We start from the raw sequence: 55,653 nt of genomic DNA, 5'->3' as shown, positions 1-55,653 counted from the left end.
AATTTTCTGACCACGAGTGAACGATAAACCCGATTTATCGAACACATCGCCCAATTTTCTGACCACGAGTGAACGATAAACCCGATTTATCGAACACATCGCCCAATTTTCTGACCACGAGTGAACGATAAACCCGATTTATCGAACACATCGCCTAATTTTCTGACCACGAGTGAACGATAAACCCTATTTATCGAACAAATCACCCGATTTTCTTGCCACGAATGAACGCTAAACTCGATTTAACGAACACTTATGCTCTGTTTTCGTACTCAAGGATTGAAAAATCCAATTTAACAAACGCTCTAACACCATTACTTTACGATTAAAAAAAGCGACACGATTAAAAAACGTGTCGCTTTTACATATGCATTTATATCATTTAAAATACTTGTTCAATTTCAGTAACGCCTGGGACTTCAGCCATAAGCGCGCGTTCAATTCCTGCTTTAAGTGTAATCGTTGAACTTGGGCAGTTTCCGCATGCTCCCATTAAACGAAGACGTACAATGCCTTCATCAACATCTACTAGCTCAACATCGCCGCCATCACGCAGTAAGAATGGACGTAATTTATTTAATACCTCTTGCACTTGCTCTTGCATCATCCATCTTCCCCTTTCTTTCTTCTTTTATTAGTATATCATTTTTTTGAAAAAAATCTATGCGTATGATTACGTCATTTTTAAGAATTATTTTAACTTTCCCTAAAAGTTTTGTAAAATAGAATTAATAAGGGGATCAGATTACTGAATTTGAGTGGGGGGATACAATTGATTCAGTTAACCGTTTATGGTGCAGAGCAATTATGTGCAAGTTGTGTGCAAGCACCTAGCTCAAAGGAAACGTTCGATTGGTTACAAGCTGCTGTAGATAGAAAATTTGATGACACGAATCAAATTGTTTATATGTATATCGATATTCTTAGTGAAAATAATGTGGAGAAGCATAAGCGTTGGATTGAACAAATCAAGCGTGATGAATTATTTTATCCCGCGGTCGTAGTAGACGACACGTTAGTAGATGAAGGAGTTATTCGAATCAAAAAAGTGTACAAAGCGATTCAAGAACGACTTGATCAAACAATATAGTACTAGGAAATGTCAGTACCCAATACTAATTTAAAAGAAACCAATAATTCGGAGGCTAATATGAACATACCTTTTACAAAAATGCATGGTTTAGGCAATAGCTATATTTATCTTAATTTGTTCGAGTTAACGATTGAGGAAGGCAAGTTATCTTCGTTGGCAATAGAAGTAGCAAATCCTAATACAGGAATCGGTTCAGATGGGTTAATTTTAATTCAACCAAGTGAGGTTGCAACTGTAGGCATGCGTATTTTTAATAAAGATGGATCAGAAGGAAAAACATGCGGTAATGGGCTCCGTTGTGTTGCAAAATATGCCTATGAGAATGAGCTAGTACAAGAAAAAAGATTTACGATTGAAACAAAAGCAGGCAATGTAATAGCTGAAGTCCATGGTACGAAAGAACAAGTTAATGAAGTAACGGTTGATATGGGTGCACCCCGATTTAATCGTCAAGCAATACCAATGGATGGTGGCGATGATAATGAGGTGGTTGCTGAGGCGTTCGATGTCAGTCATCACCCCATGCAATTAACAGCAGTATCAATGGGAAATCCACATGCTGTATTTTTTGTCGATGATATTGATAAAGCACCATTATATGATTTAGGACCAGTTATTACCGTTGATCATCGTTTCCCAGAAGGTGTAAATGTAGAATTTGTTGAAATTATAAGTCCAACTGAAATGCATTTCCGCGTGTGGGAAAGAGGATCAGGTGTGACTCAGGCATGCGGAACTGGAGCATGTGCGGCAACCGTAGCAGCAATTAAAAACAACTACGTAACAAAAGGACAAGAAGTTACTGTTCATTTAAGCGGTGGCGATTTATTCATCTGTTGGTCAGAAGATAATCGTGTTTGGATGAGAGGGCCGGCAGAAAAGACTATTGAAGGTACATTTTACTCTAATTGCTTGTAGTCATACGTGCATGAGAATCGTATGTGTAAAATAACTGGTTAATTTTTCGTGAAAATGTGGTATAATAAGTAATAAGAAAAGTATAGTAAAAAGACCGTAGCGCTAACTACGGTTCCTAGATACCCATTCTTTGAATAGGGGATTGGCGTTATCTAGTGCTTTACCAGAAAATAGCCCTTACCCATTTGTGCAGAATAGGGGGCTATTTTTTTGCGTTCAAAAGAGCAACAACGACAGCAATCAGCGTGATGATCATCGTAGCAAACGAGATCATAAGTGTCAAAGCCTCGAACGTCGTCATGGCATCACCCCCTTTGGGGATAACACCAACCACCCTATCCTATTGGTTTAGTTGTCGAATGAGTACCTAAGCTCTATTATACCATATATTGCCTCCTGGTTTTCGTGTTTTATAATAAATTTCCGTAATATCAAGGTTTGCAAGCTACTAAGTATGATAAACACTGTATACGCAGTATTTGGTGTGATTGATTTATAGCTACTTGTGGCGAATAAAGCGAATACTAAAAGCTAGCTATAGAGTGTGGTTGTACAAAAAATAAACGCATTATCTATTGGGGATTCTACATCATCAAGGCAAACTTAACACACATTACAATCCGTAAAGTTGAAGCGCAAAAGAAATCCTTGTATACTGAAACTGGAAATGGTATGTGAAGGAGGAATTTTAATGGCTTTAATAATTACTGATAATGCTCGCGCTCAAATAGAAGAAATGATGAAAGAAGAAGATCAAGAAACCGTACGTCTACGCTTTGGTGTAAAAGGTGGTGGCTGTAGCGGATTGTCTTATTCGCTAGGGTTTGATTATGATGTGAATGAAGAACTAGATGCAAAAAAAGAAATTAATGGAATTCCAGTTACGATCTTTAAACAGGACATTCCAATTATCAAAGGCACAACGATCGATTTTAAACAGAATATGATGGGTGGCGGATTTACGATTGATAATCCAAACGCGATTGTATCCTGTGGTTGCGGTTCATCGTTTAAAGCAAAGGAACGTGAAGGTACACCAGGGGATTGCTAAGCAAATGAGGAGCGGAGCTTAAATTCAGATGTAACTGATAAATCCTATGTTCCAAGTATAACAGAGGATAAACAACATACTATAAATAATTTTAGATATAAGCACTTACTTTTGTAGGTGCTTATTTTTATTTAAATGATGATTTTTAATTAGTTTTTAGTCTAAGTAGGATATAGATATAACAGCAAATTTATTTAGAAGAGATAAGGAGGGTATGGTTGTGTTAGGTCAATAATACATTCTCTTCTAAAATAAGTTGTAAAATATAATTACTTTTAATAAAACAATTGGATATTCATGTTAAAATAGATGTAAAGAATGTGAATGATTTTTCTTAAACTAACGGGCAGTTGAGTCGAATTAGAATAATGAAAATTGATAATATAGAACCAACTCTCATAACAAAGTAATCCCATTTATCTGAATAAATTCATATTATTTTCCGACCATATCTTAGGAGTAACATTAATTGAAGAAGAATAGCAGATTATCTTTATTAAAGGAAAAGAAGCTGTCACTGTTGTTACGTTGCTGACGTTCAGTATAGTTTAAAAAAATTACCTATCTTAAAGGGACTTATGGTGGAGGGGATAACCTTGACGGAATTTATTGAAAGGTTTAAAGAAATACAAAAACTTAAATGGGAGTTTCTTATTGATTATTGGTATGTATATATCGTGGTCACTTTACTTGGATTAGGGATAGTCATATTTTGGGTTTTGAAAAAATAACGATTTACTTTTGTTATTCAACAGACAAGCTTATAGAACCTCGTTTTTTTTGTACTAAAGTGTGATTTAGCGAAACAAGGGGTCTCTAATGTTATAGTTCCTATAGCTCTATTGAGTGAGCGAAGCAGTTTAGTGTTAAAAAGAGACGCAGTAATTAAAATATTTTTAATCAAAAGATGGTGTAATGATGGATAGAGATAATGATCTGCAAAAGAATATTGAACATACCAAGAAACAAGAAAAATACAGTTGCCTTACTTGGATGGCCATATTATTATTCAGATCAATTATTATTTTCATTGGTGTATTTTCCATTAAACATTTTTCACGAGAAAACTTTTGTCATTAGCCGTTCCTCAAGCGAAACAAATATAATCGAAGTTGTTGAAAAGGGAGAGCCATTTTTTTGGCCCAACCAAGATTACAATTAAGTATAATTGTAAACATATTGATTGAAGTGTTGATAATGATGGTAAAACACTTTAGAAATCAAATATTGCAGTTTATTAGCAAAACAATGATGAGGCTACCAATATCATCTACGATAAAGAGCAATTTTGAAAAGTAATAAAATTTAATGCTAAAAAATTTCTACCTTTTGAATTAGGAGAATTAGAAATTTAACTTGGGTCTTTTACGTTTAAAACGAGTGAATCACCTAATTTGAGAAGTATTATTGTATTAAGAGAGATTAACAAATCTGATGGGACTTCTGAATACGCTTAACATTAAATGAAAAATATGATCTATTGTCAAGAAGAAATATTCATAATAAAAAGGAGCATTTTAATGGAAAGAATTATGAAGCGAAATAACGACGAGATAACAATGAAGTATATTGTTGTCAGTCTTTTCTCATTGCTGACTTTACAAAAGGTAAATAGAGTAGAAAAATTTAAAAAAGAATTAAAAGAACAGCTAGAGCACGATGGTGATTTTGATAAACTTTAAGTAATTTTAGTTATTTAAAAATTACGCTTCCATATGTGTATTAGAAAAGGTGAGGTTAAAATAGACTGACAAAAAAGACAATGAAATTTACTGGACTGTTGAAAATATGTGAGCTACTTTATTTTCGCAAACGGGTGCGATTGTGTAATTAGGAATGCGTCAATTTCACAATAGGAATATATTGCTGAAGACTTTCTTCAAAGGTAATTGGAAACCTATGTTAAAAAAGTATATAGATATTTTGTTTGATTGTATTTTAACTATGTAGCTGGTTATGCAAGTAACTTATAAAGGTGGGGTATAAAAATGGATTTGTTACTTTGGATAGCTGTTGGTTTTATCGTAACCGCATTTGTTGTTCTTGTTTCTATGAAAAAAAGTATGGAAAGGAAGGTGGCTTTAATAATAGAAAACGAGGAAAGTATGGAGAGTAAACAGATTTCAAATAAACCCGTTATCTTGTGGGTAGCAGGAGTAATAGTATGGGGACTGATAAGTATGTTTTTAATTATACGGTCTTTTTCTGTTTTTATGTAAAATGGAGTTAAGACGAAGTAATTCATTTTTATGAAAGATTGCATTTAAGCAAACAGGCGCTTTAATCGTACAAGAAGCTGTTGATGTCACAGCTTTTATTGTTTATTGAACTAATTGGAAAGATTTATTCAATAACAAATATGAAAAGGAGGGTTCATATGAGAAAAATATGGATTCCATTATTATCATCAGTTGGGACAATGTCTCTATTATATTGGATTGGAAATATTTTTAATTTCTCTCTTTTTAAGTTTTCATTCCTATTAAATGAACCATTAGAAAATGGGTTGACTTTTGAGGCGGATATTGCAATACTTCCATTTGCTATCGGCTTAATAGTTGGATTATGCGTGGAACGTATAGTTAAAGCTAGAAGTGAATAATGACTAACGAAGTACAATAAAAGAAAATGAGAACAACAGCGTTCAAATGTTCATTGAAGGTGTTGTTCCGTTATGGGGAGTCTACTTTAGTAAGCAACCCTATTGTTGTTTAGTTAACGGGCAGAATATTTTAAGTATCAATACAAATTAAAAATGAATGAACAGATAACCATGAGTGGGTGAAAAAAGAAAGTAAATACTATAATTTAATTACCAAAAGTTTGGTCTAATTTCACCGTCTTTAGAAGGTATGCACATAAAGATGAAATCTCTTAGGCAAATTATGAAGCGCTTGCAGTTGCATTCTTTAAAGGTAATGACGATAAGGGATGGGAAAACATTGGTCATCCTGATTGGGTTCATTACGAGAATGATAATATGACTGTTTATACTGAATCATTTCGTGAACATGATAATAAAGGTAATGTACTTCGTGAATTATATGTGGTTTTTGGTGAGTTAAATAATGCTGAAATTGAAAAAGTGGAGACAAAAACTAAGCAAGATAAAGCATTTGAACAAGCAGATATTATTATGAATCAAGGTAGACAGTATTACCTTCCAATAGGTAGAGAAACAATTGTGAGAGGTTTATCTAATACTGGAGAAGTAATTGATAGGCAAGGTGGTTAATGCAGGACTGTGAAATGATGTACTTAAGGTAACGTAGTTGGAGAAAATTTTTATGACGCCAGAGGATATGACGTTGTAAACCAGTACAAACCTTATTTTGATAGTTATAAGTTATCAATCAAACAGATCGCATTAGAATTAAAATAGTAAAAGTGTGAAAATATGCCCTATGTCACAACAGATAGATTAAAGCTAGTTACTTTTACAATTGAGATGATGCGAGCAGCGTTACTCAGTAATAAAAAATTAGAAAAGATAACAACACATAACGTTCCTTCTGAGTATCCTATGGAAGTTTATAAAGAATTACTTCCATATAAAATAGAAAGATTCAGTCAATATCCTGAAGAGGATGAGTGGGAGGGTATTATCGTTCATAAGGCAGATAATGTCATTATTGGTGATATGGGCTTTAAAGGTGACCCAGACGAAAATGGAGAAATGGACTTAGGTTATAGTATTCTGCCAAAGTATCAAGGTAATGGGTTTGCTACTGAAATGGCTGTTGCAATGGTTCAGTGGGGATTGAATCAACCACATGTTAAAAGAATAACAGCGAGTTGTTCAAATGAAAATCAGGCCTCCAAACGTGTATTAGAAAAAGCAGGGTTCAAACAGATTAACAAAAAAGACAATGAAATTTACTGGGCTATTGAAAATAAGTAAACTTGATTCACTAAAGACTAGGAATATTTAACAAGGAAAGAGGATTTGAAATGCTAATATATACTACCTTTGATTTTTGGTTATTTTTTTGTTTTAAAACTGATAGAGGCGATTCGTGGAGATGATACGCATCATCAATATGGACTTGTTAAGCATTCAGCCGCTATATTATTTGTCCTGTGGTCTGCTTCTTTTGTTTTCTTACTTACAGCTATTATCGATTAAAAAATATCACTCTCACTAAAGAATAAGACTTCCGCAAGAAGATTGTTATAAAAAAGGGGCCGAACTATGGAAACGGGAATGAAATGTTTAGGGTGCAGATTAGCAAATAAGGTCCAACCAACAAATATCGTATATGAAAATAATTATGTAACTTGTTTTTTAGACTACGCTTCATTTAATGAAGGGCATACATTAATTTTACCTAAACAACATTTTGTAGATGTTGATGAACTGGATAAAGAAACAGCAAGTGCAATAATGAGTGCCTCTATTCTACTATCAAAAGCATTGAAGAAGTTATACAAACCAGATGGAATTACTTTTACACAAAATGGTGGTATTTTTAATGAGCTAATTCATTATCATATGCATGTTGTTCCACGATATAAAAACCAACCTTTTTCTGATTTCTACAACGTGAATTCAGTATTAGCCGAAGATATAAGAGAATTATCAGATACAAAAGAATTGTTAAAGGAAGTGATTGATAAGTTAACAAAAACTTATTAAACTATTGGGCAGCTATAATGTTGAAAAAATAATCATTTATTGAGGTGAAAAAATGTCTATTAAAGGACTTAATCATCTTTTGTTTTCAGTTTCTAATTTAAAAAATTCTATAGAGTTTTATAAAAATGTATTTGATGCTAAATTGTTAGTTAAAGGTAGAAGCACTGCCTACTTCGATTTAGAGGGTATGTGGCTCGCTCTCAATGTAGAGAAAGATATACCTCGTAATGAAATAACACAGTCATACACACATATTGCTTTTTCAGTTGAAGAAGAGGATATTGATAAAATGTACGATAAACTAAAAAGTTTGAACGTAAACATATTATCGAGTCGTCCAAGAGATGAAAGAGATAAGAAGTCTATTTATTTTACAGATCCAGACGGTCACAAATTTGAATTTCATACAGGAACATTACAGAATAGGTTGGATTACTATAGACAAGAGAAAAAACATATGGAGTTTTTCGACTGAAATGCAGTTCCTATTCAACAAACGCTTTAGTTGAACAAAGAGATAATGATATCGTAGCTCCTATTACTTACAAAGCTGTAGTTGCACAATAAATTAACAAGCTAAATGGTTTTACAAATAAATTTAAAAAGACCAGCTATAAAAAGTCAAGGGAAGAATGAAATAGTTTTAGTGATTCTTTGAAAGTGGCGGTATCTAAAAGTAGGCATAACAAATAAGCTTACTAACAATGTATTTTAAAATTAGAAAGGAGTTTGGTTGAAAGAATTCAGAAATATAACGAGGGGAAATGGGGTTCAATACTGAATAAGTTTTTGAAAACAAGTATGTTGATTATTGTAATGGCTAGCGTGTTGGTAGGTTGTAGTAATTCGAAAACAACTGAAACAAAGGAAGAATTAGAAAGTAATACGGCAACAACGGAACAAGTTGCTTCACAAGAAGAAACACAAAAATTTGTTCCGCATATTTCGGAGAAGGATAGCTACATTGAAGGGGACATCAGTAAATGGATTGCGGAGTCACTCGAAATTCTTGAATCAGATTTGAACGATCCAAAACTTGAAACGGCGAACAATGACGAGGGCTTCGAATGTTACTTAAAAGCAAATGAAATAAAGGAGTTAAGGAATAAGTACAAAATTTGGATTCCCGAAACTGTGAAGGAAGAAATTCCGAAAGAATATCTTGAAGAAGAAACAGCATTTGAAAAGGATTTGAACAATGTATTTATGTTGCAATCGTTAATAAACCATTTGCAATTTTCCCGGACTTCACATCTTGGAACGGAAGGGCAAGCAATTGAATCGGTTGAACTCGCAGACCAATGGAGGGAAGTCCAACCACAAATGAAGCAAGCGAACGAATACATGAAGAAACTTTTTCACGACCTTGATGTTGCGTTCAATCATAACGGGGAAGGCGAAACATATGGTGTTACCTACACAATGGGCGGAGAAAATATTAAGGAAATGATACGTTTTTGGGAAGGCGGCGAATAAATTTTTTCGCCTTTTTTAAACCAATGAAAGTTTTTCTTCAATAAGTAATCGAATTGTTATTCCACTAACAGGTCGGAATGTTAAACAAGAAAACTTTATTTGGATAAATTTAATTGAATTAGGAAGTGGAACTAATGAAAAACAAAAAATATATAACAATTGGATTTATTGCAGCCGTGCTCTTTTTTTCAGTAGAGCTAATTAACGATTATAAAGAGAAAAATTTAGGTGATGTTGTAAATTTTAATCCATCAGATCTGAATTATTTGGATATTGACATGGAGGTACATACTAATGAAAAAATATATGCAGAAAAGTTAATAGAATTTATAAGCCAATATAGAGTGCAGAAAATCAGAAGTAAAGTTTGGGAAAGAGAGTATTCAGCAACAAAGGGGTTTACTTTTATTATATCTAAAAAGAATGGGGATTCAGTATCCTTTACTATTCAGCAAGAACGTTTACATTATCATTCAAGTGACTATTACAAAGTTTTAAATGGCCCAATTAATATGGATTGGCTTGAAAACTTTAAAAATGAGTTGGAACAGCGCCAAAAATTAATAAATTCGAATTGAATTTTGAGACTCATATGCTTGATTTGCCGGGTTTAGGTAAAAGCAAAAGTATTGATAAAAGAATTACATCTAAATGCTTAGCTAACTGGGTAAAAGAATATATGGACCAACAGTGTATAGAAAAGGCTAACCTAATAGGACATTCTTTAGGAGGGGCTGTATTATTAGCGTTTGCTGTTCATTACCCTGATAAAGTAAATAAATTAATTTTATTAGACCAAGGACATAAACCCTTTCCAAGAATCCCAAAGTCAGAATTCGGTCCTTTTGCGTATTCTTTCCCATTACTGAATATAGGTGTAAAAATATTTGGAAAGCCTACTCTAAGCGTATTAGCGCCTTTCTTTAATCAAGATAATGATAAAGAAGAAGACTTCGAAGCAAATCTGAAACAATTTTGTAAGCGTGTAGGTATTGAAGAAAATGAGTATATTCGGTTAGCTCTAAAAACTCAAGTCGATTTCTCATTGGATGGTCTTCATCTGATGTTTGGATACTATAATCTTAATCTTCCTAAATTGTTAAAGTCTATAAGGGTTCCTACCTATTTAATCTATGGCACGTTCCAGAATATAAATGATATAGAGCATAAAAACACTACTTATTACATACAAAAATTAAAAAAATTTAGTTTACCAATAACTTATTACGAAATAAATACCGGGCATTATGTCCATTGGAATAAAGAGTTTCCATTAAACAACTTAAGAAAGTTCCTAACAAATACTTTCTAAGTAAAAAAATTATGTTATTGTATTAACGATCAGAGAACTAAAATTAAAAAGGGCAGGAAGGGATATATGATGGAGTGGACAAAAAAGGAAAGTAACCATTATATTTTTCATTATCACATTGGATCACTTGCAGAAAAAGACATAGACGAGATAATAAACATACAAGAGAACTGCTATGAGTTTATTTGTAGTTGTTTAAATGTGGAGATGGAATAGAAAATAAATTACTTCCTGTGTGAGACCGCTACAGAAGTGGGTGAATTATTTGGTGATAACGAACCTTGCAATGGTTGTGCGAAGGAGCCAAATGAAGTATTCGCCGTCTACAACATAGAGGTGAAATGTATCGGATTTCATGAAGATGCTCATTTGATTTCATACAAACTATCCGTGCCAACTCAAACGTTTTTAAGAGAAGGGCTGGCAATGTTTTTTGACAAAGTTTCTTTAGGAATACCTCAGTATATGTGGGTTAAGTATTTTATTGATCAAGGTTTATATGTAAAAGTAGAAGACTTAGTTATAAATGAAAAATTTTATAATTATAGTGATTTATTGACTTATCCAATTGCTGGTGCATTTGTAGAATATCTTATTATGAAATTTGGGGTAGACAGATTTAAAGCATTTTATTGTTCTGTAGATGAAGATTTCAATAAGTGTTTTTCTCAAGTATTTAAAATGTCTGTGTCTGAGTCAAACAATCAATTTATAAATTATATAAACTGCTTAGGATATAATAATGCGATTACTGACATCATTAAAAAAGAAATACAAGATAAAAATATAAATGGAATTACTTAATTGCCTCTTATCATTGAAAGCAAAAAAAGAAGTCACCAAATAATTAGCGACTTCTCTTATGTATACTTTCACACAAAAAACAAATGAATCTACTCAAAAATACTGGTTGAGTGCTTCGGTTGCACGCGTGCATTTGGTTCGATATATGCCTTTGCATTATTGATTGCGGTAGGCCCTTCTCCAAATCCAGTGGCAATTAAATTGACTTTTCCAGGATAGGTGCAAATATCTCCCGCAGCATAGATTCCTTCGATAGATGTTTCCATTTTCGTATTGACAACGATACTATTTTTCTCAATTTCTAATCCCCAGCCTTTAATCGGACCTAAAGAGGAAATAAAGCCGTAATTTACAATGACGTCATCAACATCAATGGTAACAACATTCTCCCCTTTTACTTCGCTCAACTTTACTTGTTCAATCTGATCTGCACCAACAAAAGCTTCTGGCACATAAGGCGTTAATATTCGAACGTTAGAGTTCATTAATTTTTCTACACTATGCTCATGAGCGCGGAACTTGTCACGACGGTGTACAAGCGTTACTTCTTTTGCGATTGGTTCTAGCATTAATGCCCAATCAACTGCAGAGTCCCCACCACCAAATAATACAACACGTTTATCTTTGAATTGCATCATATTATCAACAAAATAATGTAAGTTGCGACTTTCATATGCCTCCGCTTCCTTTAAAGCTAATTTACGTGGCTGAAATGCGCCATTCCCCGCTGTAATAATAACCGTCTTTGTATAGTGTACGTCGGTATTTGTTGTTAATTGAAATGTACCGTCTTCTAGGCGTTCCACTTCTTGTATTTCTTGATTTAATGTAATAGTAGGATCAAACATATCCAATTGTTCCTTTAAATTGTTTACGAGATCCTGCGCTCTAACTTTTGGAAATCCTGCGACATCATAAATGTATTTTTCAGGATACAAGGCGCTTAACTGTCCTCCAATATGTGGTAAACTTTCGATTATTTTAACACTAGCTTGCCGTAGACCACCGTAAAAAGCCGTAAATAATCCGGTTGGTCCAGCGCCAATGATGGTTATATCATAAACGTTCTGTTCGCTCATTTTCATTTCCTCCTATATTGACGTTTAGATAAGTAGATAACCAACATTTTAACATATTTTTTACTAAAAGTAGTACTGTTGTAGTTTGTATACAAAAGATTACTTGAAAAATAATAAAAAACCACCTAAGATTGATTTAGAGATAAATCGTACAATTTTGTGACCGTTTTTGTGAATGGATGAACTTCACAATTCAAAGGATGGAAGTGATAGTGTGGGGAAACCAACAATACTAATATTAGGTGCAGGCTATGCTGGTATAACAACAGCTATGATGTTGCAGAAAAAGCTCGATAAATTAGACGCAACGATTACATTAATTAATAAGCATGCATACCATTATCAAACAACTTGGCTACATGAATATGCTGTTGGTACTTTATCAGATCATCAGATGAAAATTCCGATAGAATCCATTATTGATACGGACAGAATTCATTTTATTGTAGATACAGTAACAAATCTAAAAACGGAAGAGCATCAGGTGTCTTTGAAAAAAAACGGTAATATAATCTATGATTATCTAGTTGTAGCCTTGGGGTTTGAAACAGCGACATTTGATATACCTGGGATAAACGATTTTGCATATGTGATAAATAGTGTGGATAAAGCAGACGTTTTAAGACGAGAAATGGAAGACAGGCTTTCTTCTTATAACAAAAAAGAAGTTAACCAACCTTTTACTATTGTGGTTGGTGGCGGTGGATTTACTGGAGTAGAATATTTGGGTGAATTGACTGATCAATTACCATCATTGCTTGAAAAATATAAATTAAATGAGCACGATGTAAAGCTACTTGTTATTGAACAGGAACAATCGGTTATGCCAGGCTTTGATTTAGAACTAGGGGAATATGCGATGCAAATGTTAGAAAATAAAGGGGTATCGTTTTATTTGGGAGCGGCGGTGAAAAGTGTTCATGCAGATTATATTGTTGTTGAAAAGAATGGACTAACCGAAGAGATTTCAACATCCATTTTTATCTGGACAGCAGGAGTTAGAGCAAACCAATTAATTGAGCAGTCAGATATACAACATAGGAATGGTAGTGTTGAAGTGACAGATGATTTACTGGCACCGAGCAATGATAAGGTGTTTGTTGTTGGCGATTGCACGACAGTTCGTTTATCAGACAGCAATCAAATTGTTTCACCCACAGCACAATTGGCGATACAACAAGCAAAAACATGTGCGAAAAATATAGAAAAATTAATTAAAGGAAAGTCGAATGAATTAATTCCTTTTATGTATAGAGAACACGGCTTAATTGCATCTTTAGGGAAAAATGATGCAATTGGTGTCTTATTTAATAATAAAAAAGTTTTTGGGAAAGAGGCTGTTTTTTTAAAGCGGATAAATGAAAATCGAGTATTACATCAAATTGGTGGTATACCATTATTGTGGAAACGGAAAAAATAGCGATTAAGAAAAAGAATGTATATTTTTTATGAGATAGGAAAAGCTTACACCCAGAAAGAGGTGTAAGTGAACATGGTATGGTTAAAACGATTTTGTATGACTATTCTTTTTTTGACCGCTTGTTATTCGACCATTGTTGTAGTGACAAATATGTCGATTAAAGAGATAGTAGCTGAATTGAATCATGCAAAAGAAGTTAAAGTAGACATACAACCTAGTAAACCAATACAGTTAGAAAAAAAGCAAGTGAAGACAAATATTAGCTATAGTGCACAAACGGAAGCTCCTGAACGTTTGGAGGATCTAATTGATTTAACATCTTATCCAACACATACAGTAATGGCAACGGGCTATACGGCAGGGATAGAGTCAACTGGGAAAACATCGGATCACCCAGGGTATGGGATAACCTATTCTGGAGTAAAAGTTACAAGAGATTTATATTCAACGATTGCAGCAGATTTATCTATCTTTCCGATTGGAACGATTTTATTTATCCCTGATTATGGTTATGGTGTCGTTGCAGATAAAGGTGGAGCAATCAAAGGAAACAAAATTGATTTATATTATCCTACCGTTTCTGATGTGTATGGAAAATGGGGCAAAAAAGAGACGTTGGTGTATGTCATTAAAAAAGGAGACGGGAAATTAACAGAAGAAGCATTGGCAGAATTAAATGAGACAAAAGCATTGCAAGTATTTAGAGATCAAATAAAAGAAAGCTAACATCCATTGATGTTAGCTTTTTCAATAACTAAAAGTAGTTAAGTTTTATTAAAAATAAGGATATATTGTCATTGCAAGGATAATGCCTGTTAATCCACCAAAAAAAACTTCAATCGGCTGATGCCCGAGCAATTCTTTTAACTCTTCTTTCTTTTGATATTCTTCTTTTTTAGACCACGCTTTTGCTTCTTCAATAAAATAGCTAAAATCTTTTACAAGCATATTTAAGATAATCGCTTGTTCGCCAGCTTGTCGTCTAATACCAGTAGCATCAAACATGATAATAATACTGAATACAAATGATACAGCAAACAGCCCAGAGCCCACGCCGTGTTCAATACCAACACCAGTTGTTACAGCAGCTACAGCTGCAGAATGACTACTAGGCATACCACCTGTACTAAATGCAAGTCCTGGTTTAAATTCTTTCATTGCAATAAGATGAATTGGTATTTTTATAAATTGTGCAAATACGATAGAAATAAGTCCTGCCCATAGTGGAAAGTTTTCAAACAAGCTCAAGCGACGTTCATCCTTTCTCTTTCTCCAAAAAATAATTAAAACCTAAAAACATTTTTTATCATTATAACATAGCTGTAATAAGAAGAGAAAAAGGTTCGCTCGACATCATCACATTCAATTAAGTCTGGTTATTTATACATGTTACTATTTTTCAGAAACATAGCATTAGGTAATCGATGAATTACTTTAGCAAGTAACATAGCTGCAAAAATAGCTAGAATAACGTCTTTTATTAAAAAGGAATAATAAAAGAACCCACCCCTTAATATCCGCCTTAAAAATATAAGGCGGATATTAAGGGGTGACAATAAGCCTTTAATCTAAAAGGCTTATTGTCAAATGTTATTTAATTGCCGCATCAAGTGCAACAACAATCATGTCATTAAATGTTGTTTGTCTTTCTTCAGCAGTTGTTTCTTCTCCAGTAAGAATGTGATCAGATACGGTTAGCACGGCTAACGCTTGACGATCATATTTAGCGGCTAACGTGTATAAAGCACTTGCTTCCATTTCAATTGCCAACACATTGTATTTCGCTAATAGAGCATGTAATTCTGGAGCATTGTCACGATAGAATGAATCACTTGTAAATACATTACCGACACGAAGGTTTAACCCTTTTTCACTACCAATATCATAAGCATTTTTTAACAGTTCAAAATTCGCAGTAGGCGCATAATCAATGTTTCCAAAAGTCACACGATTCATTTGTGAGTCAGTTGTAGCGGAAGATGCTAAAATGACGTCACGAACTTCTACATCCCTTTGAATTGCACCACAAGTACCAACACGGATTAATTTCTGCACATCATAACTTTGAATTAATTCATTAACATAGATAGAAATAGAAGGAACACCCATACCAGTGCCTTGTACAGATACTCTTTCACCTTTATATGTACCCGTATAACCATACATACCTCTAACTTCATTATAACAAGTTACATTTTCTAAAAATGTTTCTGCAATGTACTTTGCACGCAATGGGTCACCTGGTAATAAGATTTTATCAGCAATTTCACCTTTTTTTGCTCCAATATGTACACTCATTTTGTATCCTCCTACTAGTTTGAAATGGTGTTCTTGATTACAAGTATTATGTATATATGCTGAATAAATAAGCCAATACTTGGTGAGGTAGAACAACTTAATAATAACGTATCATAATCACTTTTTGAATACAAATGTTATTAATTATTGTTTTTGAAATAAAATGAAATCGTTTTAAAAGTTTAGTTGTTTTCCTTTATTCTTCTTGCACTTTCGTATATAATATCTTTAGTTAGTCATTTCACAACTAACGATAATAGAAGTATACTAAATGGATGTGAAATAGCATACATATTTAAATGAATGGAGGAAGAGAAGTGAAAGAACAAAAATTTACAATCACAGATGATACAGGTATTCATGCAAGACCAGCTACATTATTAGTAAATAAAGCTGGGCAGTTTGAATCTCATGTAGAACTACACTATAATGGCAAAGCGGTTAATTTAAAATCTATTATGGGTGTAATGTCCTTAGGTGTTCCTAAAGGTGCTGAAATTACCATTACTGTGGATGGTTCTGATGAAGAACAAGCACTTGCAGGTATTGCAGACACAATTAGAGAACATTTAGGTGAATAAATAAAAGAAGCTAGATTTATCTAGCTTTTTTATTTTACTCAAAGTCCAGTCATGCATATATTGAAGTAGCGCAAGATTAGGCTAGACTAGTTTGTGAATGAATAAGAAAGGAAGTAGGGGTGGCTACTATGAATGTTTCTGTTTCACAATTACCAGGGATAGGCCAAAAAATAATGTTACAAACTGCAGAAGATAGTATGTTAGTTGTCATTGTTCATCATACAGGTAAACGAGAACTTTATTTTTTTAATGATGTAGATAGCGATGAAGCTGATTTCGCAATGGATCTAACTGCTGATGAAACAAGAGAACTAGGAGCACAGTTGTTGGGAGCAACCTATCAGCCTGTAAATGCAAATCAATTAAAAATGTTTAAAAAGCAAATCGTAATTGATTACATCACATTAACAAGCAAATCCTCAATCGCTTATCAAACCATTGAAGATTCTGAAGTTAGAAATAAAACAGGTACAACGATCATCGGTATTGTCCAAGGAGATGAAATGGTAGCTATTCCAGAAGCTGATCGAATTTTAGAACCTGGTGATGTATTAATGGCAATTGGAAAAAAAGATCAGATTGCTATGCTAGAAGCGGTGTGTAAAGGAGAGGATGTGTAAACATTGCTACATGATTTACCTTCTTTATTAGTAGCCGGAATCATTTTACTTGGTATTTTTTATTTGGGTTTTCTTAGTATAAAAATAAATTTCCCAAGTGTTATCCTGTATATTTTATTTGGCGTTTTGTTAGCAGATTTCTTAACACACAATGAATTATTACATTTCACAAGTGAAATTGGAATTGTTCTGTTATTCTTTCTTTTAGGTCTGGAGTTTAGCTTAAATCGATTAGGGAATATTGCAAAAAAAATATGGTCGACAGGTTTATTAGATGTTGGATTATCAATGGGTGTTGCAACGTTAATTGCAATTGGATTTGGCATGGGCTTATTTGAATCCTTTCTTGTAGGTGGGGTTGCGTATGCAACAAGTTCATCTATTACAGCTAAATTATTGGATGATAAAAACAGAATGGCGAATGCAGAAACTGAGTTTATACTAGCTATTTTAATTTTCGAGGATTTAGTCGCTCCAATTATTATTGCGGTATTGATTGGCTTGCAAGCAGGTGGTGGTTCATTCGTACCCACCGATTTAATGTGGATTTTATTGAAGGTAGTAGGATTAATTGGATTAGCGATATTACTTGGAAAGACTGTATTTAAGAAATTCGAAAAATTATTAGCTAAAATTGATGATGAAGATTTTAAAATTACATTATTAGTAGGAATTGCGATTACTTTTGGTGGTTTAGCACTTTTACTAGGTTTATCCGAAGTTTTGGGTGCGTTTTTAGCTGGTATGATGCTTGCAGAGATGGGGAAAATTGAGCGCGTAGAGCATGCAGTTGTACCTGTTCGTAATCTATTGCTACCAACTTTCTTCTTATCGTTTGGGACGTCAATTGAATTAGGAGAAGGCTTTCCAATGCCGCTACTTTTACTATTACTACTCGTGTGGTCGATGATTGCTAAAATACTTGTAGGAGTGATTGGGGGGAGATGGTATGGTTTGTCAAAAAGGGTATCCCTCCGTGCAGGTTTATCTTTATGTGCTAGAGGAGAATTTTCAGTAGTTATAGCGAATGTAGCAACAGGTGTGACACAAATCCTAAGTGGAATTTACATTGTAGCCGCAGCTTTTTTAGGTATGGTGTTGTTTGAATATGCTCCAAAAATAACAAATAAAGTGTATGGAAAGCCACCAGTGAAAAAGAAAAATCTCCGTGTTCCTACCGCATCAAATGAACCAGATAACAATAATTAATATCTTTCACAATAAAAAAATCAGGATACCCATTTAGACATCCTGTTTCCTTTTTTGTGTGAAAGGTGTTAATTATAGTTCATTGAAGGATAGTTTAACAAAAATAGTAGAAGCATCATCTTTTAACAATTTGTTTGTCAGGTCTTTTGTAACAGGAGTACCTACTACAGAGCCAGATCCATTAAATTCATTATGTGTAGAGGCATAATACATATAATATGACTTTCCAAGCTCAAGATTAACGTCTTTTGAAAGCATTGCACGTGAATATTCTCTTAAATCTTCTTCTACATCATAACTAGAAGACGTTCCGTTAGAAAGAAGACGTATTTTATTGTCTTGATAATTTAAACTAAGCAAACGATCTTCCTCTTTTTTACCTATCTCATCATCTCTTATACCATAAAATATATCTTCTTTTACTTTTTCTTTTCCTTCATATTGTTCAAAGGTGAGTGAAATTTCAAATTCTTTATCGCTTGGAAGATTTTTTAACTCATGCATGCGGATTGTGTTTCCTGTAAGAAGAAATAGATACGCCTCATCATCCGAAAGTGGTTCATATACTAGTTTTGTATTGTTCCCTTGACAACCTGTGAAAGTGATAACTGAGATCAAGACTATGAGTATCCACAGTAACTTTTTCATAATCCCCCTCCAATTAGTAAGGTGCTTTTATTTTCTATATCTTTAAGTATACACAAATATTGGTAATGAAAAAGCTTAAAATTCACATCTGATTAAAGTTATTTTTGACTAACTATGATTAGCGCTAAAAATTTTGGATATGCTTGAAGATAGAACATAAATGAATAAAGGGGTAGACGTATGAGAGTTATCATAGTGATAATTAGTGCTTTGTTTTTAGTTGCTTGTCAACAAAATGACTATTCGCCATTAAAAGTATCGTTATACAATCAAGCAAATGATCCGGTAGGAACCGCTACCTTTACTGAAGAAGCAAACGGCGTAGCAGTAAAGGTTTCAGTAGAAGGCTTAACACCAGGTTTGCACGGTATACACATCCATGAATATGCAAAATGTGCTGCACCAGATTTTAAATCTGCTGGAAGTCATTATAATCCAACAGGGAAAAAACATGGATTAATGCATCCAGATGGCGCGCATCTTGGTGATATGCCAAACATAGAAGCTGGTTCGGATGGAACTGCTGAGGCTGAATTCGAGCTTGCTGAAGCAACATTATCTGAAGGACAATATTCCTTGCTTCAAGAAGATGGTACTTCTATTATTATTCATGAAAACCAGGATGATGGGGTTAGTCAACCATCAGGGAATGCTGGAGAGCGAGTAGTTTGTGGCAAAATCACATTGGATGAAGCAAAAGAGGATATGCCACCTACAGATCCTACAGAAACAGAAAAGAAAGAAGAAGCGCAATAAGTTAACCCAAATATCTTTTTATATAAATAACCAGTCGGAGGTAAGTAAACCTCTCCGCTGGTTATTTAGCTATTATTTTAAATGATCTAATGCAGTAATTATTTTGTTTAGACCTTCTTGGACATAAGCAGTTGGACTAGCAATGTTAATACGCATAAATCCATGTCCTTCTTCACCAAAGGAGACGCCATCATTAAGTCCAACCTTGGCCTTTTCCTGCATGAATTTTTTCAATGCTGCTTGTTCAAGTTTCATGTTTGTGCAGTCTAACCAGATTAAATACGTTCCTTCAGGCTGAATGGCGGTGATTTCATCACGATCTGCAAACGCCTCAACTACGAGATCTCTATTTCGTTCTAACAGTTGCAGTAATTGATCTAACCATTGTTTTCCTTCTGTATACGCAGCCTCTAGTGCACTAATACCAAGTGTGTTTATGTGGTTCATGCCATATTTTTTAAATGCTTTGTTTATAGCTGTGCGCTGCTTCTCATTCGGAATAATAGCGTATGATACATGTAAGCCAGCTATATTAAATGTCTTTGTAGGTGATAAACAAGTGATGGTTTGTTGATTGACCTCTTCTGATAGTGAGCTAATTGGAATATGCTTATTATTTGGATATATTAAGTCAGCATGTATTTCATCAGACAGAATGGTTACATCATATTGTAAGCATAATTTTGCAAGTTGTTCTAGTTCTGCTTTCGTCCAAACTCTTCCAACTGGATTATGCGGATTGCAAAGAATGAATGCACTTACTCCTTGTTTGAAGGAATGCTCCAAATCGATGAAATCAATTGTGTAGTAGTTTTCCTGATAAATTAATGGATTTTTCACCAATTCTCGATCATGTGCTTTAATAATATCAAAAAATGGAGGATAGACAGGTGTTTGGACGACAATTTTGTCTCCCGGATTGGTCTGAGTTAAAATGGCCATATGTAGCGTTGGGATAACACCAGGACTATATACAATCCAATCCTTATCAATTTCCCATTGATGTTGCGTGAGTATCCACTGTTTGACCTGTTCATTTATTTCGTTATCTGTTACGGTATAGCCAAAAATCCCATGATCTACTCGGCTTTTTAGCGATTGTTTAATCCCATCTGCAATCGTTAAATCCATATCTGCAACCCACATTGGTTGGACATCATCTGCTCCGTATAGTGTTTTCACCATATCCCATTTCGCAGAACGTGTATTTTTTCTATTAGGAAAATCTTCAAAAAGTGATACCATTGATTTGTTTCCTCCTAATCATCTTTTGACTTTTATATATATCTCAGCATTATAACATGTTTTCTTGCAGACTTCGATGGATATTCAATTTTAATTTGGCTCGTTAAACATTTATCGTTTCTAAAACATGTCACGTATGAAGGTCAAGAAAGACAAAAAAATAAGCAAAGCGATGAATGCTTTGCTTATACAGGGGGAATACGAGAAAGTTTTACTTATTACAGTAATAGTATTAACTATTTATCCATTTTCTAAACCTCTTTTTTAAAAAATTATGCTACATTTAAAAAATATGTTAAAATAAATAATTGTGTATTAAGTAGATATTACAATTAAGAATATCTAAATCGATTCTGAATCAAAATAGTAGGAGATGTTAGTATGTCAGAGAAGTATATTGAAGGACAAGTCGTAGAAGGAAAAGTAACTGGAGTTCAATCATATGGTGCATTTGTAGCACTAGATAACGAAATACAAGGTTTAGTGCATATTTCAGAAGTTACACATGGGTTTGTTAAAGATATTAACGAATTTTTGTCTGTTGGAGACGAAGTAAAGGTGAAAATTTTATCAGTAGATGATGCGAATAATAAATACGCTCTATCTATTCGAGCGACAGAAGAGGCGCCAAAACAACAAGCTAAAGCTAAGCCTAAACAACAAGTTAACACACAAAAAGAAGAGGCGGGTTTTAACACGTTAAAAGACAAATTAAATGAATGGATTGAACAATCTGAAGAACGTTCTAAATCTTTTCATAAATAATAAAAAGAAAGAAGCCTTTTAGCGATTTTATTGAGCTAGAAGGCTTCTTTCTTTACATAAATGATTGATATAGACAATGATTCAAAATGTATGAAAGTTACTGTTATTTCTCAGGCTGTGGTGTTCTGGATGAAGCTATTTCTTCTGATGGTTTGAACAGTAAAGAGATACAAACTAATCCACTAATGCCCACTAGTGTATAGATAATTCTAGCGAATGCACCACTTTGTTCTCCACCACCAAATATAGCTGCTACTAAATCAAATTGAAATAACCCAATAAGCCCCCAATTAATGGCGCCAACTATCACTAACAATAAAGTAATTCTTTGTATTGCGTTCAATTTCTTAACCTCCTTTTTTCTTTAGTTATAGCTTAACTATAGTCCGAAAAATTATGTATTTATATTTAAAAATTTTAAGAAATGGTTGTGATTTTAGTTTTTGTGACTTGATTTACATTACATGTTTAGGTACATTATTAATAACACTCGCTTAAATAAAAATGGAGGGTATAAAATGACACATGTACGTTTTGAATATGAAAAAGCTCTAACTTTCTTTGGAGAGCATGAATTAGCTTATCTAAAAGAGCCTGTTAAATTAGCACATGATATGATACATAACAAGACTGGTGCAGGAAGTGATTTCTTAGGTTGGGTTGATTTACCTACCAACTATGATAAGGAAGAATTTGCACGAATTAAAAAGGCTGCAGAAAAAATTAAATCCGATTCAGATGTTTTACTAGTGATTGGTATTGGTGGCTCTTATTTAGGTGCAAAAGCTGCGTTAGAAATGCTTAATCATTCTTTTTATAATATTTTACCTAAAGATCAACGAGATACACCACAAGTTATCTTTGTAGGAAATAGTATTAGTTCTACTTATATGAAAGAGCTATTTGATGTATTGAAAGATAAAGATGTATCTATTAACGTGATTTCTAAAAGTGGAACAACAACGGAGCCAGCATTGGCTTTCCGTATTTATCGTAAGTTCTTAGAAGACAAATATGGTGTAGAAGAAGCAAAAGGTCGTATTTATGCAACAACAGATAAAGCGAAAGGTGCATTGAAAACATCAGCAACAGAAGAAGGATATGAATCGTTTGTTATTCCTGATGATGTTGGTGGACGTTATTCTGTTTTAACTGCTGTTGGATTACTTCCAATTGCTGCAAGTGGCATAGATATTGATGCAATGATGGAAGGTGCACAGAAAGCACAAGTAGAATTAAGTGAATCAGACCTTACGAAAAACCCTGCATATCAATATGCTGCAGTTCGTAATGTTTTGTATAACAAAGGAAAGACAATTGAAATGCTAATTAATTATGAGCCAGCGTTGCAGTATTTTTCTGAATGGTGGAAACAATTATTTGGAGAAAGTGAAGGGAAAGATTTCAAAGGCATCTATCCTTCTTCGGCAAACTTCTCCACTGATTTGCATTCATTAGGTCAGTATGTACAAGAAGGGCGTAGAGATATTTTTGAAACTGTTCTTCATGTGGAAACGCCAAAGTATGATATTACGATTGAAGAAGATGGGCAAGACCTTGATGGATTAAACTACCTTGCGGGTGAAACGGTTGACTTTGTTAATGAAAAAGCTTATCAAGGTACAATGCTCGCTCATACAGATGGTCAAGTTCCTAACTTGATCGTACATTTGCCTAAGTTAGATGCGTATACATTTGGATATGTTTCGTATTTCTTTGAAAAAGCATGTGCAATAAGCGGATACTTACTAGGTGTTAATCCATTTGATCAACCAGGAGTAGAGGCATATAAGAAAAATATGTTTGCACTACTTGGTAAACCAGGATTTGAAAAAGAAAAAGAAGAACTAGAAAAACGATTATAAAACAAGGAATGGGACAGAGGAGCTAGACTTTCTGTCCCTTTTTAATTTGCTTGCTCCATCGTGCTTCATTAAGTCATGCTATATACTAAATGTGGTGGTGTCCTTGATCTATCAAACCTTCATATAGAAGCAAAAAAATACACGCAATTCTCTCTCTTTTGTTACCCTAAAGTTGTAGACAAAAAGGAAAAGGAGAGGAAAAGCGTGCAAAAACAATTTTACCATAGCAATGCTAGGGATTACAGACAAGCATATGGATATTTGGAATATGCGTAGTGAATTAGATGCCTTTTATGTAGAGTTTAATTACAGCGGTGAAGAAACAGACATGTTCACCAAATAGGTACTTACAATCGTGTGTTGTGATACGAGTCTTGTTCAAATCGTAGTCATGTACTTATCCAAATCATTTAAACACGCAGTCCGTCATGAATTAGGAGAAGCATGAATTATCGTCAACTGTTTTCACTGTATGCGCCAGGTGTATTGGGTGCTAGATGAAGTGAGACGTGAAATGCAACGAACGTTAGATAAGAAGGCTCGCATTCGTATGAAACGAAGGAAAAAATCACCTTGGATGTCCACCTGTAAATTGACAGAAGAAAAACGAGAAACAGTAAAACAATTACTCAAAATAGATGTCCGATTAGATGAGGTATACTACTTGAAAAACAAGCTGGATAAATAGTTTAAAGAAAGTAATCAAAAGACTGTCAAAGAAGGATTAGAGATATGCCTGTCAGCAATGAAAACGTCAACTATTGACGCTTTTCATAAGGTGGTGAAGACATTTAAACGTTGGAAACAAGAAATTCTTCAGTCCTTCATGTATCCCTTTACTAACGGATACATTGATGATGTGAACAACATGATAAAAGTGACAAAAGGGATGTCTTATGGCATTAAAAATTTTGAACGTTTGAAAAAGAAAATATTGTGGGACAAGAGATTAGAAAAGTTTTATTATAAAAACGTCTTAGCTGACGAAATATGCGAGATTCCTCGAAAGTGAAGTGTGATTTTCTATTACTTCCGAAGCGTTCTTTGTCCTGTGGGAACAGCACGAGCCGAAGATACACTTGGTAAAATAATGGTGTAAGAGTGTCTATTAAATTGGGTTTTCAATCGTTCGTAGCGAAAAATAGAGCAGGAGTGTTCGATAAATCGAGTTTATCGATCGTTTGAGACCAGAAAATCGTGTGATGTGTTTGATAAATCGAGTTTATTGATCGTTTGAGACCAGAAAATCGTGTGATGTGTTTGATAAATCGAGTTTATTGATCGTTTGAGACCAGAATATTCGTTCAAGTGTTCGATACAATGGATTTAATGAACACTCTTGAAAGTAAAACTAGTGAAAATGTCTGTTACACATTATTTATAATATAAGTTTAATAAAAGAGATGGTGGAGTGAAAATCACACCACCACATTTGACAGAGGACCTTAAGTCATCGGTGTCAATAAAAGTAATTGATCATTTTTGTGTAAAGCTGTATGAAAAGGAGGGTTCACCCACATCTTGTCTTCCCTTATTACTCCAATCAATAATCGCTCTTCCGAAACAAAATTAGTTGAGGCTTCTAAAAATGTTTGCCCTATTAAATTTGTAGGAATGTGTATAGAAGAGAATTGTTGTGTTGCAAGGATTTGGATGAATAAATCAAAGGGTTGTACGGTGGATACATGGAAAATTTCTTGAAAAAACAGTGTCCCCATGAAATCGTTGGATCGAATAACTGTTGTAGCTCCTGCTCTTTTTGCATTTGAAACTTGTTCTTTTGTTAAAATTTCTGTGACCACATGGATATCGGGATTGTTTCCTTTTATTGCAACTGTTGTTAAAATACTTGTTTGATCCGCCTCTTGTTCTTTTTTTGCGGGATCAGCAGTAATAATTGCATAAGCCGCACTTTTAATATTTGCTTTTTGTAATACCTCATCAGAAGTTGGATTGCCTCTAACAAAATGACAGGCATGTTCTTTATGTGGAAATTGTTTTAAAGAGTGATCAATTAATACAAAGGGCTCTTTTTTTTGATATGTTTGCATCATTTTTAATAATTGTCGTGTTCGCTCGTTCCACCCAATAAAGATGATGTGATTTTCTCCCTTAAACGTTGTATTTCCTTTCGCTATTTCTTCTTCTCTTCTAATTGTAGCAGCGGAGATGGTTGCCATATAAAACGTGACGAGTCCCCCACCTGCTAAAATTAACAAAATGCCAATTACTTTACCGAACGTACTTAAAGGAACAAAATCACCATAACCAACGGTCGATCCAGTGACAAATGCCCACCAGATACCTTCAAAAACAGTTGGAAAATGAACAGGTTCTATTAAATGAATACTGAATCCGAATAGGAACATTAAGGTGATTACTGTTAAGAGTAATCGAATTAAAACAGGTAATCGGAAGTAATACGTCATAAATTTATATAAGTACATTTCTTCGTCCTTTCTTTGTAGCATTAATCATGCATATCAGTTTGGATATTCTATTATGTGCTTGATACAAAAAGCAACATAAAACGAACTGCTCAACCTCTTTGCAAATTTATTTTCCTAGCGCATCCTTATATAGTTGTTGTTACATGTAGTATTGCCTGAAAATTTGATATGATGTTAGTAGATTATTTAGGAGGTCTTACATAATGGAAAAAGAACGACAAGCATTTTTATTGGAACTATTACAAACGCCTTCTCCATCTAGTTTTGAGATGGAGATTCAGAAAAAATGGATAGAAGAGGTCAAACCGTTTGCTGACGAAATTATTACCGACCATGCAGGTAACGCAATAGGAGTTTTAAATAAAGAGGCACCATTTAAAATTTTATTAGCAGGACATTGTGATGAAATCGGACTTATTGTTAATCGAATAGATGAACAAGGTTATTTATTTGTAGAAAAAATGGGTGGAATCAATCCAAAAGCAGCAATAGGAATGAAAGTGACTATTCTTGGTTATGGCAAAACAATTACAGGAGTTATCGGAGTGAATGCACAACATCATGGTGGAATAACAGGCGATTTTGACTTAGAAGATATATTTATCGATTGTGGTGCAAAATCAAAAGAAGAAATAGAGAAATTTGTACAAATTGGTGATTTAGCCGTTTACAAACGAGAACCAGAAATATTGATGGATCGTTATGTGTCTGGACGTGGATTGGATAATCGAACTGGTGCATTTATTGTTGCTGAAGTACTTCGAAGGCTTTCCAAGAAAGAAATCAATGTGGGTGTCTACGCTGCTAGTACTGTGAATGAAGAGACGAATATGGGTGGCGCTTATTTTGCTGCTGCTAGTATTGAACCGACCATGGCAATCGCATGTGACGTAACTTTTGCTACTGACTATCCAAATGTTAACAAGAATAAGCACGGTGATATAAAGTTAGATGGGGGACCAGTCTTAGCAAAAGGTGCACCAATTAACCGAAAAATAAATAAACTATTAGAAGATACAGCGAAACGTTTAAACATGAAGGTACAATATGAATTGACACCAAGAATGACTGGGACAGATGCAGATAAGATGCGCTTAACAGGAAAAGGTGTCCCCGTCAGTCTCGTCTCATTGCCATTGCGCTACATGCATTCCCCAGTCGAAACTGCGAGCATAAAGGATATAGACGAAGAAATTGATTTATTAGTAGAAATGATTGCTGCGATGACTGGAAAAGAAAGTTTAAATCCACTTGAAAACTAGTAAAATGTGCTATGTCACTAAATTGTGAAAAAATATACATGCAAAGCACTTCACAAAGATTACAGTTCGTTGTATAATGTATGTAATTAAATATCGATTCTATCTTCGGGGCAGGGTGTAATTCCCGACCGACGGTAACAAGCGATTAGCTTGAAGTCCGTGACCCGCATTTTGCGGTGGATCTGGTGAGAGTCCAGAGCCGACAGTTAAAGTCTGGATGGGAGAAGATACGGAGCAAGAAGGTATAATTACTATGCCTTTATTTCCTAATACATTTGAACTCTAAAGCCCCCCACGAGTGGTTTTAGAGTTTTTATTTTGTTAGGGAAGATAGTTGCTCTCCCTTCATCAATAGTAAGCATGGAATCGATAAAGATGAAGGAGGAAGATCGTGATGCAATCATCACATTTGTTAAAGTTAATTATTATTGCATTATTAGGTACCATATCAATGGTTTTACTCTTTATCAATTTCCCGATACCATTTTTACCACCATACTTGAAAATTGATTTTAGTGAAGTGCCAGCTTTAATTGCAGGATTGCTATTCACACCGGTGGTGGGAATCTTAGTAGAAGCTATAAAGAACGCACTTTATTTGCTTTATACAGGTGCAAGTGATCCTGTAGGAGCTGTAGCCAATTTCATTGCTGGAACTTTGTTTATTTACCCAGTAGCGCTTCTATACCATAAATTAAAAGGTAAGAGAAGTATTGTTACCGGTCTCGTCACTGGTACCGTTGTAATGGCTCTTGGAATGAGTGTTTTGAATTATCTTATCATTTTGCCCGCTTATAGTTGGCTAATGGGGTGGGAGACAATGAGTAACGGAGTGAAGTTAGCTACTGTTTTAGGCGGGACGCTACCATTCAATTTTATTAAAGGAGTTATTTTGACTGCTTTATTTATACCGTTATTTGTTAAGCTAAAACCGTGGATTGATCAAAAAAGAATTACGTTTCACTAATTTGATGATTGAGTAATAAGAGAAAGGGCATTTCAAACACAACGTCCTTTCTCTTTTTGTTTGTCTTATATTAAGTATAATAATTGTTATGGGGTGGCAGGGGGGGATGAAATGCTGTTTTAGTCTGTGATTTGTAATCCTAGTAAGCTTGAAAACTGGATTGCCTGATAGGTTGATACTTTACACCCTTTTAAGTCTTCGATAGAAACGACTAGTTGACTAAACGTAGAAGTACTTATATCAATTCCTTTTAGTGATGTATGGTTGAACTTTGTGCCATTAAGGTTACATACGTCAAATGCTACATTTTTTAGTTTGCAGTCATAAAAATCTGTATCTTGGAGTGCATTTTCTTTAAAGATAACATTTTTTAATTTTGAATTTGCTATGATAGCTAAGCTTAATACACAATTTTCAAATGTAACATTTCCTAAACTTGATTCTGCAATACTAGTACCAACTAATTTGCTGTTTACAAATGCTACTCTATGAATGGAAGCATTCCCAAAATTAACATTAGATAAATCGCAATTTTCAAAGCGTACATCAAGCATGTCGATCCTACCAAAATCTGTGTTTGAAAACTTGCTATTTTTTATTACTACATTTGCTAGCTGCACACCATCTAATATTTCATTTTCAAATAGACTGTTGCTTATGATACACGAGTTAAATGTTGGATCTTCCTCATAAAGAATATCATGAAAATTTTTAGCCTTTAATTCGGTGTGAATGTTAGGAGTATCAATCTTCATTTTGTATCTTCCTCTCATTTAAAATGTATATAGATTAAAAAATGTTTGACGAATTTATTTAGCACAAATAATATAGCTTTAAGAATTAGAATGCGATCTTCTTCTTCACTCCAATTGTACATCTAGCAGTAGAAATGAGTTTTTCAGCTTCATCAACAATATCTATTTGCCAGACCATTGTTGTTTTTCCAATATGTTTAGGTGTCGCCTGAGCGATTACCCATCCATCACGTTTGCTTTTTATATGATTTGCATTTATCTCCATTCCGAATACAAGTTGTGTTGCTTGATCAATATTAGCTAATGCACCAACACTTGCGGCAGTTTCAGCTAATGCAACATTGGCTCCACCATGCAGAAATCCCATTGGTTGTTTTGTTTTGTTATTCACAGGCATCTTTATTTCAACCAAATTAGCCTGGTTTGTGATTAGCTTCATCTCTAAATGCCCCATTAATGTATCATTGAAGTTCATTTGTTTTTTTCCTCCTAATAATAAGAGCAAGAACAATATTTGCTCTTGCTGTGCAATATACCACATATTTTTAATGTTTTACAGTGAAAAAGGAATGAAAATTTGTAACAGTAGTGAAATCCCAAGTAAAACACCGTATAGCGTATTTGTTTGTGCTGTAGCAATCATTGCAGGAATTTTTTCAACATTTGTTTTTTTACCACTAAATTGATTGATCGCTTGTTTGGCTTTTTTTCCACTTAATAATGCAATAATGGACCAAATCGGTAAAATACCAAATCCAATAAATACGATCGTTAATCCATAACTAACGATAAAACAGGTCGCTAAAAATGTTATAGCTTTATTTTGACCGAACAAAACAGCAATGGTCTTCCTGCCATTTTCTTTATCATTATCTAAATCACGTATGTTATTAGCTAACAAAATCATTCCGATAAAAATGGCAACCGGGATGGAGATAAGTACCATATCAGTGGAAATAGTCATTGTTTGCACGTAATAGCTAATTCCAATTAACATCGTACCCATAAAAAAACCAGATACTAATTCGCCGAAAGGGGTAGATGCAATCGGGTATGGACCACCTGTATATAAGTATCCAACTAACATAGAAATTAGACCAACTACCATTACCCACCAATTAGACTGTAAACAAATGTAAACCCCTAATGACATTGCCAATAAGAAAAAGGTATTAGCTAAATGTAAAACTTTTTTAGCAGGAATGCCATCTCGCACAATCGTTCCACCGATGCCAACAGAGTTTTCATTGTCCAATCCTCGGACATAATCATAATATTCATTATACATATTTGTTGCTGCTTGAATAAGCATGGAGGCAACAAGCATTACGATAAATAGCAAAAAATGAATCGAACCATCTAATATAGCCAGCATTGTACCAATAAACACTGGTACAAAGGAAGCAGTTAGTGTATGAGGTCGTAAAAGACGCCACCAAATATGTAAGCCGGGTCTTTCGTTTAATGTAGCTTGAATTGTTTTATCTTCTAATGATTGCATTGTCGTGCTCTCTCCTAACTATCGTATAAAAACCTTTATTTATAGAAATAATGTAATACATTCGCATTCAGTGTAACATGAAAGAAAAGATCGCTTGTGCTGATATCATAATAAGTTTAGAGAACGAACGTTAGCGTGTCAACAAATTGACACATTTTTAAAAGGTAATATATTCCTTCCCTTGTTAAATGAAAGACTATTTGCATAACATATCCTTAAATTAGTTAAAAATAAACACATAAGAACTAAATTTACAATACTAGCTATAATCATGATTGTTGAGAAACGTGTAAAAAGAGAATAGAATATAGTTGGGGAAAAGTTTTAGTTAATATAAATAGTAAATAAAAACAATATATATTTTTGTTAAAAAACCCCTATCAGTTTCGGAGGGTTGATGATGATTGAAGTAAAAGAAAAAACATTAAAACCTTTATTGAATGAAGCTTATCAAACAATAAGGGAAGGAACGACAGCACGCCTCGTTAGTATTACAGAACGCATAGATGCTGTAGATCCATTTAGCGTATTTGAGCATGCTAAACATATAGCGAATAATCGCTTTTTTTGGTCCAGTGTTGCTGAGGAATTTTATTTAGTTGGCGTTGGCGAAACGAAATCATTCCAAGCTACAGAAGATGTGTATAATCAAATTGAAAAACAATGGACGGAACTAATAGAGCAATCTATTATTTATAATGATGATCGACAGGGTGGAACAGGACCTGTTGCTTTTGGAGGTTTTCCTTTTGATCAGAAAGAGCAATTAAAAGGAGCTTGGAAAGACTTTACTGGCAGCCAATTTAGCATTCCTACCTATTTGGTTGTTCGTAACAAAGCGTCCTATTATTTAACGATTAACGTAATGATTGAACCTACTGATCAAATAGATGAACTGCATGAGAAAGTAGAGAAACAAATAGATGAATTACTATCGGTTTTACATTTAGATCAAACACAAGCATTAGTCGATAAAAGAGAAGAAGGAAATCCTTCTCAATGGATTGAACTAGTAGAAAAAGCGATGAAAAAAATAAAGCAAGGAGAAGTAGCTAAAGTTGTTTTAGCAAGAGAAATGAATATTTATTTTCAATCCAATCCTATTATTACTTTGGCTCTACAACAATTAGCTGCTACACAAACATCTAGTTTTATTTTTGCTTATGAACAAGGAGGAGCTTGTTTTGTTGGTGCAACACCAGAACGTCTTGTTCGAGTCGAGCAGGAACAGTTATTTTCGGCTTGTATAGCTGGCACTGCCCCTAGAGGTAAAACGGAGTCAGAAGATCAACGTATTGCCAATGCGTTATTACATGATCATAAAAACAGAGAAGAACATGATTATGTCGTACAAATGATAAAGGAAGCTGTTTCTAATTCCTGTACAGCTGTCGATATACCAGATAATCCAATTATCTATTCATTGAAGAATTTACAGCATTTATATACACCAGTGACTGCAAAACTGAAAAGCAATTATACGATTCTAGATGTTGTGAAATATTTACATCCTACTCCAGCACTAGGTGGATTACCGCGAGAGGCTTCGATGGCATTTATTCGGTCGTTTGAACCAATCGAACGTGGCTGGTATGGGGCACCGATTGGCTGGTTTGACACCTATCAAAACGGTGAATTTGCAGTTGCGATAAGATCCGGATTAATTCGAAATAAACAAGCAACCTTATTTGCGGGGTGTGGAATAGTAAAAGAATCTGATCCTGTTGCAGAGTATGAGGAAACATTGATCAAATTTACTCCTATGTTGGATGCGTTAGAGGTGGATAACGAATGAATCATACCGAACAACTTTCAAGATATGTGGCACAATTTGTTGATGAACTAGCTGCAAATGGGTTAGCTCATGTAATTATTTCACCAGGATCACGCTCGACACCATTAGCTATGACGTTCGCACAACATTCTACTATTGAAACATGGGTAAATATGGACGAGCGTTCTGCTAGTTTTTTTGCACTTGGATTGGCTAAACAGACCAATTGTCCGGTTGCACTGGTTTGTACATCGGGCACTGCAGCTGCGAACTACTATCCTGCAATTATTGAGGCATATTATAGTCGTGTTCCATTACTTGTACTGACCGCTGATCGACCACATGAATTACGTGACGTTGGTGCGCCACAATCGATTAATCAACTCCGGCTTTTTGGCGAGTATGTGAAGTGGTTCCAAGAAATTTTGTTACCTGATGCGACATCACTAGGCCTTTCTTACATTCGTTCGATAGCTGCTAGAGCATTTCATGTAGCCAATGCAACCAATCAAGGTGTCGTACATTTGAACTTCCCTTTTCGTGAACCACTTGTTCCTGATTTTTCTCTTTCTGGTTTATGGGATAAAAAAAATAAAATTGGACAATTGACTGTGGAACAAGGGTATAAAAAACTTTCGGTTAACCAATTACAGCAATTATACAATCAGTTACAACAGTATAAAAAAGGTATTATTGTATGTGGGCCAATGGAAAATCAACAAGCACAAGCTGAAATAATCGCTCTTGCGGAGACATGGCAAGTCCCTATTTTTGCTGACCCGCTTTCCCAATTACGTCAAGGAGAAGAAGGTAAAGATATAGTAATTGAAAGTTATGATGCCATTTTAAAGGATTCAAATATCCGTAAAAATATTCAACCAGATTTTATTATTCGTTTTGGTGCGATGCCTGTTTCTAAGTCGTATATGCTATGGTTAAAACAACATAGTGAAATTGCTCAATATATAGTAGAAGAAGCGGAAGGAGTTCGAGAGCCGGTAGGCCATGGTGCAACAGTACTTTATGCAGATCCTGGTTCGCTTTGTACATCATTGCTTGATTTCTCAGCTTTGCAATTTGATAAAAGATGGTTGGCGCACTGGAAACAGTGGAATCACCATACAATTGAAATGTTAAAAAAGCGAAAGACACAAATCCTAACTGAAGGACATGCGGTTGTTGAATTAGCTAAGCAAATACCTAATGAAAGCACACTGTACATTGGAAATAGTATGGCTATTCGTGACGTAGATACTTTTTGGTTTTCAACAAATAAGTCTATTCGAATGTTATGCAATCGAGGTGCCAATGGCATAGATGGTGTGGTTTCAAGTGCATTAGGTGCTGCTACGTCAAGCAAAAGAGTGACATTATTTATAGGCGACTTATCGTTTTTTCATGATCAAAATGGCCTGTTAATGACAAGACACTATCAATTAGATATTACAATTGTTTTAATAAACAATAATGGTGGTGGGATTTTTTCCTTTTTACCACAAGCGAAACAACAAGCGCCACACTTTGAAGAATTGTTTGGTACACCTTTAGACATTGATTTAGCGCATACGGTTCAGTTATATCAAGGGTATTACACGAATCCGATTGATTGGAGTCAGTACAGACAAGCGTTGGAAGCGAGTTATCAGCGTCCAGGGCTTTCCGTTATTGAATTAAAGACAATGCGTGAAGAAAATGCGGCTTGGCATGAAAACAAGTGGAGAGAAATTGCATCGCTTATAGAGGATGAGATTAATGTATATAAAAACGACCAATTGTAATTATTGGATAGAAATGCACGGAGAACAAAGTGGAATTCCGATTGTTTTTTTACATGGTTTTACTAGTACAAATAAAACATGGGAGCGAACAATCACTACAATCGCAAAAAATCATTGGTGTATTTCTCTTGATTTACCTGGTCATGGTAAGACAGAGATAGATAGACCGTTGAAAATGGAGACATTTTGTGATGATTTGGTAAGTATAGTTGATCAGTTACAGATAGACAGCGTACATCTTGTTGGCTATTCAATGGGAGGGCGTGCAGCACTTTCATTTACGATGCTTCATCCAAATCGTGTGCAATCACTAACCATAGAAAGCGCCTCTCCTGGTCTGAATACTATTGATGAGCAATTAGCACGCCAAACAAAAGATGAGGCATTAGCTGAGCGGATAGAAACAGAAGGTATCCCTGCATTCGTTGCTTATTGGGAACAATTACCTTTGTTCTCTACGCAAAAAAAGTTACTAGCGACCGAACAAAGTCGTATAAAAAATGAACGTCTTTCTCAATCATTAAGCGGTTTAGCTGCCTCATTACGGGGAATGGGAACTGGCGTGCAACCTTCATGGTGGGATAAGTTAGCAACGATTACTAAGCCAATGCTTTTAATCGTTGGTGAATTAGACGAAAAGTTTGTTATGATTGCAGATGAAATGAAACAGCAGTGTAAAAACGCTGAATTAGTAATAGTTTCTGATGCAGGACATGCAGTTCATGTGGAACAAAAAGAAAAATTTGATACAATAGTGAAGGATTTTATTTTACGAATGGAGGAACAAGCATGAAAATAGAATGGAAAACTGAAAGAGAATACAGTGATATTCTTTATGAAACATACAATGGAATAGCAAAGATATCAATTAATCGTCCGGAAGTTAGAAATGCATTTCGTCCCCACACAGTTCAAGAGCTAATTGATGCATTTTCTTATGCTCGTGATGATTCAGATATTGGTGTGATCGTTCTAGCCGGTGTAGGGGATGATGCATTCTGTTCTGGTGGAGATCAGAAAGTGAGAGGCCATGGTGGTTATGTAGGAGAAGATCAAGTTCCGCGATTGAACGTGCTTGATTTGCAACGCTTAATTCGAGTCATTCCAAAACCAGTCGTTGCCATGGTATCTGGCTATGCAATTGGTGGCGGACACGTATTGCATGTTGTTTGTGATCTAACGATTGCTGCAGATAATGCCATTTTTGGCCAAACAGGACCGAAAGTTGGAAGCTTTGATGCTGGTTATGGTGCCGGTTATTTGGCACGTATTGTTGGTCACAAGAAAGCACGTGAAATTTGGTATCTGTGTCGTCAATACAATGCACAAGAAGCATTGGATATGGGTTTAGTAAATACAGTTGTTCCATTGGATCAGTTAGAAGCGGAAACGGTACAGTGGTGTGAAGAAATGTTAGAAAAATCACCTACTGCACTTCGTTTCTTAAAAGCATCATTTAATGCAGATACAGATGGCCTAGCTGGTTTACAACAGATGGGTGGCGATGCAACGCTGTTATACTATACAACGGATGAAGCAAAAGAAGGTAGAGATGCCTTTAAAGAGAAAAGAAAGCCAGACTTTAAACAATTTCCAAGATTCCCTTAAACACGTAAGGAAGACGAGCCATGTTGTTCGTCTTTTTTTTAATCGAGAATATAGTATACAGTTTGATTAATATTTTAAGATAGGAGTTATCTATGATTATGGGTGAACAAATGCCTCATTGGCTTGAGAAACAAGTTGAATTGAACAGTGACGGTCTTGCTATTGAATCACCTTCATTTGGCAAGATATCCTTTCGTGAGTTAAGAAATAAAACCAAAACTTTCGCAAAAAAGCTGCGATCCATTGGTATTCAAGAAGGGAAACATGTTGCTATTTATACAGACAGTCGTTTAGATTTTATCGTAGCTATTCATGCATTAAGTTACATCAATGCAGTTGCGGTTTTGCTTAATACTCGTTTGACACAACAAGAAATTCAATTTCAATTAAAAGATGCAGATGTATCGTTTGTATTATTTGAAGAAGAAAAACGATCGTTAGTTAACGATTTATCTGTATCAGATAAACGAAACTTTTTTTCCTTTTCAGAGATTCATCAATTACCTAAAGCCAATTTTTCGCTTCGAAAACAAATAAATTTAAATGATGTTTATACGATCATTTATACATCTGGTACAACCGGGAATCCCAAAGGGGTTGTTCATACATATGGGAATCATTGGTGGAGCGCTATCTCCTCTATGCTTAATTTAGGTTTAGACAAACAAGACAAGTGGCTTGCTACCTTGCCCTTATTTCATGTTGGTGGTTTTTCTTTGTTAATAAAAAATATTATTTATGGCATGCCTATTTATTTATTGGATCAATTTGAGCCAAAGCAAATGAATTATGCGATCATGAATAAAGGTGTTACGATTGTCTCCGTTGTATCTGTAATACTTGATCGTCTAATCGAACAATTAGAAGCTGATCGCTATCCAGAATCGTTCCGTTGTATGCTCTTAGGTGGAGGACCTGCATCAGAACGGCTTTTGAAAAAAGCGGCAAGCTATCATATTCCTGTTTTTCAAACTTATGGGATGACTGAAACAGCATCACAAATTGCTACGTTAAGTCCAAGTGATGCATGTAAAAAAACAGGTTCTGCGGGAAAAGCACTTTTTTCTGCTGAGGTGAAAATTGTGAATGACAAACAAACAGTCCCCCCGTTAGTTGTTGGTGAAATTTTTGTTAAAGGTCCAATGGTTACACAAGGTTATTATAAACAGGAGCTAGTGAAACAAGAGGGTTGGCTTCCAACTGGAGATTTAGGTTATTTAGATGAGGAAGGTTTTTTATATGTGGTTGATCGTCGAAATGATTTAATTATTTCAGGAGGGGAGAACATTTATCCTGCTGAAGTGGAAAATGTTTTGTTGCGTATAGAAGGAATTGTCGAAGCTGGTGTAGTAGGTAAAGAAGACGCACAATGGGGGAAAGTACCAGTCGCATTTGTTGTTGTTAATCAAGCGTTTGATTTGAATATAGCAAAAGAGGAGTGTACTAAAGCTTTGGCAAAATATAAAGTGCCTAAAGCATTTTATGTTGTAGATACGTTACCGAGAACTACTTCAAAAAAATTATTACGGCATAAATTAGTAAAGCAACTTTAAATTCATGCAATAATTACCACTGTTAAAAGAACAAGGGTTTGTATATACTATATACGAACGTTTGTTCTTTTTTATTTAGGAAGGGGAGGATTGTTTGGATAAAGTTATTTTTTTAGTAGACATGCAGTCATTTTATGCTTCGATTGAAAAAGCTGCTAATCCAGCTTTATTTGCTAAGTCAGTAGTTGTATCCGGTAATCCGAAACATCGAAGCGGGATTATTTTAGCCGCCTGTCCAATTGCAAAACAACATGGTGTGAAAACAGCAGAAACATTATGGGAAGCGCAGAAAAAATGTCCTGAAGTTGTAGTCGTTCGCCCTCGTATGCAATTATATATTGATGTTTCTTATCAAATAACAAAAATTTTAGAGCAATTTTCTAATGAAATTGAAGTATATTCGATTGATGAGCAGTTTATTGATATTACAGCAAGTCAACGTCTGTTTGGTACACCAATTCAAATTGCTGAAAAAATTCAACGTGCGATAGTAGAAAATATAGGTATTCAAGCAAGGATAGGAATTGGTCCGAATAAAGTATTAGCAAAAATGGCGTGTGATGTTTATGCTAAAAAAAATAAAAAAGGCATTTTTCAATTAGATCATTCGAAATTAGAAAGTCATTTATGGGGGCTTCCAGTTGGTGATTTATTTGGCGTTGGATCAAAGATGGAGAAGCATTTAATGAGAATGGGCTTGCATACGATTGGAAATGTTGCAAATCATCCACTTCATTGGCTCAAAAAAAGGTGGGGAATTAATGGCGAGGTGCTATGGAGAACGGCTAACGGAATTGATTATAGCCCTGTTACTACGAAAACCCATCAACAACAGAAAGCAATTGGACATCAAATGACACTGCCGCAGGATTACTATCGTTTGAATGATATAAAAGTGATTTTATTGGAGTTGAGTGAAAAAGTTGCTCGCCGTGCAAGGAAGCAAAATTATTTAGGAAGAAGCGTAGCTGTTACTATAAGAGGAAGTGATTTTGATTTTCCGACTGGCTTTCATCGTCAACAGAAGCTAGTTACGGAAACATATTTTGGAGCGGATATCTATCATGTAGCTGTTCATTTATTTGAAAAGTTTTGGGATGGATTACCTGTTCGATCGATCGGAATTACTTTAGGACAATTGGAAAAAGCAGATAGTTACCAGCTTTCTTTATTTGATCGAACGGAAGAAAAAGAAAAATTGAGCAAAGCAATAGACCGCATGTATGAAAAGTATGGACCAACTGCCATTGTTCAGGCATCCTCTTTAATGACGGCAGGTCAAGTACATGTACGCGCAAATAAAATTGGAGGACACTATAAATAGGAGTGAATGCTGTGAAACCAAATAAATTAACACAAGGATATAATATGATGTGGGAGTCTAGCCGGATGATCCTTCCTGAACATAAAGCAATTTTAAAAAGACATCAAAACAAACAAAAGAAATATGAAAAACCTAAATTTGATGAACAGGAGCTTGCTCAACTTTCAGAAGATATTTCATTCGCTTTTTATAAGCAACATGAAGTGAAAATAGTAACGTATCACCCTCAACAATTTATATATTATACAGGTAAAATAGAGAAAGTGAACACTCAACAAGATACAATAAAAATAGTAAATAATGAAAAAGAAGATTGGATTTCTTTTTATGATGTGCTAAGTGTGACTATTTCATAACTGGAGAAAAAGGGAGAGAATAAAGGTTTTCAAAAACGATTGACGTATCGTATTATACTAACTAGAAGCATTTAAAAGGATTACAGCAAGCAATGATCGATTGGATGAAGAAGCTGTTCAGAGTACAGTAGGATCTACTAATATGGATTCATTGTCTAGGTAGAAAAGACAGTGTGTGTGGAGTGTGATAGATCTAATGCATAAGACAGATGCAAGCTTACTCGATCAAAAGGATTCCGTCTCAAGAAGAGCTCGGAATCCTTTTTGAATGATGATTAGAAAGGTTCTGCATCGGTGATAATCTCTTCTGGTACCTTAAGATCCTCTAGTTCATTATACTTCGTGTAAGTACGGTCTATTTTCTGACTAATCGATGTTTCTTCTCCATTGTCCGTTATAGTCATATCCAACTCTGTAGAAATGGAAGAGACATAATAAGTAGATTTATCCAAGGTTATTTCATAGTTTAATTGATTAATTGCAATAGCTTCCATCATTTCATCTGTAAACAATTCTTCTAACATAGAAGTTCCTAACTGCTCTCTCAATAATTTCTCAATATTTAAATCGCTTGCGTTCAAATGTAAAACATAACGATCTTCATGCTCCTCGTATGAAAACTCATCCAAGTATTCCTTAAAATTATCTAATTGCTTATCGGGTGTTTGACTCCTTATTTCATCCATTCGTTGTGATAGTAAACCTAATTCATCACTGTCTATCTTATACCACGTATCCTCATTCATTTTTTGCGTAAATAATCCTTGTTCACTGTAATACATTTCGATTGGTGTTCCCATTACTTGTATTGTTTGATGTAATACAAGTGGTTCAATTTGTAGTTTTGTAGTCGAGGTTGTAGTTGTAGGAAAAACTCCATCTAATGATTTGGAATTCTCTTCTGATACATCACTCGGTATGTTATCACCACTAACTTGTTGATTAATAACCATATCTACTTCTAGGTTTTCAATTTTTTCATTAGCTTCTACGGCTTTATTAAACAGATCATCTGCCTGCTCCTCTGTACTGCATGCAGTCAGTAATAATAAGCTAGTCGCCATTGAAAAGAATATTTTTTGCATCAATAACACTCCTCTTTTTTTAAAAATAAAAAACAGAAAAACTTTTCTGCTCGTTTATCCGTTCTAAATATATACGGAACAAAATAATGAAAAGTTCCATGGAAAATGTTTAATGATTCAAAATAACAGGTATATAAAGAATATAAGGGGTGGACGAAATGAAAAAACAGAAAGTGAAAATATTTATTAGTTTACTAGCAATTATTCCATTAATTATATTTTCATATCAAGAAGCAGATACATCAACTCGTTCCAATGACATAAGTGTTATACAGGAAAAGGAAGTGGCTGGAACAAATGAAGTCAAAGATGAGTCTGTTGTCCGTGCTTCTCAAGAGGAACAAATCATACTTACTCATCAAAAGATAATTGAAAAAATGAAACAATTTATGGATACTCTAGTCCAAGATATCGATACAGCATATAAAGTGAAACATATGAATGCAAAAGAAGAACTGTACCAAGCATTTGAATATATCACTACAAGAGAGATAGCTAAACCATATGTAGAATATTACTATCAAGAAGAAGCAGATGGATTATATATTTTGCCTACAGAAACACCACCATGGTTTGTGGAAGGTAAAGCATATCAAAAAGAAGCAGTAGCGGATAATATTTACCATATTACACAACATAACCAAAGTGATTTACATGGAGCATATGTGATTAAAATAGAGATGACTTATAATCAAGGGGAGTGGAAAATTACTAAAATTAACCACAACCACCAAAAAGATGTTACAATAGAGGCAAAACAAGCAGTATAAAGAGGGACATATATGGAAGTTTTTAAAGATTACTATGCAAATGAGGTAAAGCTATCATTTGACGATCATCCATTTGAAAAGCATCCAAAACATGTATGGGTCATTTGTAGGTGGGAAAATCAATGGCTCTTAACAAAGCATAAGAATCGAGGATTAGAGTTCCCAGGTGGAAAGGTAGAAGAGGGGGAGACCCCAGAAGAAGCCGCTATTCGTGAAGTAAAAGAGGAAACTGGCGGATTGATCAAAACATTAACTTATGTTGGGCAATATTATGTAAAAGGTAAGACAGAGCATGTAGCAAAAAACATTTATTTTGCCGAAATAAGTTTGTTAACGAAACAATCCAACTATTTTGAAACGGAGGGTCCAGTGTTATTAGAAACACTCCCAGAACAAATCGCAACTAATCAGATGTTCAGCTTTATTATGAAAGATCAAGTATTACCGTGTAGCTTAAAACAAATCAATAAAGTATTGGAGATCAATAAAGAATAGAAGCTGTGTTTAATAAGCTTCTATTCTTTATTTTATGATATGTTTTATCCTCTTTTGTCTAAAAAATTCTGCAAAGTGAAAAATACTAATAGAGTAACTATCACTAATACCATCACTAAATAATTCGATAAGCTACTCCATGCAGATAAGGAAAATAAAAACAACAATACAACTGTTGTAACAAGCTGCAAAAGGTTATGTTTTATAAAATGAATCATTAACTTATCACCACTACTTAAAAATTATTGAAATCTTAGATTACTATACTTTTTGCGAATAGGAATCATCGGGTTAGAAATTATTGCACCTTGGGGTCAATGGATATTAAACTGTATCCATTCAGGCTAAACCAATTATTACTCCGGCTGTCGCTAAAATCTTAGACATAAGTGGTTCTAGTATCTAAATACCACCAATAGCCACCCCAGCTCCGATAGCATTCAGTGTGTACTTACTAATATATACTCTAATACCCACCAATAAGTATTAACAGCGGTTTTACCTACTTTAAAAGCAAAGGTGCTTATAGCGTCCGATTGGTTTTGATTAGGATCAATAATGTTTAAAATGCCATTACTATTATTTTTGTTTACGAATGAATTCATTTTTTGTTTTATTGAGAGGCCTCTCACATACATACTTCTTCTTTTAATATAATAATCCTGCATTATTTAGCAATAAAATTATAAAAAATAACAAATTTAAATGTTATTGGTAAAATTTACAAAAAAGAAGACGGGAATCATAAGTTGAGACGGTTATAATTGCACCTCATTTACTTGAAATAAAATTCATTGTATCCAAGCCAAACGAGAAGTGGGTTACTTGTATCCAGTACGGTCTAAATACATTATATTTATCAACTATGATGGATTTATATAATAATGAAATTGTTGCGTAGAAACTTTTGGCGTATCAGCTCGGGGAATTAGCAATCGTGTAGATAAATTTATGAAGCACTATAATAAAGAACGAATTCAAGAAAAAATAGGCTACCAATCTCTATTTGAATTTAGAGGAATCGCAGCCTAAGAAGATGTTTTATTATTGTCTCAAATCGCTATGTCAGTCTACAATATTATATTTTTTTAATTAACCATGCTTCAAATTGATTGACTGCTTGGTACATGATCGCTGCGATCAAGGCAATAACAAGTAAACTATACAATACAAGCGTAAAATTAAATACTTGAAATCCATACACAATTAAATAACCTAACCCTTTTGCAGCTACTAAAAACTCTCCTACAATAACTCCTACCCATGATAACCCAACGTTTACTTTAAAAGTAGAAATAATAGAAGGAAGTGAAGCGGGAAATACAGCTTCTTTAAAGCATTGCCATTTGGTTGCTCCAAAGCTCTGTAGGACTGTTATATAATTCTTATCTACTTCACGGAAAGCACTGTAGACGACCAGGCTAGTAACAATGATGGAAATAATTGCACCCATCATAATAATGGAAAAATAACCAGGCCCCAGTGCAACAATAATAATTGGTCCTAAAGCTACTTTCGGTAAAGCATTCAAAACAACTAAATAAGGATCAAGTACATCGTATAATTTCCGTGAATTCCATAGTAAAAAGGCAATGATAATGCCTCCGACTGTACCAATAAAAAAACCAGCAATGGTCTCTAATACGGTCACACGCATGTGGTGCCATAGATTCCCGTTTAATGTATTTTCATATAATAATGAAAATATTTTTGATGGGGAGCTAAAAATTAACGGATCAATCCAATATAATTGACTAGAAAGCTCCCAAAGTGAAAAAAATGAAAAAAAGAGAAGTAATTGCATGTATCTTGTATGGCGTCGATCTGCTTTGATTTTTTTAACATAATGATCAAACAGCTGTTTATCAGATTGCTGATTTTGTTTCAAGACGGTTCAACTCCTCCCAAATCCGATCAAATAGATGTTGATACTTGATATGTTTTCGTGCTTCAAAAGGAGACAAATCACGTATTTCGATTGGAACTTCAAACTGTTGATGAATTTCTCCGGGATTGGCACTCATTAAATAAATTTGGTCACTCATTGCGATCGCTTCTCCAATGTCATGGGTAACTAGTATGGATGTTTTATGATATTGTTTTAATAATGCTGAAACAAAATCCTCGAGCTTTAATTTTGTTTGAAAATCAAGTGCAGAAAAAGGCTCATCTAGCAAAAGTAAAGAAGGGTTAGTAATCAATGTCCTAGCAAGTGCCACGCGTTGACGCATTCCGCCTGAAAGACTAGTCGGATATGCTTTTATTACATCTTTTAGTCCCATATCTATTAATAATTGTTTTGCTTTTTCAATCATTTCATTATACTGGCTTCCTACTATTTTCGGACCAATCAACACGTTGTCAATAATATTTTTCCAAGGGAATAAATAATCTTGTTGCAGCATATAACCAATTTCTCTTTGGTTCTTTTCTAATGGTTTATTATTTATCGAAACACTGCCAAATGTCGGTTTGATGATTCCTGCCATAATGGACAGTAACGTTGTTTTTCCACAACCGCTAGGTCCTAATAGTGAAATGAATGTACCTTCATCTACAGAGATCGAAAGGTTATTTAAAGCCTTCGTATAGCTCGATGAGTTAAAATAATAATGAGTAATTTGTTTCAATTGTAAAAAACCCAAGAAATATTACCTCCTTATTCATTCATAATCTCTTTGGCGATCTCTGTATTGACGATAACGTCATGTTTAATATCAGCACGTAGTTCACCTGCTTCATCGATAATCGCTTTTAAATTATTCCATTCTTCTTGATCAATAACTGGATTTTCTGCATAAGAGCCTTGTGATTTATAACGTTCGACAGAAGCGCTCAATAATTGTAATGCTGTTTCTTCAAAATAAGGTTGAACAATACGAGCGATTGTTTCGGAATCGTTTTTTTGTATGAACTGTTGCGCTTTATATAACGCACGGGTAAAGCGCTTGGCTGTATCGCGATTTTCTTCTAAGAAGCTTTGCTTTGCCATGAATGCTGTGTAAGGTATATTACCAGAATCCTCACCAAAAGAAGCAACGATCGTACCATTTCCGTCATTCACGAATTGACTAGCAGTCGGCTCAAATAATTGTACATAATCACCAATTCCAGATAAAAAAGAACTAGCGATGTTTGCGAAATCGATATTCTGAATTAAGTTCAAATCTTTGTGTGGGTCAATGCCATTCTCCTTTAGTACATATTCTCCAACCATTTGTGGCATGCCACCTTTACGTTGACCTAAGAATTCCCGTCCCACTAAATCTTCATATGAAAAATTATCGATTGGCTTTCTAGCGATAAGAAAGGTACCATCTGTTTGAGTTAATTGTGCGAAGTTAACGATCGAATCTTCTGCTCCTTGGGCTTCTACATAAATGGATGTTTCTGGTCCAACTAAGCCAATGTTTGATCTTCCAGATAAAAGTGAAGTCATTACTTTATCCCCGCCGGCAATTGTTTGTAGCTCAACATCTAAACCTTCTTCTTCAAAATAGCCTTCCGCTAATGCAACGTATTGTGGTGCATAAAAAATACTTCTAGTTACTTCAGCAACCTTCACTTTTGTTAGATCATTCGAATTGGTACAAGCAGTAACGAACAATAGTAACCAAAGAAACATAAATAAAAAGCAGTGTTTTTTCATCAATATGGCTCCTTAATCCAGGGGTTTGTTATACTTTATGCAATATATTACGATGTGTGCTTGCCTATCTAGCTTTGAAAACAGATTCAAGATTAATCAGAGAACAGGAGTGGAATACTTGTGTTAGGAGGCGTTATTTAATGAAAACACTTATTTTATATGATCAAAACTGCTATCTTTGTAAACAAAGTAAAAAAATAATAAAATGGATCGATTGGTTTCGTGTTTTTAAATGGGAGTCATTGCAAGATTATCAGAAAAGAGTCAATCTGGCAGAAAAGGATAAGAAAGCATTAGAAGGAGAGATCCATGTAAAACGTCCAGATGGAAAACTATTAAAAGGTTTCTATGCGGTTAGATATATTTTACTTCGTTGCGTGCTTACAAGCTGGTTAGGCTTACTCGCTTATTTACCGTATACAGATCGAATCGGCAATCCGCTTTATCGATTTATCGCTCGAAATCGCTACCGATTCTTTAAAAATAAATGTAAAAAAGGGACTTGTCGAATTCATTAATAATCAGTCTCATTTATATTGACAACAATAAATGCTTCCGTTACGATAACATTCGAGTGTATTATTAACGATAAAAGATACTAGACATTATTATTGCAGAATAAGTAAGGAAGGCGTAAAATAGATGTATTCAGCAAATGTTTATAGTCGTTAGAAGTGTGAGAAGGGAGATTTAGCAGAATGACTGCAAATCGTCGATTATTTACCTCAGAATCAGTAACAGAGGGGCACCCAGATAAAATGAGTGACCAAATTTCTGATGCGATTCTTGATGAAATTTTAAAAAATGACCCAAATGCTCGGGTTGCATGTGAGACTACTGTAACGACAGGGTTAGTATTAGTTTCTGGAGAAATTACTACATCTACGTATGTAGACATCCCGCAAATAGTTAGAAAAACGATTGAAGAAATTGGTTATACAAGAGCAAAGTTTGGCTTTGATGCCCAGACGTGTGCCGTGTTGACAGCAATTGATGAACAATCACCTGATATTGCTGATGGTGTGAATCAAGCATTGGAATCACGTGAAGGAAATATGACAGATAGTGAAATTGAAGCGATTGGTGCCGGAGATCAAGGATTAATGTTTGGTTATGCAAATAATGAAACAAAAGAATTAATGCCATTACCGATTGCTTTAGCACATAAATTGGCAAAACAACTTGCAGATGTGAGAAAAGATAAAACATTGGGCTATTTAAGACCAGATGGAAAAACACAGGTTACAGTAGAATATGATGAAACAAACAAGCCAATTCGAATAGATACGGTTGTTATTTCTACACAACATCATCCAGATATTCCATTAGAGAAGATTCAATCGGATTTAAAAGAACATGTCATTAGACCGATTGTTCCTGGGTATTTATTAGATGAACAAACAAAGTATTTTATCAACCCAACAGGTCGATTTGTTATTGGGGGGCCTCAAGGTGATGCTGGTTTAACAGGAAGAAAAATTATTGTTGATACGTATGGTGGATATGCTCGTCACGGTGGTGGAGCATTTAGTGGTAAAGATGCTACAAAAGTAGATCGTTCCGCAGCTTATGCAGCAAGATATGTTGCTAAAAATATTGTTGCTGCTGAACTAGCAACAGCTTGTGAAGTGCAACTCGCATATGCAATCGGTGTAGCAGAACCGGTTTCGATTTCAATTAATACTTTTGGTAGTGGCAAAGTAAACGAAGAACAGTTAGTCGAAGCAGTACGAACGATCTTTGATTTACGTCCAGCTGGAATTATTAAGATGCTTGATTTGCGTAAACCAATTTATCGTCAAACAGCTGCTTATGGTCATTTTGGGAGAACAGATGTTTTATTTCCGTGGGAAAGTACGGATAAAGTAGATGCGTTACAAACGTTTGTACAATAGGCGCGCGCAATTTATTTAAATAAAGTGCTAGGTTAAAACCTAGTGCTTTTTAACTAGTTGTATACTTGTGAAAACAGAAAAGAATACTAATAAATGAAACGAAACCTAAACAATAAATGTCTAAAATATTTGTAAAGCATGAATAGAGTTTCGGTAAAAGGAGAGATAAAAGTAATGTGTGGATTTATTGGTATTTTAAGAAATGAACCCAAAATATTAAACGAAGAAAATGAATTATATCGTCAAAATACACTTATTACTCACCGTGGCCCAGATGACGAGGGCTATTATGAAGATGAATATGCTTCTTTTTCTTTTAGAAGATTGAGTATTATTGACATAGATAACGGACATCAACCATTCTCATATCAGAACGAGCGATATTGGATGGTGTTTAATGGAGAAATTTATAACTACATTGAATTAAGGGATGGATTGATTCAATATGGTTATAAGTTTGAGACCGATTCGGATACAGAAGTAATCATCTCCATGTTTCATCATTATCGAGAAGAAGCTTTTAAACAATTGCGCGGGATGTTTTCCATTTTGATATGGGATAAACAAGAAGAGATACTATATGGTGCTCGTGATCCGTTTGGTATTAAGCCACTATATTATAAAAAAACAAATCAAGATATACGATTTGCATCAGAGAAAAAAAGTTTAACGTACTTAGATAATGAGGAAGTTAATTTAGAAGCGCTACAACATTATCATAGCTTTCAATATGTACCTGAACCATTATCCATGTCCAAAGATATTTATAAGGTAGAGCCTGGTCATTATTTTGTTAAGCATAGAAACGAAACCATTACATTCCATACTTACTGGAAGCCGGCTTTTCATCCTGTAAAGAGAGAAACAAAAGAATGGATCGACCGTATCCAACATGCGTTATACGATTCAGTTAACGTTCACATGCGTAGTGATGTACCTGTAGGTTCTTTTTTGTCAGGTGGAATTGATTCATCTATTATCGTTTCAATGGCTAAATCGTTCAATCCGAATATAAAAACATTTTCTGTTGGTTTTGAACAAGAGGGGTATTCTGAAGTAGATGTTGCAAAAGAGACAGCTGAAAAGTTGAATGTAGACAACTATGCGTACACAATCACTCCAGAAGAATTTATAAAAGAGTTACCTAAAATTATTTGGCATATGGACGATCCGTTAGCAGATCCAGCTAGTGTGCCATTATATTTCGTAGCAAGAGAAGCGAGAAAACAAGTGAAAGTAGTGCTTTCGGGCGAGGGAGCAGATGAATTGTTTGGCGGCTACAATATTTATCGTGAACCGCACGATTTAAGAATTTTCAATAAATTACCAAAGGTGTTAAACAAATTGTTGAACCAACTAGCTAAAGTGTTGCCTGAAGGAATGAGGGGAAAAAGCTTTTTGGAACGTGGGACAACTCCTTTATCAGAAAGATACATTGGGAATGCTAAAATGTTTGAAAATAGTGAGAAAAAAAATATTTTACAGCATTATTACCCTGATCAAGTTTATCAACAAGTTACCGATCCTCTTTACGCAGCGGTAACAAGCGAACACGCTGTTCACCAAATGCAGTTTATTGATATTCATACATGGCTTCGAGGAGATATTTTATTGAAAGCTGATCGAATGACAATGGCGCATTCCTTAGAATTACGAGTACCATTCTTAGATAAAGAAGTATTTCGTGTGGCTAGTGAGCTACCGGTTGATCAAAAAATCGCGAATGGAACGACTAAATTTATTTTAAGGGAAGCAGCTAGAGGGATTGTACCTGATCATGTGCTTGACCGGAAGAAACTTGGTTTTCCTGTCCCGATTAGGCATTGGTTAAAAAATGAATTATATGATTGGGCAAAGCAATTAATTCAAGAAAGCCAAACAGATCATTTAATAAAAAAAGCTTATATATTGGAATTATTGGAGAGCCATTGCCAAGGTAAAAGCGATTATAGTAGAAAAATATGGACGGTATTGATGTTTATGATTTGGCATAAGCTATATATTGAAAAAGAATTTGTAACAGAAATAGAGGGTAGCAAGTTGATGACCGACACACTCTAGTTCCTTGGTTACCTATGCACCCCTGTCCGTTTATAATCGGCAGCGGGTGCTTTACTATATTATGTTAGCGGTGTATAAATATAGAGTACGTTTTTTATTCTATTTTAAGGTTGTAATGACATTTTGAAATGGAATAATTGATTTATATAAGACTTACATTTTTCTGTAAAACATTAAAATTAAATAGATGGTATACTAGATTGAGACGAAATTTTCCAATGTTTCTAAAAGAAAAGAGGTATCGACTGTGCGCCATCAAGTTACACGTTTTGCTCCATTGCTCATGCGATCCGTTTTTAAAAAAGTATTTCCAGAAGTCTCAAAACAATTGGACTATTGGAAAGCTAAAGCAGAATTAATACCAAATCAAGAATTAAGAGAACAGGCTTTAGCAAGTATCAAAACTAAGAAATTTCATTGTCAAGGTGGTAGTGTGTATAGCTTGTTAGCTGAAGATAGGTGGATTGATTTTATTGAATTTATCGTTGCCTATCAAACAATAAGCGATTATTTAGACAACTTGTGTGATCGAAGTACTTCTCTAGATCCTGAAGATTTTCGCATGTTACACCAGTCAATGGAAGATGCATTGTCACCAGGTGCGCCGACAAAAAATTACTACGCATATCGTTCAGATCAAGAGGATGGTGGTTATTTATCTGAGCTTGTTCAAACGTGTCAGCAAGCATTATTTACTATCCCATCATATGAATATATACAACATTACTGCTTACAATTAGAGCAATTGTATAGTGATTTACAAGTACATAAGCATGTGAAAAAAGAAGAAAGAGTTCCGCGTTTAGAAAATTGGTATCAAACCTACCGGGTTAAATGGCCATCATTAAGTTGGTATGAATTTTCCGCTTCCAGTGGATCGACCCTTGGTATCTTTTGTATGGTTGCTTATGGCATGGCAGGGAAAGCTGATGAACAATTAGCGAGAAAAATATTTGATAGTTATTTTCCATTTATGCAAGGGCTGCATATTTTGTTAGATTATTATATTGATCAGCAAGAAGACCTAGCGGAAGATGATTTGAATTTCTGTCATTATTATCGCGATGAGCACCATTTGAAAGAACGATTATTGTTTTTTATAAAACAAACGAACAAAAGTATACAATTGTTACCGGATAAGCGTTTTCATGAAATGATACATAAAGGTTTGGTAGGCTTGTATTTGGCAGATCCAAAAGTGAAGCAACTGGAAAACGGGAAAGAAGTTACGAAAATGCTGTTGCAAACAAGCGGTATTCACTCTACTTTTTTCCATCTTAACATCAAATTGTATAACCATTTTAAAGGAAAAGCCGAAGAAGTTTAATTTCTTTGGCTTTTCTTTTCGATTGCTAATATAAAAGGAGGATTGTTCTTTTGGTTAATAAAACCATAATGTAGTACCCGGAAATGATCCTGATCAAAAGTGGCTAAATGATTTAATAATGCTTGCTTCTCTTGTTCTCCACCAGGGTGACCATAATAAACGACACACACAATCGTTCCACCGCATTTTAAATTAGCAGCTATGGCATCGATTGCTGTGATCGTTGTAAATGGTTTAGTAATCACTTGCTTATCACTTCTAGGGAGGTAGCCAAGATTAAATATAGCTCCAGCTAATTTTTGCTTCCGCTCTTCAGGAATATACTGTTCTACGTGTTGATGTCCGTCTAAAATAAGTTCTACATTTGTGAGTTGGTACTGAAATAGGCGTTTTTTTGTTGCTTCAATCGCTTGTTTTTGAACATCGAAAGCTAATACTTTTCCATTGCTACCAACTGCTTGACTAAGAATGACCGTATCATTTCCATTTCCACATGTTGCATCAATAGCGAAGTCGCCAGGTTCGATTGCTGCTTGAATCAGCTCATGTGCAAAGGGTAAGATTGGTTTTAACATGATAGCACCTTAGTTGTCGTATTGTAATATTTTCCTTGCCAGCTATCACGACGTAAAAGTTCTGCATCAATCGCATTTAACACTTCCCATTTGTTCATACTCCACATTGGTCCAATTAATAATTCTGGAGGGCCGTCTCCTGTAATGCGATGAATGATCATTTCTTCTGGTAGTATTTCTAACTGATCTACAACGAGTTTGATATAATCCTCTTTAGACATGAATCGTAGCATCCCTTTTTCATATTGCTTTACCATTGGCGTCCCTTTTAATAAATGCATCAAATGAATTTTTATCCCTTGTACATCCATTTCACTAACAGCTTTAGCTGTATTAAGCATCATTTGATAATCTTCACCAGGTAGCCCGTTAATAATATGTGTACAGATACGGATGTTATGGTTACGTAATTTGTTCACACCTTCCAAATAACAGGACATGTCGTGTGCTCGGTTAATTAAGTCAGATGTTTGCTGATGCATCGTCTGTAATCCTAATTCAACCCATAAGTAAGTGCGTTTATTTAGTTCTGCTAAATAGTCGACCACATCATCCGGTAAGCAATCTGGTCGTGTTGCAATTGACAGACCAACGACGCCATCTTGCTTTAAAATTGTTTCGAATTTTTCCCGTAGCTCACTAACAGGAGCATGGGTGTTAGTATAAGCTTGGAAGTAACCCATGTATTTAGCATTTTTCCATTTATGATGCATACTGTTTTTGACTTTATTAAATTGTGTTGCTAAGTCATCGACTCGATCACCAGCAAAGTCGCCACTACCAGCAGCAGAACAAAATGTACAACCGCCATGAGCGACGGTTCCGTCTCGGTTTGGGCAATCAAATCCTCCATCTAGTGCTACTTTAAATATTTTTTCACCAAATGTGTTTTTTAAATGATAATTCCATGAATGGTATCGCTTTTGGTCAAATGAATATGGAAATGGATTTTGCAACGAAAAAACTCCTTTTTAATAATAAACGATTTGCTTTTTTAGCATATGGTTTATTGTAGCATGAACTATTGATGAAAATCACTCGTGTGTATGATTTCTTTCGTTTTGTTAAAACTAAAAAATGAGGTGATAATATGGCTACAAGAGAATCAATGGATGCAATGATCGTTAAAACAGAAAAAGTCATTACAGAAGCGAAGTATCAACTGGATCAAGCAAATAGAAATGGTTATGAGGTAAATGCATCTTATGACCAAGCGCAAGTTGAACTAAGCAATTTGGAAGCGGAGATTAAGAAGTTAATGGATAGTGCAAATCATCAGCAAAAAGAACAGCTTCATCGTCTACATTTACAAGCTAACCGTTATTTAAATGACATGATCTTAGATGCTAATCAATTACATGATTAAATAGTCTCCCTAATGAGGGAGATTTTTTTAGTGCAAAAAGGGTGAATGAATCATACATCATTAAGTTGAAATGGTCTAGTGTGAACTTGACAAATCGTAGCCTTTTTCTTAAAATACGTATACAATAATAAGCAACGACAATGATGAGGAATAGTAGTAAAGAGTTACAAGTAATTTAGAGAGACAACGGTTGGTGAAAGTTGTCCTTGTACTTTATGAACTCGCCTTTTATGTTGTGATAGTGAATTGTAGTAGCTATTACCGTATATTCTGCGTTAAAGAAACAAAGTGATTGTCTATTTTAAAAGACGTTAATCTTGGGTGGTACCGCGGGAAGGCTCTCGTCCCAGTTTAGGGGATGAGTGTCTTTTTTTATATATACAGAACTAATGTTCTTTTGGTAATTATTCGAAGGAGGATGTAACAAATGTCATTTAATCATAAAAAAATTGAAGGAAAGTGGCGTAACTACTGGCTGGAAAACAAAACGTTTAAAACGAACACGAAAACAAACAAAGAGAAGTTTTATGCATTAGATATGTTTCCATATCCGTCAGGTTCAGGTTTACATGTAGGACATCCAGAAGGTTATACGGCGACAGATATTGTTTCCCGAATGAAGCGTATGCAAGGGTATGAAGTTTTACACCCGATGGGATGGGATGCATTCGGTCTACCCGCTGAGCAGTACGCGTTGGATACAGGGAACGACCCTGCAGCATTTACTAAAAAGAATGTAGATACATTCCGCAGACAAATTCAAGAATTAGGTTTTTCTTATGATTGGGATCGTGAACTCAATACAACAGATCCGAATTATTATAAATGGACACAATGGATTTTCTTGAAATTATACGAAAAAGGTCTAGCATATGTAGACGAAGTAGCAGTAAATTGGTGTCCAGCGCTAGGTACTGTACTAGCTAATGAAGAAGTAATCGATGGCAAGAGTGAGCGAGGAGATCATCCGGTTGAACGTAAGCCGATGAAACAATGGATGCTTAGAATTACCGCTTATGCTGATCGGTTGTTAGAGGATCTTGAAGAACTAGACTGGCCAGAAAGCATTAAAGACATGCAACGTAATTGGATTGGGCGTTCGGAAGGAGCGGAAGTTGTTTTTGGCATAGATCAAATAGATGAAAGCTTTACTGTATTTACTACACGACCAGACACTTTGTTTGGTGCAACTTATGCAGTATTAGCCCCGGAACATCCGTTAGTTACCAAAGTGGCCACACCCGAACAACAAGAACATGTTCAAAACTATTTGAATGAAGTCAAATTAAAAAGTGATTTAGAACGAACAGATTTAGCAAAAGATAAAACAGGTGTATTTACTGGTGCATATGCGGTGAATCCAATCAATGGTGAAAAACTACCTATATGGATCGCTGATTATGTACTAATGAGTTACGGTTCTGGAGCGATTATGGCTGTACCTGCCCATGATGAACGTGATTATGAATTTGCAAAAAAATTTGATCTAAATATTGTCCCAGTACTTGAAGGTGGCGACGTAACGAAAGAAGCATTTTTAGGTGATGGTAAACATATTAATTCAGACTTTTTAAATGGTTTAAATAAAGAAGATGCAATTAGTAAAGCAATTGAATGGTTAGAAACAAATAATAAAGGTGAAAAGAAAATTACTTATCGATTACGAGATTGGCTATTTAGTCGTCAACGCTATTGGGGTGAGCCAATTCCAATTATTCATTGGGAAGATGGAACGACTACAGGTGTGAAGGAAGATGAGCTACCATTAGTACTTCCTAAAACGACAGAAATTAAGCCTTCTGGTACTGGAGAATCTCCGTTAGCAAATATTAGCGACTGGGTAAACGTGGTGGACCCTGATACTGGAATGAAAGGTCGTCGAGAAACAAACACGATGCCACAATGGGCAGGTAGCTGCTGGTATTTCTTAAGATTCATTGATCCGGATAACACGGAAAAATTAGCTGATTTTGAGGACTTAGAAAAATGGTTACCAGTTGATATTTATATAGGTGGAGCAGAACACGCCGTTTTACACTTGCTTTATGCTCGTTTCTGGCACAAATTTTTATATGATATTGGTGTTGTGCCGACGAAAGAGCCATTTATGAAATTGTATAACCAAGGAATGATTCTTGGTGAAAACAATGAGAAAATGAGTAAATCAAAAGGTAATGTTGTTAATCCGGATGAAATTATAGAAACACATGGTGCAGACACATTGCGTTTATATGAAATGTTCATGGGACCGTTGGATGCATCGATCGCTTGGTCAACCACAGGGTTAGACGGTTCACGTCGCTTCCTGGATCGTATATGGCGTCTGTTTGTCATAGAGGAAACAAATGAATTGTCACCAAAAATAGTTGATAGTGTAACGAATAATACCTTAGAAAAGGTATACCACGAAACAGTAAAGAAAGTAACCGAAAACTTTGAAGAGCTTCGTTTTAATACAGGGATTTCTCAAATGATGGTTTTTGTAAATGAGGCATATAAAGCAGATCAAATTGCTAAAGATTATGCAGAAGGATTTGTTAAACTATTATCACCAGTTGTACCTCACTTATCAGAGGAACTATGGAGCATACTCGGGCATGACGAAACAATTGCTTACCAGTCTTGGCCAGCATTTGATGAAGCAAAACTTGTGGAAAACGAAGTGGAAATAGTTATTCAAGTAATGGGAAAAGTCCGAGCGAAAATGATGGTAGACAAAGATGCTTCTAAAGAAGAGTTAGAGGCAAAAGCATTAGACAATGAAGCAATTAAAGAAAGATTAGAAGGTAAGACAGTTAGAAAAGTGATTGCAGTCCCTGGAAAACTTGTTAATATTGTAGCTAATTAATTGGTAGGTGACCGATTGCTGTTTTTAAGTAGTTAAATAAGGACGACTTGCTGTGAAGCAGAACTTACGATTATGACAATATAATTGGAAATTCTGCTTCTTATTATTCTGGTTTTGCAAGGTTTTAGATAGTTATTAATTCAAAATCCGATTAACTGCTAATGTTATACAGGGTTAATTAACTTAACGATTCTTTAAACTGATGTTGGATCATTTGTATATATAATTGTTTCATGTGCTGAAAAAATTAAAAGAAAGTATCTATTGACTTTATTATTTGTGTCCTGTATTATAAAATTTGCTGCTTTGATTTGTTGATTCGATAATTGAAAAATCATTGACAGCGTTGCGAGTATGTGTTATCATTAAAGATATTGTCGCGAAGATGTTGCGATAATGATTTTGATCTTTGAAAACTGAACAAAACAACCAATATGTTAAGAAGTAACATGCTAGTCAAGTAATGAGTGAGCGAACT

General features: G+C 34.8%; 60 protein-coding genes, 1 pseudogene, 1 riboswitch and 1 other annotated feature. Of the genes and pseudogenes, 42 read left to right on the top strand and 19 right to left on the bottom strand.

What is annotated here, in order from left to right; genetic code table 11:
- Window positions 1-382 precede the first annotated feature (382 nt).
- Window positions 383-607: a NifU family protein gene (locus tag ACH6CY_RS11060; RefSeq protein ID WP_234400667.1), complete on the bottom strand. Its 225-nt coding sequence runs from the start codon at window positions 605-607 to the stop codon at window positions 383-385.
- A gap of 165 nt (window positions 608-772) precedes the next feature.
- Between ACH6CY_RS11060 and ACH6CY_RS11055 the strand changes: the two genes are divergently transcribed.
- Both ACH6CY_RS11055 and dapF read left to right on the top strand, forming a co-directional pair.
- Entirely contained in the window at window positions 773-1,090 is a 318-nt protein-coding gene (locus tag ACH6CY_RS11055; RefSeq protein WP_374067393.1) for a DUF1462 family protein, read from the top strand.
- Window positions 1,091-1,150: 60 nt separating this feature from the next.
- On the top strand, window positions 1,151-2,011 hold the full coding sequence (gene dapF / locus ACH6CY_RS11050; protein ID WP_374067392.1) for a diaminopimelate epimerase: 861 nt from the start codon (window positions 1,151-1,153) through the stop codon (window positions 2,009-2,011).
- A gap of 202 nt (window positions 2,012-2,213) precedes the next feature.
- Here dapF and ACH6CY_RS11045 read toward each other — a convergent pair whose 3' ends face one another.
- Window positions 2,214-2,312 carry a putative holin-like toxin gene (locus ACH6CY_RS11045; RefSeq protein WP_374067391.1) on the bottom strand — a complete coding sequence of 33 codons (99 nt, stop codon included), beginning with the start codon at window positions 2,310-2,312 and terminating at the stop codon, window positions 2,214-2,216.
- A 390-nt stretch (window positions 2,313-2,702) separates the two neighbouring features.
- On the opposite strand from ACH6CY_RS11045, the gene ACH6CY_RS11040 reads away from it, so the two are divergent.
- The 14 genes from ACH6CY_RS11040 to ACH6CY_RS10975 all read left to right on the top strand — a co-directional run bounded on the left by ACH6CY_RS11040 (window position 2,703) and on the right by ACH6CY_RS10975 (window position 11,290).
- Window positions 2,703-3,062, top strand: coding sequence for a HesB/IscA family protein (locus ACH6CY_RS11040; protein ID WP_374067390.1), 360 nt, complete (start codon window positions 2,703-2,705; stop codon window positions 3,060-3,062).
- Window positions 3,063-4,011: 949 nt separating this feature from the next.
- Window positions 4,012-4,224 (top strand): hypothetical protein, encoded by a 213-nt coding sequence (locus ACH6CY_RS11035; RefSeq protein WP_374067389.1) that lies wholly within the window; start codon window positions 4,012-4,014, stop codon window positions 4,222-4,224.
- Window positions 4,225-4,582: 358 nt separating this feature from the next.
- Window positions 4,583-4,744, top strand: a complete 162-nt coding sequence (locus ACH6CY_RS11030; protein ID WP_374067388.1) for a hypothetical protein — start codon at window positions 4,583-4,585, stop codon at window positions 4,742-4,744.
- Window positions 4,745-5,050: 306 nt separating this feature from the next.
- On the top strand, window positions 5,051-5,281 hold the full coding sequence (locus tag ACH6CY_RS11025) for a hypothetical protein (protein WP_374067387.1): 231 nt from the start codon (window positions 5,051-5,053) through the stop codon (window positions 5,279-5,281).
- Between the two features lie 158 nt (window positions 5,282-5,439).
- Window positions 5,440-5,664 carry a hypothetical protein gene (locus tag ACH6CY_RS11020; protein WP_374067386.1) on the top strand — a complete coding sequence of 75 codons (225 nt, stop codon included), beginning with the start codon at window positions 5,440-5,442 and terminating at the stop codon, window positions 5,662-5,664.
- Window positions 5,665-6,042: 378 nt separating this feature from the next.
- On the top strand, window positions 6,043-6,297 hold the full coding sequence (locus ACH6CY_RS11015; RefSeq protein ID WP_374067385.1) for a hypothetical protein: 255 nt from the start codon (window positions 6,043-6,045) through the stop codon (window positions 6,295-6,297).
- A gap of 162 nt (window positions 6,298-6,459) precedes the next feature.
- Complete coding sequence (locus ACH6CY_RS11010; RefSeq protein WP_374067384.1) at window positions 6,460-6,963, top strand: GNAT family N-acetyltransferase; 504 nt, start codon at window positions 6,460-6,462, stop codon at window positions 6,961-6,963.
- A gap of 69 nt (window positions 6,964-7,032) precedes the next feature.
- Window positions 7,033-7,188: a hypothetical protein gene (locus ACH6CY_RS11005; RefSeq protein ID WP_374067383.1), complete on the top strand. Its 156-nt coding sequence runs from the start codon at window positions 7,033-7,035 to the stop codon at window positions 7,186-7,188.
- Between the two features lie 66 nt (window positions 7,189-7,254).
- Complete coding sequence (locus tag ACH6CY_RS11000; RefSeq protein WP_374067382.1) at window positions 7,255-7,698, top strand: HIT family protein; 444 nt, start codon at window positions 7,255-7,257, stop codon at window positions 7,696-7,698.
- A 52-nt stretch (window positions 7,699-7,750) separates the two neighbouring features.
- Window positions 7,751-8,173, top strand: a complete 423-nt coding sequence (gene fosM / locus ACH6CY_RS10995; RefSeq protein ID WP_374067381.1) for a FosM family fosfomycin resistance protein — start codon at window positions 7,751-7,753, stop codon at window positions 8,171-8,173.
- A 314-nt stretch (window positions 8,174-8,487) separates the two neighbouring features.
- Window positions 8,488-9,174, top strand: coding sequence for a hypothetical protein (locus ACH6CY_RS10990; RefSeq protein ID WP_374067380.1), 687 nt, complete (start codon window positions 8,488-8,490; stop codon window positions 9,172-9,174).
- 134 nt (window positions 9,175-9,308) lie between these two features.
- Window positions 9,309-9,752 (top strand): hypothetical protein, encoded by a 444-nt coding sequence (locus tag ACH6CY_RS10985; RefSeq protein WP_374067379.1) that lies wholly within the window; start codon window positions 9,309-9,311, stop codon window positions 9,750-9,752.
- Complete coding sequence (locus ACH6CY_RS10980) at window positions 9,749-10,486, top strand: alpha/beta hydrolase (RefSeq protein WP_374067378.1); 738 nt, start codon at window positions 9,749-9,751, stop codon at window positions 10,484-10,486. Before ACH6CY_RS10985 ends, ACH6CY_RS10980 begins: the two co-directional genes overlap by 4 nt.
- A 252-nt stretch (window positions 10,487-10,738) precedes the next feature.
- Window positions 10,739-11,290: a hypothetical protein gene (locus tag ACH6CY_RS10975; protein ID WP_374067377.1), complete on the top strand. Its 552-nt coding sequence runs from the start codon at window positions 10,739-10,741 to the stop codon at window positions 11,288-11,290.
- Window positions 11,291-11,379: 89 nt separating this feature from the next.
- On the opposite strand, the gene ACH6CY_RS10970 is transcribed toward ACH6CY_RS10975, so the two are convergent.
- Window positions 11,380-12,369, bottom strand: a complete 990-nt coding sequence (locus tag ACH6CY_RS10970) for an NAD(P)/FAD-dependent oxidoreductase (RefSeq protein ID WP_374067376.1) — start codon at window positions 12,367-12,369, stop codon at window positions 11,380-11,382.
- Between the two features lie 214 nt (window positions 12,370-12,583).
- Between ACH6CY_RS10970 and ACH6CY_RS10965 the strand changes: the two genes are divergently transcribed.
- The gene (locus ACH6CY_RS10965) at window positions 12,584-13,789 is read left to right on the top strand and encodes an NAD(P)/FAD-dependent oxidoreductase (RefSeq protein WP_374067375.1); all 1,206 of its coding nucleotides are present in this window, start codon (window positions 12,584-12,586) and stop codon (window positions 13,787-13,789) included.
- A 96-nt stretch (window positions 13,790-13,885) separates the two neighbouring features.
- Complete coding sequence (locus tag ACH6CY_RS10960; RefSeq protein WP_374067374.1) at window positions 13,886-14,515, top strand: 3D domain-containing protein; 630 nt, start codon at window positions 13,886-13,888, stop codon at window positions 14,513-14,515.
- 48 nt (window positions 14,516-14,563) lie between these two features.
- Here ACH6CY_RS10960 and ACH6CY_RS10955 read toward each other — a convergent pair whose 3' ends face one another.
- Entirely contained in the window at window positions 14,564-15,037 is a 474-nt protein-coding gene (locus ACH6CY_RS10955) for a divergent PAP2 family protein (protein WP_374067373.1), read from the bottom strand.
- Window positions 15,038-15,379: 342 nt separating this feature from the next.
- Window positions 15,380-16,087, bottom strand: a complete 708-nt coding sequence (deoD, locus tag ACH6CY_RS10950) for a purine-nucleoside phosphorylase (RefSeq protein WP_374067372.1) — start codon at window positions 16,085-16,087, stop codon at window positions 15,380-15,382.
- A gap of 317 nt (window positions 16,088-16,404) precedes the next feature.
- Here deoD and ACH6CY_RS10945 point away from each other — a divergent pair, with 317 nt between their 5' ends.
- The 3 genes from ACH6CY_RS10945 (at window position 16,405) to ACH6CY_RS10935 (ending at window position 18,497) form a co-directional block, all read left to right on the top strand.
- The gene (locus ACH6CY_RS10945) at window positions 16,405-16,668 is read left to right on the top strand and encodes a phosphocarrier protein HPr (protein WP_374067395.1); all 264 of its coding nucleotides are present in this window, start codon (window positions 16,405-16,407) and stop codon (window positions 16,666-16,668) included.
- A 128-nt stretch (window positions 16,669-16,796) separates the two neighbouring features.
- Entirely contained in the window at window positions 16,797-17,288 is a 492-nt protein-coding gene (locus tag ACH6CY_RS10940) for a cation:proton antiporter regulatory subunit (RefSeq protein WP_374067371.1), read from the top strand.
- A gap of 3 nt (window positions 17,289-17,291) precedes the next feature.
- Window positions 17,292-18,497 carry a cation:proton antiporter gene (locus ACH6CY_RS10935; RefSeq protein WP_374067370.1) on the top strand — a complete coding sequence of 402 codons (1,206 nt, stop codon included), beginning with the start codon at window positions 17,292-17,294 and terminating at the stop codon, window positions 18,495-18,497.
- 72 nt (window positions 18,498-18,569) lie between these two features.
- On the opposite strand, the gene ACH6CY_RS10930 is transcribed toward ACH6CY_RS10935, so the two are convergent.
- Entirely contained in the window at window positions 18,570-19,145 is a 576-nt protein-coding gene (locus ACH6CY_RS10930) for a hypothetical protein (RefSeq protein WP_374067369.1), read from the bottom strand.
- A 180-nt stretch (window positions 19,146-19,325) separates the two neighbouring features.
- Here ACH6CY_RS10930 and ACH6CY_RS10925 point away from each other — a divergent pair, with 180 nt between their 5' ends.
- Window positions 19,326-19,901 carry a superoxide dismutase family protein gene (locus ACH6CY_RS10925; protein WP_374067368.1) on the top strand — a complete coding sequence of 192 codons (576 nt, stop codon included), beginning with the start codon at window positions 19,326-19,328 and terminating at the stop codon, window positions 19,899-19,901.
- Window positions 19,902-19,973: 72 nt separating this feature from the next.
- On the opposite strand, the gene ACH6CY_RS10920 is transcribed toward ACH6CY_RS10925, so the two are convergent.
- Window positions 19,974-21,146, bottom strand: coding sequence for a MalY/PatB family protein (locus tag ACH6CY_RS10920; protein ID WP_374067367.1), 1,173 nt, complete (start codon window positions 21,144-21,146; stop codon window positions 19,974-19,976).
- A 381-nt stretch (window positions 21,147-21,527) separates the two neighbouring features.
- On the opposite strand from ACH6CY_RS10920, the gene yugI reads away from it, so the two are divergent.
- Window positions 21,528-21,911, top strand: coding sequence for a S1 domain-containing post-transcriptional regulator GSP13 (yugI, locus tag ACH6CY_RS10915; protein WP_374067366.1), 384 nt, complete (start codon window positions 21,528-21,530; stop codon window positions 21,909-21,911).
- Window positions 21,912-22,014: 103 nt separating this feature from the next.
- On the opposite strand, the gene ACH6CY_RS10910 is transcribed toward yugI, so the two are convergent.
- A complete protein-coding gene (locus tag ACH6CY_RS10910; protein WP_374067365.1) occupies window positions 22,015-22,254 on the bottom strand; it encodes a DUF378 domain-containing protein in 240 nt (79 codons plus the stop codon).
- A gap of 175 nt (window positions 22,255-22,429) precedes the next feature.
- Between ACH6CY_RS10910 and ACH6CY_RS10905 the strand changes: the two genes are divergently transcribed.
- Together ACH6CY_RS10905 and ACH6CY_RS10900 are read left to right on the top strand one after the other, a co-directional pair.
- On the top strand, window positions 22,430-23,776 hold the full coding sequence (locus ACH6CY_RS10905) for a glucose-6-phosphate isomerase (RefSeq protein ID WP_374067364.1): 1,347 nt from the start codon (window positions 22,430-22,432) through the stop codon (window positions 23,774-23,776).
- 448 nt (window positions 23,777-24,224) lie between these two features.
- A pseudogene (locus tag ACH6CY_RS10900) lies at window positions 24,225-24,788 on the top strand (transposase).
- Window positions 24,789-25,221: 433 nt separating this feature from the next.
- Here the strand turns inward: ACH6CY_RS10900 and ACH6CY_RS10895 are convergent.
- Complete coding sequence (locus tag ACH6CY_RS10895) at window positions 25,222-26,247, bottom strand: potassium channel family protein (RefSeq protein ID WP_374067363.1); 1,026 nt, start codon at window positions 26,245-26,247, stop codon at window positions 25,222-25,224.
- A 182-nt stretch (window positions 26,248-26,429) separates the two neighbouring features.
- On the opposite strand from ACH6CY_RS10895, the gene ACH6CY_RS10890 reads away from it, so the two are divergent.
- Together ACH6CY_RS10890 and ACH6CY_RS10885 are read left to right on the top strand one after the other, a co-directional pair.
- Entirely contained in the window at window positions 26,430-27,488 is a 1,059-nt protein-coding gene (locus tag ACH6CY_RS10890) for a M20/M25/M40 family metallo-hydrolase (protein ID WP_374067362.1), read from the top strand.
- 97 nt (window positions 27,489-27,585) lie between these two features.
- Window positions 27,586-27,721, top strand: a riboswitch (FMN riboswitch).
- A gap of 161 nt (window positions 27,722-27,882) precedes the next feature.
- Window positions 27,883-28,455, top strand: a complete 573-nt coding sequence (locus ACH6CY_RS10885; RefSeq protein ID WP_374067361.1) for an ECF transporter S component — start codon at window positions 27,883-27,885, stop codon at window positions 28,453-28,455.
- Between the two features lie 119 nt (window positions 28,456-28,574).
- On the opposite strand, the gene ACH6CY_RS10880 is transcribed toward ACH6CY_RS10885, so the two are convergent.
- The 3 genes from ACH6CY_RS10880 to ACH6CY_RS10870 form a co-directional block, all read right to left on the bottom strand.
- Window positions 28,575-29,210 carry a pentapeptide repeat-containing protein gene (locus ACH6CY_RS10880; protein WP_374067360.1) on the bottom strand — a complete coding sequence of 212 codons (636 nt, stop codon included), beginning with the start codon at window positions 29,208-29,210 and terminating at the stop codon, window positions 28,575-28,577.
- Between the two features lie 85 nt (window positions 29,211-29,295).
- Window positions 29,296-29,685, bottom strand: coding sequence for a hotdog fold thioesterase (locus ACH6CY_RS10875; protein WP_374067359.1), 390 nt, complete (start codon window positions 29,683-29,685; stop codon window positions 29,296-29,298).
- Window positions 29,686-29,763: 78 nt separating this feature from the next.
- The gene (locus tag ACH6CY_RS10870; protein ID WP_374067358.1) at window positions 29,764-30,711 is read right to left on the bottom strand and encodes a 1,4-dihydroxy-2-naphthoate polyprenyltransferase; all 948 of its coding nucleotides are present in this window, start codon (window positions 30,709-30,711) and stop codon (window positions 29,764-29,766) included.
- A 400-nt stretch (window positions 30,712-31,111) separates the two neighbouring features.
- Here ACH6CY_RS10870 and ACH6CY_RS10865 point away from each other — a divergent pair, with 400 nt between their 5' ends.
- The 7 genes from ACH6CY_RS10865 (at window position 31,112) to ACH6CY_RS10835 (ending at window position 39,104) form a co-directional block, all read left to right on the top strand.
- Window positions 31,112-32,506, top strand: a complete 1,395-nt coding sequence (locus ACH6CY_RS10865; RefSeq protein WP_374067357.1) for an isochorismate synthase — start codon at window positions 31,112-31,114, stop codon at window positions 32,504-32,506.
- Complete coding sequence (menD, locus tag ACH6CY_RS10860; RefSeq protein WP_374067356.1) at window positions 32,503-34,263, top strand: 2-succinyl-5-enolpyruvyl-6-hydroxy-3-cyclohexene-1-carboxylic-acid synthase; 1,761 nt, start codon at window positions 32,503-32,505, stop codon at window positions 34,261-34,263. Before ACH6CY_RS10865 ends, menD begins: the two co-directional genes overlap by 4 nt.
- Window positions 34,238-35,056, top strand: a complete 819-nt coding sequence (gene menH / locus ACH6CY_RS10855; RefSeq protein WP_374067355.1) for a 2-succinyl-6-hydroxy-2,4-cyclohexadiene-1-carboxylate synthase — start codon at window positions 34,238-34,240, stop codon at window positions 35,054-35,056. Before menD ends, menH begins: the two co-directional genes overlap by 26 nt.
- The gene (gene menB / locus ACH6CY_RS10850) at window positions 35,053-35,871 is read left to right on the top strand and encodes a 1,4-dihydroxy-2-naphthoyl-CoA synthase (RefSeq protein WP_374067354.1); all 819 of its coding nucleotides are present in this window, start codon (window positions 35,053-35,055) and stop codon (window positions 35,869-35,871) included. The genes menH and menB overlap by 4 nt, the downstream gene beginning before the upstream one ends.
- Window positions 35,872-35,969: 98 nt before the next feature.
- A complete protein-coding gene (locus ACH6CY_RS10845) occupies window positions 35,970-37,424 on the top strand; it encodes an o-succinylbenzoate--CoA ligase (protein WP_374067353.1) in 1,455 nt (484 codons plus the stop codon).
- 94 nt (window positions 37,425-37,518) lie between these two features.
- Window positions 37,519-38,748: a DNA polymerase IV gene (locus tag ACH6CY_RS10840; RefSeq protein ID WP_374067352.1), complete on the top strand. Its 1,230-nt coding sequence runs from the start codon at window positions 37,519-37,521 to the stop codon at window positions 38,746-38,748.
- Between the two features lie 11 nt (window positions 38,749-38,759).
- Window positions 38,760-39,104, top strand: a complete 345-nt coding sequence (locus tag ACH6CY_RS10835; RefSeq protein ID WP_374067351.1) for a YolD-like family protein — start codon at window positions 38,760-38,762, stop codon at window positions 39,102-39,104.
- Between the two features lie 275 nt (window positions 39,105-39,379).
- On the opposite strand, the gene ACH6CY_RS10830 is transcribed toward ACH6CY_RS10835, so the two are convergent.
- Window positions 39,380-40,189 carry a DUF6612 family protein gene (locus ACH6CY_RS10830; RefSeq protein ID WP_374067350.1) on the bottom strand — a complete coding sequence of 270 codons (810 nt, stop codon included), beginning with the start codon at window positions 40,187-40,189 and terminating at the stop codon, window positions 39,380-39,382.
- Between the two features lie 158 nt (window positions 40,190-40,347).
- Between ACH6CY_RS10830 and ACH6CY_RS10825 the strand changes: the two genes are divergently transcribed.
- Window positions 40,348-40,959, top strand: coding sequence for a hypothetical protein (locus ACH6CY_RS10825; RefSeq protein ID WP_374067349.1), 612 nt, complete (start codon window positions 40,348-40,350; stop codon window positions 40,957-40,959).
- A gap of 12 nt (window positions 40,960-40,971) precedes the next feature.
- A complete protein-coding gene (gene ytkD, locus ACH6CY_RS10820) occupies window positions 40,972-41,454 on the top strand; it encodes an RNA deprotection pyrophosphohydrolase (protein WP_374067348.1) in 483 nt (160 codons plus the stop codon).
- 440 nt (window positions 41,455-41,894) lie between these two features.
- Here ytkD and ACH6CY_RS10815 read toward each other — a convergent pair whose 3' ends face one another.
- From ACH6CY_RS10815 to ACH6CY_RS10795, 4 genes are all read right to left on the bottom strand, one after another.
- Window positions 41,895-42,059, bottom strand: a complete 165-nt coding sequence (locus ACH6CY_RS10815) for a hypothetical protein (RefSeq protein WP_374067347.1) — start codon at window positions 42,057-42,059, stop codon at window positions 41,895-41,897.
- Window positions 42,060-42,532: 473 nt separating this feature from the next.
- Entirely contained in the window at window positions 42,533-43,342 is an 810-nt protein-coding gene (locus ACH6CY_RS10805; RefSeq protein ID WP_374067346.1) for an ABC transporter permease, read from the bottom strand.
- Complete coding sequence (locus ACH6CY_RS10800; protein ID WP_374067345.1) at window positions 43,320-44,099, bottom strand: ABC transporter ATP-binding protein; 780 nt, start codon at window positions 44,097-44,099, stop codon at window positions 43,320-43,322. Before ACH6CY_RS10800 ends, ACH6CY_RS10805 begins: the two co-directional genes overlap by 23 nt.
- Window positions 44,100-44,113: 14 nt before the next feature.
- The gene (locus ACH6CY_RS10795; protein WP_374067344.1) at window positions 44,114-45,103 is read right to left on the bottom strand and encodes an ABC transporter substrate-binding protein; all 990 of its coding nucleotides are present in this window, start codon (window positions 45,101-45,103) and stop codon (window positions 44,114-44,116) included.
- Window positions 45,104-45,243: 140 nt separating this feature from the next.
- On the opposite strand from ACH6CY_RS10795, the gene ACH6CY_RS10790 reads away from it, so the two are divergent.
- The 4 genes from ACH6CY_RS10790 to ACH6CY_RS10775 all read left to right on the top strand — a co-directional run bounded on the left by ACH6CY_RS10790 (window position 45,244) and on the right by ACH6CY_RS10775 (window position 50,386).
- The gene (locus tag ACH6CY_RS10790; protein WP_374067343.1) at window positions 45,244-45,621 is read left to right on the top strand and encodes a thiol-disulfide oxidoreductase DCC family protein; all 378 of its coding nucleotides are present in this window, start codon (window positions 45,244-45,246) and stop codon (window positions 45,619-45,621) included.
- A gap of 180 nt (window positions 45,622-45,801) precedes the next feature.
- Entirely contained in the window at window positions 45,802-46,998 is a 1,197-nt protein-coding gene (gene metK / locus ACH6CY_RS10785) for a methionine adenosyltransferase (RefSeq protein WP_374067342.1), read from the top strand.
- Between the two features lie 174 nt (window positions 46,999-47,172).
- Window positions 47,173-49,059: an asparagine synthase (glutamine-hydrolyzing) gene (asnB, locus tag ACH6CY_RS10780; RefSeq protein WP_374067394.1), complete on the top strand. Its 1,887-nt coding sequence runs from the start codon at window positions 47,173-47,175 to the stop codon at window positions 49,057-49,059.
- A 247-nt stretch (window positions 49,060-49,306) separates the two neighbouring features.
- A complete protein-coding gene (locus tag ACH6CY_RS10775; protein ID WP_374067341.1) occupies window positions 49,307-50,386 on the top strand; it encodes a tetraprenyl-beta-curcumene synthase family protein in 1,080 nt (359 codons plus the stop codon).
- Here the strand turns inward: ACH6CY_RS10775 and mnmM are convergent.
- Window positions 50,383-50,961: a tRNA 5-(aminomethyl)-2-thiouridylate-methyltransferase MnmM gene (gene mnmM, locus ACH6CY_RS10770; protein ID WP_374067340.1), complete on the bottom strand. Its 579-nt coding sequence runs from the start codon at window positions 50,959-50,961 to the stop codon at window positions 50,383-50,385. The genes ACH6CY_RS10775 and mnmM overlap by 4 nt on opposite strands.
- The gene (gene mnmL, locus ACH6CY_RS10765; RefSeq protein WP_374067339.1) at window positions 50,955-51,917 is read right to left on the bottom strand and encodes a tRNA modification radical SAM protein MnmL/YtqA; all 963 of its coding nucleotides are present in this window, start codon (window positions 51,915-51,917) and stop codon (window positions 50,955-50,957) included. Before mnmL ends, mnmM begins: the two co-directional genes overlap by 7 nt.
- 134 nt (window positions 51,918-52,051) lie before the next feature.
- Between mnmL and ACH6CY_RS10760 the strand changes: the two genes are divergently transcribed.
- Complete coding sequence (locus tag ACH6CY_RS10760) at window positions 52,052-52,327, top strand: DUF2524 family protein (protein WP_374067338.1); 276 nt, start codon at window positions 52,052-52,054, stop codon at window positions 52,325-52,327.
- Window positions 52,328-52,458: 131 nt separating this feature from the next.
- Window positions 52,459-52,679: a binding site (T-box leader), on the top strand.
- A gap of 75 nt (window positions 52,680-52,754) precedes the next feature.
- Window positions 52,755-55,175 carry a leucine--tRNA ligase gene (gene leuS / locus ACH6CY_RS10755; protein ID WP_374067337.1) on the top strand — a complete coding sequence of 807 codons (2,421 nt, stop codon included), beginning with the start codon at window positions 52,755-52,757 and terminating at the stop codon, window positions 55,173-55,175.
- The last annotated feature ends 478 nt before the right edge of the window (window positions 55,176-55,653 follow it).

The sequence above is a fragment of the Paraliobacillus sp. JSM ZJ581 genome, assembly GCF_044383835.1.
Lineage (GTDB): Bacteria > Bacillota > Bacilli > Bacillales > Amphibacillaceae > Paraliobacillus.
This window is presented reverse-complemented; position numbering and strand designations above follow the sequence as displayed.

Excerpts from the sequence above, each read along its gene's own strand:
- ACH6CY_RS11060 (WP_234400667.1), bottom strand. The coding sequence starts at position 607 with ATGATGCAAGAGCAAGTGCAAGAGGTATTAAATAAATTACGTCCATTC.
- dapF (WP_374067392.1), top strand. The coding sequence starts at position 1,151 with ATGAACATACCTTTTACAAAAATGCATGGTTTAGGCAATAGCTATATT.
- ACH6CY_RS11045 (WP_374067391.1), bottom strand. The coding sequence starts at position 2,312 with ATGACGACGTTCGAGGCTTTGACACTTATGATCTCGTTTGCTACGATG.
- ACH6CY_RS11040 (WP_374067390.1), top strand. The coding sequence starts at position 2,703 with ATGGCTTTAATAATTACTGATAATGCTCGCGCTCAAATAGAAGAAATG.
- ACH6CY_RS11030 (WP_374067388.1), top strand. The coding sequence starts at position 4,583 with ATGGAAAGAATTATGAAGCGAAATAACGACGAGATAACAATGAAGTAT.
- ACH6CY_RS11025 (WP_374067387.1), top strand. The coding sequence starts at position 5,051 with ATGGATTTGTTACTTTGGATAGCTGTTGGTTTTATCGTAACCGCATTT.
- ACH6CY_RS11020 (WP_374067386.1), top strand. The coding sequence starts at position 5,440 with ATGAGAAAAATATGGATTCCATTATTATCATCAGTTGGGACAATGTCT.
- ACH6CY_RS11015 (WP_374067385.1), top strand. The coding sequence starts at position 6,043 with ATGACTGTTTATACTGAATCATTTCGTGAACATGATAATAAAGGTAAT.
- ACH6CY_RS11010 (WP_374067384.1), top strand. The coding sequence starts at position 6,460 with ATGCCCTATGTCACAACAGATAGATTAAAGCTAGTTACTTTTACAATT.
- ACH6CY_RS11000 (WP_374067382.1), top strand. The coding sequence starts at position 7,255 with ATGGAAACGGGAATGAAATGTTTAGGGTGCAGATTAGCAAATAAGGTC.
- fosM (WP_374067381.1), top strand. The coding sequence starts at position 7,751 with ATGTCTATTAAAGGACTTAATCATCTTTTGTTTTCAGTTTCTAATTTA.
- ACH6CY_RS10985 (WP_374067379.1), top strand. The coding sequence starts at position 9,309 with ATGAAAAACAAAAAATATATAACAATTGGATTTATTGCAGCCGTGCTC.
- ACH6CY_RS10970 (WP_374067376.1), bottom strand. The coding sequence starts at position 12,369 with ATGAGCGAACAGAACGTTTATGATATAACCATCATTGGCGCTGGACCA.
- ACH6CY_RS10960 (WP_374067374.1), top strand. The coding sequence starts at position 13,886 with ATGACTATTCTTTTTTTGACCGCTTGTTATTCGACCATTGTTGTAGTG.
- deoD (WP_374067372.1), bottom strand. The coding sequence starts at position 16,087 with ATGAGTGTACATATTGGAGCAAAAAAAGGTGAAATTGCTGATAAAATC.
- ACH6CY_RS10940 (WP_374067371.1), top strand. The coding sequence starts at position 16,797 with ATGAATGTTTCTGTTTCACAATTACCAGGGATAGGCCAAAAAATAATG.
- ACH6CY_RS10930 (WP_374067369.1), bottom strand. The coding sequence starts at position 19,145 with ATGAAAAAGTTACTGTGGATACTCATAGTCTTGATCTCAGTTATCACT.
- ACH6CY_RS10925 (WP_374067368.1), top strand. The coding sequence starts at position 19,326 with ATGAGAGTTATCATAGTGATAATTAGTGCTTTGTTTTTAGTTGCTTGT.
- ACH6CY_RS10920 (WP_374067367.1), bottom strand. The coding sequence starts at position 21,146 with ATGGTATCACTTTTTGAAGATTTTCCTAATAGAAAAAATACACGTTCT.
- yugI (WP_374067366.1), top strand. The coding sequence starts at position 21,528 with ATGTCAGAGAAGTATATTGAAGGACAAGTCGTAGAAGGAAAAGTAACT.
- ACH6CY_RS10905 (WP_374067364.1), top strand. The coding sequence starts at position 22,430 with ATGACACATGTACGTTTTGAATATGAAAAAGCTCTAACTTTCTTTGGA.
- ACH6CY_RS10895 (WP_374067363.1), bottom strand. The coding sequence starts at position 26,247 with ATGCTACAAAGAAAGGACGAAGAAATGTACTTATATAAATTTATGACG.
- ACH6CY_RS10890 (WP_374067362.1), top strand. The coding sequence starts at position 26,430 with ATGGAAAAAGAACGACAAGCATTTTTATTGGAACTATTACAAACGCCT.
- ACH6CY_RS10885 (WP_374067361.1), top strand. The coding sequence starts at position 27,883 with ATGCAATCATCACATTTGTTAAAGTTAATTATTATTGCATTATTAGGT.
- ACH6CY_RS10880 (WP_374067360.1), bottom strand. The coding sequence starts at position 29,210 with ATGAAGATTGATACTCCTAACATTCACACCGAATTAAAGGCTAAAAAT.
- ACH6CY_RS10875 (WP_374067359.1), bottom strand. The coding sequence starts at position 29,685 with ATGAACTTCAATGATACATTAATGGGGCATTTAGAGATGAAGCTAATC.
- ACH6CY_RS10870 (WP_374067358.1), bottom strand. The coding sequence starts at position 30,711 with ATGCAATCATTAGAAGATAAAACAATTCAAGCTACATTAAACGAAAGA.
- ACH6CY_RS10865 (WP_374067357.1), top strand. The coding sequence starts at position 31,112 with ATGATTGAAGTAAAAGAAAAAACATTAAAACCTTTATTGAATGAAGCT.
- menD (WP_374067356.1), top strand. The coding sequence starts at position 32,503 with ATGAATCATACCGAACAACTTTCAAGATATGTGGCACAATTTGTTGAT.
- menH (WP_374067355.1), top strand. The coding sequence starts at position 34,238 with ATGTATATAAAAACGACCAATTGTAATTATTGGATAGAAATGCACGGA.
- menB (WP_374067354.1), top strand. The coding sequence starts at position 35,053 with ATGAAAATAGAATGGAAAACTGAAAGAGAATACAGTGATATTCTTTAT.
- ACH6CY_RS10845 (WP_374067353.1), top strand. The coding sequence starts at position 35,970 with ATGGGTGAACAAATGCCTCATTGGCTTGAGAAACAAGTTGAATTGAAC.
- ACH6CY_RS10830 (WP_374067350.1), bottom strand. The coding sequence starts at position 40,189 with ATGCAAAAAATATTCTTTTCAATGGCGACTAGCTTATTATTACTGACT.
- ACH6CY_RS10825 (WP_374067349.1), top strand. The coding sequence starts at position 40,348 with ATGAAAAAACAGAAAGTGAAAATATTTATTAGTTTACTAGCAATTATT.
- ytkD (WP_374067348.1), top strand. The coding sequence starts at position 40,972 with ATGGAAGTTTTTAAAGATTACTATGCAAATGAGGTAAAGCTATCATTT.
- ACH6CY_RS10815 (WP_374067347.1), bottom strand. The coding sequence starts at position 42,059 with ATGAATTCATTCGTAAACAAAAATAATAGTAATGGCATTTTAAACATT.
- ACH6CY_RS10795 (WP_374067344.1), bottom strand. The coding sequence starts at position 45,103 with ATGAAAAAACACTGCTTTTTATTTATGTTTCTTTGGTTACTATTGTTC.
- ACH6CY_RS10790 (WP_374067343.1), top strand. The coding sequence starts at position 45,244 with ATGAAAACACTTATTTTATATGATCAAAACTGCTATCTTTGTAAACAA.
- metK (WP_374067342.1), top strand. The coding sequence starts at position 45,802 with ATGACTGCAAATCGTCGATTATTTACCTCAGAATCAGTAACAGAGGGG.
- asnB (WP_374067394.1), top strand. The coding sequence starts at position 47,173 with ATGTGTGGATTTATTGGTATTTTAAGAAATGAACCCAAAATATTAAAC.
- mnmM (WP_374067340.1), bottom strand. The coding sequence starts at position 50,961 with ATGTTAAAACCAATCTTACCCTTTGCACATGAGCTGATTCAAGCAGCA.
- ACH6CY_RS10760 (WP_374067338.1), top strand. The coding sequence starts at position 52,052 with ATGGCTACAAGAGAATCAATGGATGCAATGATCGTTAAAACAGAAAAA.
- leuS (WP_374067337.1), top strand. The coding sequence starts at position 52,755 with ATGTCATTTAATCATAAAAAAATTGAAGGAAAGTGGCGTAACTACTGG.